Source organism: Novosphingobium sp., from assembly GCF_031417815.1.
Lineage (GTDB): Bacteria > Pseudomonadota > Alphaproteobacteria > Sphingomonadales > Sphingomonadaceae > Novosphingobium.
Window position 1 is genome coordinate 1 of sequence record NZ_JANOWI010000026.1, and the last position, 51923, is coordinate 51923.

Annotated in this window: 50 protein-coding genes; 27 read left to right on the forward strand and 23 right to left on the reverse strand. The window is 65.2% G+C overall.

Going from position 1 to position 51923, the window contains the following annotated elements:
- The first annotated feature begins 354 nt into the window (after window positions 1-354).
- The 4 genes from RMN99_RS06645 to RMN99_RS06660 all read left to right on the forward strand — a co-directional run bounded on the left by RMN99_RS06645 (window position 355) and on the right by RMN99_RS06660 (window position 5597).
- On the forward strand, window positions 355-2418 hold the full coding sequence (locus RMN99_RS06645) for a flagellar biosynthesis protein FlhA (protein ID WP_309622563.1): 2064 nt from the start codon (window positions 355-357) through the stop codon (window positions 2416-2418).
- Window positions 2415-3158, forward strand: a complete 744-nt coding sequence (locus tag RMN99_RS06650; RefSeq protein ID WP_309622517.1) for a sigma-70 family RNA polymerase sigma factor — start codon at window positions 2415-2417, stop codon at window positions 3156-3158. Before RMN99_RS06645 ends, RMN99_RS06650 begins: the two co-directional genes overlap by 4 nt.
- Before the next feature lie 79 nt (window positions 3159-3237).
- A complete protein-coding gene (locus tag RMN99_RS06655) occupies window positions 3238-3993 on the forward strand; it encodes an SDR family oxidoreductase (protein ID WP_309622518.1) in 756 nt (251 codons plus the stop codon).
- Complete coding sequence (locus RMN99_RS06660) at window positions 3993-5597, forward strand: acetyl-CoA acetyltransferase (RefSeq protein WP_309622519.1); 1605 nt, start codon at window positions 3993-3995, stop codon at window positions 5595-5597. The genes RMN99_RS06655 and RMN99_RS06660 overlap by 1 nt, the downstream gene beginning before the upstream one ends.
- On the opposite strand, the gene RMN99_RS06665 is transcribed toward RMN99_RS06660, so the two are convergent.
- Entirely contained in the window at window positions 5575-7632 is a 2058-nt protein-coding gene (locus RMN99_RS06665) for a thioredoxin family protein (protein WP_309622520.1), read from the reverse strand. The genes RMN99_RS06660 and RMN99_RS06665 overlap by 23 nt on opposite strands.
- A 100-nt stretch (window positions 7633-7732) precedes the next feature.
- Here RMN99_RS06665 and RMN99_RS06670 point away from each other — a divergent pair, with 100 nt between their 5' ends.
- Window positions 7733-9388 (forward strand): alkaline phosphatase family protein, encoded by a 1656-nt coding sequence (locus tag RMN99_RS06670; protein WP_309622521.1) that lies wholly within the window; start codon window positions 7733-7735, stop codon window positions 9386-9388.
- An 11-nt stretch (window positions 9389-9399) separates the two neighbouring features.
- Window positions 9400-10614, forward strand: a complete 1215-nt coding sequence (locus tag RMN99_RS06675) for an FAD-dependent monooxygenase (protein WP_309622522.1) — start codon at window positions 9400-9402, stop codon at window positions 10612-10614.
- Here the strand turns inward: RMN99_RS06675 and RMN99_RS06680 are convergent.
- From RMN99_RS06680 to hemC, 3 genes are read right to left on the reverse strand one after another with little or no spacing between them, the layout of a single operon-like run.
- Complete coding sequence (locus RMN99_RS06680; protein ID WP_309622523.1) at window positions 10604-11473, reverse strand: hypothetical protein; 870 nt, start codon at window positions 11471-11473, stop codon at window positions 10604-10606. The genes RMN99_RS06675 and RMN99_RS06680 overlap by 11 nt on opposite strands.
- A gap of 12 nt (window positions 11474-11485) precedes the next feature.
- Window positions 11486-12196 carry a uroporphyrinogen-III synthase gene (locus tag RMN99_RS06685; RefSeq protein WP_309622524.1) on the reverse strand — a complete coding sequence of 237 codons (711 nt, stop codon included), beginning with the start codon at window positions 12194-12196 and terminating at the stop codon, window positions 11486-11488.
- Window positions 12197-12199: 3 nt separating this feature from the next.
- On the reverse strand, window positions 12200-13138 hold the full coding sequence (gene hemC, locus RMN99_RS06690; RefSeq protein ID WP_309622525.1) for a hydroxymethylbilane synthase: 939 nt from the start codon (window positions 13136-13138) through the stop codon (window positions 12200-12202).
- 44 nt (window positions 13139-13182) lie between these two features.
- On the opposite strand from hemC, the gene tsaD reads away from it, so the two are divergent.
- From tsaD to RMN99_RS06715, 5 genes are read left to right on the forward strand one after another with little or no spacing between them, the layout of a single operon-like run.
- Window positions 13183-14232, forward strand: coding sequence for a tRNA (adenosine(37)-N6)-threonylcarbamoyltransferase complex transferase subunit TsaD (gene tsaD / locus RMN99_RS06695; RefSeq protein ID WP_309622526.1), 1050 nt, complete (start codon window positions 13183-13185; stop codon window positions 14230-14232).
- Window positions 14229-15224, forward strand: coding sequence for an NAD(P)H-dependent glycerol-3-phosphate dehydrogenase (locus tag RMN99_RS06700; RefSeq protein WP_309622527.1), 996 nt, complete (start codon window positions 14229-14231; stop codon window positions 15222-15224). Before tsaD ends, RMN99_RS06700 begins: the two co-directional genes overlap by 4 nt.
- Window positions 15221-16696, forward strand: a complete 1476-nt coding sequence (locus RMN99_RS06705; protein ID WP_309622528.1) for an oligosaccharide flippase family protein — start codon at window positions 15221-15223, stop codon at window positions 16694-16696. The genes RMN99_RS06700 and RMN99_RS06705 overlap by 4 nt, the downstream gene beginning before the upstream one ends.
- Before the next feature lie 15 nt (window positions 16697-16711).
- Window positions 16712-17524, forward strand: coding sequence for a hypothetical protein (locus RMN99_RS06710; protein ID WP_309622529.1), 813 nt, complete (start codon window positions 16712-16714; stop codon window positions 17522-17524).
- Window positions 17525-17535: 11 nt separating this feature from the next.
- The gene (locus RMN99_RS06715; protein WP_309622530.1) at window positions 17536-18015 is read left to right on the forward strand and encodes a GNAT family N-acetyltransferase; all 480 of its coding nucleotides are present in this window, start codon (window positions 17536-17538) and stop codon (window positions 18013-18015) included.
- Here RMN99_RS06715 and RMN99_RS06720 read toward each other — a convergent pair.
- The 6 genes from RMN99_RS06720 to RMN99_RS06745 form a co-directional block, all read right to left on the reverse strand.
- Window positions 18012-18239: a type II toxin-antitoxin system HicB family antitoxin gene (locus RMN99_RS06720; RefSeq protein WP_309622531.1), complete on the reverse strand. Its 228-nt coding sequence runs from the start codon at window positions 18237-18239 to the stop codon at window positions 18012-18014. The two genes, RMN99_RS06715 and RMN99_RS06720, sit on opposite strands and share 4 nt — an antisense overlap.
- A 70-nt stretch (window positions 18240-18309) precedes the next feature.
- Window positions 18310-18630 carry a HigA family addiction module antitoxin gene (locus RMN99_RS06725; RefSeq protein ID WP_309622532.1) on the reverse strand — a complete coding sequence of 107 codons (321 nt, stop codon included), beginning with the start codon at window positions 18628-18630 and terminating at the stop codon, window positions 18310-18312.
- Window positions 18602-18892, reverse strand: coding sequence for a type II toxin-antitoxin system RelE/ParE family toxin (locus tag RMN99_RS06730; protein WP_309622533.1), 291 nt, complete (start codon window positions 18890-18892; stop codon window positions 18602-18604). The genes RMN99_RS06725 and RMN99_RS06730 overlap by 29 nt, the downstream gene beginning before the upstream one ends.
- Before the next feature lie 552 nt (window positions 18893-19444).
- Window positions 19445-21634 carry an excinuclease ABC subunit UvrB gene (gene uvrB / locus RMN99_RS06735; protein ID WP_309622534.1) on the reverse strand — a complete coding sequence of 730 codons (2190 nt, stop codon included), beginning with the start codon at window positions 21632-21634 and terminating at the stop codon, window positions 19445-19447.
- Window positions 21635-21677: 43 nt separating this feature from the next.
- Entirely contained in the window at window positions 21678-22037 is a 360-nt protein-coding gene (locus RMN99_RS06740; RefSeq protein ID WP_309622535.1) for a type II toxin-antitoxin system PemK/MazF family toxin, read from the reverse strand.
- Window positions 22031-22276 (reverse strand): hypothetical protein, encoded by a 246-nt coding sequence (locus RMN99_RS06745; protein WP_309622536.1) that lies wholly within the window; start codon window positions 22274-22276, stop codon window positions 22031-22033. The genes RMN99_RS06740 and RMN99_RS06745 overlap by 7 nt, the downstream gene beginning before the upstream one ends.
- A 260-nt stretch (window positions 22277-22536) precedes the next feature.
- On the opposite strand from RMN99_RS06745, the gene RMN99_RS06750 reads away from it, so the two are divergent.
- The 5 genes from RMN99_RS06750 to RMN99_RS06770 all read left to right on the forward strand — a co-directional run bounded on the left by RMN99_RS06750 (window position 22537) and on the right by RMN99_RS06770 (window position 30784).
- Window positions 22537-23700 carry a DNA cytosine methyltransferase gene (locus tag RMN99_RS06750; protein ID WP_309622537.1) on the forward strand — a complete coding sequence of 388 codons (1164 nt, stop codon included), beginning with the start codon at window positions 22537-22539 and terminating at the stop codon, window positions 23698-23700.
- Window positions 23697-24527 (forward strand): Eco29kI family restriction endonuclease, encoded by an 831-nt coding sequence (locus RMN99_RS06755; RefSeq protein ID WP_309622538.1) that lies wholly within the window; start codon window positions 23697-23699, stop codon window positions 24525-24527. The genes RMN99_RS06750 and RMN99_RS06755 overlap by 4 nt, the downstream gene beginning before the upstream one ends.
- Window positions 24528-24863: 336 nt before the next feature.
- On the forward strand, window positions 24864-25736 hold the full coding sequence (locus tag RMN99_RS06760) for a hypothetical protein (RefSeq protein ID WP_309622539.1): 873 nt from the start codon (window positions 24864-24866) through the stop codon (window positions 25734-25736).
- Between the two features lie 82 nt (window positions 25737-25818).
- Window positions 25819-29055, forward strand: a complete 3237-nt coding sequence (locus RMN99_RS06765; protein WP_309622540.1) for a TIR domain-containing protein — start codon at window positions 25819-25821, stop codon at window positions 29053-29055.
- An 85-nt stretch (window positions 29056-29140) separates the two neighbouring features.
- A complete protein-coding gene (locus RMN99_RS06770) occupies window positions 29141-30784 on the forward strand; it encodes a M28 family metallopeptidase (protein ID WP_409035239.1) in 1644 nt (547 codons plus the stop codon).
- Here the strand turns inward: RMN99_RS06770 and RMN99_RS06775 are convergent.
- Window positions 30781-31491: a Crp/Fnr family transcriptional regulator gene (locus RMN99_RS06775; protein WP_309622541.1), complete on the reverse strand. Its 711-nt coding sequence runs from the start codon at window positions 31489-31491 to the stop codon at window positions 30781-30783. The genes RMN99_RS06770 and RMN99_RS06775 overlap by 4 nt on opposite strands.
- 137 nt (window positions 31492-31628) lie before the next feature.
- Between RMN99_RS06775 and RMN99_RS06780 the strand changes: the two genes are divergently transcribed.
- Window positions 31629-32042 carry a hypothetical protein gene (locus RMN99_RS06780; RefSeq protein ID WP_309622542.1) on the forward strand — a complete coding sequence of 138 codons (414 nt, stop codon included), beginning with the start codon at window positions 31629-31631 and terminating at the stop codon, window positions 32040-32042.
- 9 nt (window positions 32043-32051) lie between these two features.
- Entirely contained in the window at window positions 32052-32984 is a 933-nt protein-coding gene (locus RMN99_RS06785; RefSeq protein WP_309622543.1) for a TIGR01777 family oxidoreductase, read from the forward strand.
- On the opposite strand, the gene RMN99_RS06790 is transcribed toward RMN99_RS06785, so the two are convergent.
- Entirely contained in the window at window positions 32981-34081 is a 1101-nt protein-coding gene (locus tag RMN99_RS06790) for a branched-chain amino acid aminotransferase (protein ID WP_309622565.1), read from the reverse strand. The genes RMN99_RS06785 and RMN99_RS06790 overlap by 4 nt on opposite strands.
- Before the next feature lie 483 nt (window positions 34082-34564).
- The gene (locus RMN99_RS06795; protein WP_309622544.1) at window positions 34565-35125 is read right to left on the reverse strand and encodes a hypothetical protein; all 561 of its coding nucleotides are present in this window, start codon (window positions 35123-35125) and stop codon (window positions 34565-34567) included.
- A 27-nt stretch (window positions 35126-35152) separates the two neighbouring features.
- On the opposite strand from RMN99_RS06795, the gene RMN99_RS06800 reads away from it, so the two are divergent.
- The 6 genes from RMN99_RS06800 (at window position 35153) to RMN99_RS06825 (ending at window position 39838) form a co-directional block, all read left to right on the forward strand.
- Window positions 35153-35896 (forward strand): TlyA family RNA methyltransferase, encoded by a 744-nt coding sequence (locus tag RMN99_RS06800; RefSeq protein WP_309622545.1) that lies wholly within the window; start codon window positions 35153-35155, stop codon window positions 35894-35896.
- A 225-nt stretch (window positions 35897-36121) separates the two neighbouring features.
- Window positions 36122-36688: a TspO/MBR family protein gene (locus tag RMN99_RS06805; protein WP_309622546.1), complete on the forward strand. Its 567-nt coding sequence runs from the start codon at window positions 36122-36124 to the stop codon at window positions 36686-36688.
- 5 nt (window positions 36689-36693) lie between these two features.
- On the forward strand, window positions 36694-36948 hold the full coding sequence (locus tag RMN99_RS06810; RefSeq protein WP_309622547.1) for an accessory factor UbiK family protein: 255 nt from the start codon (window positions 36694-36696) through the stop codon (window positions 36946-36948).
- Window positions 36949-37004: 56 nt separating this feature from the next.
- Entirely contained in the window at window positions 37005-37607 is a 603-nt protein-coding gene (locus RMN99_RS06815; RefSeq protein WP_309622548.1) for a recombination protein O N-terminal domain-containing protein, read from the forward strand.
- 11 nt (window positions 37608-37618) lie between these two features.
- Window positions 37619-38662: a 3-isopropylmalate dehydrogenase gene (gene leuB, locus RMN99_RS06820; protein WP_309622549.1), complete on the forward strand. Its 1044-nt coding sequence runs from the start codon at window positions 37619-37621 to the stop codon at window positions 38660-38662.
- Window positions 38663-38713: 51 nt separating this feature from the next.
- Complete coding sequence (locus RMN99_RS06825; RefSeq protein ID WP_309622550.1) at window positions 38714-39838, forward strand: glycosyltransferase family 2 protein; 1125 nt, start codon at window positions 38714-38716, stop codon at window positions 39836-39838.
- 167 nt (window positions 39839-40005) lie between these two features.
- Here the strand turns inward: RMN99_RS06825 and RMN99_RS06830 are convergent, their stop codons facing one another.
- Genes RMN99_RS06830 through RMN99_RS06850 form a run of 5 tightly spaced genes read right to left on the reverse strand, consistent with a single transcriptional unit; the run spans window position 40006 to window position 45061 of the window.
- Window positions 40006-41286, reverse strand: coding sequence for a phospholipid carrier-dependent glycosyltransferase (locus RMN99_RS06830; RefSeq protein ID WP_309622551.1), 1281 nt, complete (start codon window positions 41284-41286; stop codon window positions 40006-40008).
- Between the two features lie 11 nt (window positions 41287-41297).
- Window positions 41298-42506: an aminotransferase class I/II-fold pyridoxal phosphate-dependent enzyme gene (locus RMN99_RS06835; RefSeq protein ID WP_309622552.1), complete on the reverse strand. Its 1209-nt coding sequence runs from the start codon at window positions 42504-42506 to the stop codon at window positions 41298-41300.
- 44 nt (window positions 42507-42550) lie between these two features.
- Entirely contained in the window at window positions 42551-43459 is a 909-nt protein-coding gene (locus RMN99_RS06840) for a 50S ribosomal protein L11 methyltransferase (RefSeq protein WP_309622553.1), read from the reverse strand.
- A complete protein-coding gene (gene bla / locus RMN99_RS06845; protein WP_309622554.1) occupies window positions 43456-44355 on the reverse strand; it encodes a subclass B3 metallo-beta-lactamase in 900 nt (299 codons plus the stop codon). Before bla ends, RMN99_RS06840 begins: the two co-directional genes overlap by 4 nt.
- A complete protein-coding gene (locus RMN99_RS06850; RefSeq protein ID WP_309622555.1) occupies window positions 44345-45061 on the reverse strand; it encodes an SDR family oxidoreductase in 717 nt (238 codons plus the stop codon). The genes bla and RMN99_RS06850 overlap by 11 nt, the downstream gene beginning before the upstream one ends.
- 256 nt (window positions 45062-45317) lie before the next feature.
- Between RMN99_RS06850 and sdhC the strand changes: the two genes are divergently transcribed.
- The 3 genes from sdhC to sdhA are packed head-to-tail and all read left to right on the forward strand — an operon-like array spanning window position 45318 to window position 47925.
- Window positions 45318-45719 (forward strand): succinate dehydrogenase, cytochrome b556 subunit, encoded by a 402-nt coding sequence (gene sdhC, locus RMN99_RS06855; protein ID WP_309622556.1) that lies wholly within the window; start codon window positions 45318-45320, stop codon window positions 45717-45719.
- Between the two features lie 12 nt (window positions 45720-45731).
- Window positions 45732-46115, forward strand: a complete 384-nt coding sequence (gene sdhD, locus RMN99_RS06860; RefSeq protein WP_309622557.1) for a succinate dehydrogenase, hydrophobic membrane anchor protein — start codon at window positions 45732-45734, stop codon at window positions 46113-46115.
- Window position 46116: 1 nt separating this feature from the next.
- A complete protein-coding gene (gene sdhA / locus RMN99_RS06865) occupies window positions 46117-47925 on the forward strand; it encodes a succinate dehydrogenase flavoprotein subunit (RefSeq protein WP_309622558.1) in 1809 nt (602 codons plus the stop codon).
- Window positions 47926-47936: 11 nt separating this feature from the next.
- On the opposite strand, the gene RMN99_RS06870 is transcribed toward sdhA, so the two are convergent.
- The 5 genes from RMN99_RS06870 to RMN99_RS06890 all read right to left on the reverse strand — a co-directional run.
- The gene (locus RMN99_RS06870; protein ID WP_309622559.1) at window positions 47937-48614 is read right to left on the reverse strand and encodes a hypothetical protein; all 678 of its coding nucleotides are present in this window, start codon (window positions 48612-48614) and stop codon (window positions 47937-47939) included.
- A gap of 917 nt (window positions 48615-49531) precedes the next feature.
- The gene (locus RMN99_RS06875) at window positions 49532-49819 is read right to left on the reverse strand and encodes a type II toxin-antitoxin system RelE/ParE family toxin (RefSeq protein ID WP_309622560.1); all 288 of its coding nucleotides are present in this window, start codon (window positions 49817-49819) and stop codon (window positions 49532-49534) included.
- Window positions 49816-50070 carry a type II toxin-antitoxin system ParD family antitoxin gene (locus tag RMN99_RS06880; RefSeq protein WP_309622561.1) on the reverse strand — a complete coding sequence of 85 codons (255 nt, stop codon included), beginning with the start codon at window positions 50068-50070 and terminating at the stop codon, window positions 49816-49818. Before RMN99_RS06880 ends, RMN99_RS06875 begins: the two co-directional genes overlap by 4 nt.
- 47 nt (window positions 50071-50117) lie before the next feature.
- On the reverse strand, window positions 50118-50990 hold the full coding sequence (locus RMN99_RS06885) for a hypothetical protein (RefSeq protein ID WP_309622562.1): 873 nt from the start codon (window positions 50988-50990) through the stop codon (window positions 50118-50120).
- Window positions 50987-51923: replication-associated recombination protein A (locus RMN99_RS06890; RefSeq protein WP_409035240.1), on the reverse strand; the 937-nt coding region annotated here is incomplete at its 5' end. The genes RMN99_RS06885 and RMN99_RS06890, both read right to left, overlap by 4 nt.

Here is a 51923-nt window from a genome sequence, read left to right on the forward strand (position 1 = left end):
GGGGGGTTTTTGGATGCGGCCCGGGCCTTGTTGTTTGTGGCGGGGGGGGGGGCCCCCCCCCCACAACCCCCCCCCCCCGGCGGGGGGGGGGGGGGGGGGGGGGGGGCCCCCCGGCGCTGGCGTAGAACCCCCACCCCAACCCCTCCCCGCCGGGGAGGGGCTTTCTAGCCCGACCCGCCCCTCGATGGCTGATACCCTTGCCTATGCCTTTGGCGGGTCGCCCGATGCCATGCCGGTCCACGTCCGCACCGCTTACGGCAAGCTGCAGGCGTTCGGGCTGTGACGTTCTGGCTGCCTAAATTCCGCGCTGGCGCGCTGGCACTGCCGGCCGGCATCCTCACGCTGATCTGCCTGATGGTGGTGCCGGTCCCGGCAGTGCTGCTCGACGTGTTCTTCGTGCTCAACATCGCCTTGTCGGTGGCGGTCTTGATGACCGCGATCAATGCCGGAAAACCGCTCGACTTTTCGTCGTTTCCGTCGGTCCTTTTGTTCACCACATTGCTGCGTCTGTCGCTCAACGTGGCCTCGACGCGGGTGGTGCTGGTCAACGGGCACCTGGGCGGAGCGGCCGCCGGGCATGTGATCGAGGCGTTCGGGGCGTTCCTGGTCGCGGGCAATTTCGCGGTCGGGCTGTTCGTCTTCATGATCCTGGTGATCATCAATCTGGTGGTGGTCACCAAGGGCGCCGGCCGCGTGTCCGAAGTGTCGGCGCGTTTCACCCTCGATGCCTTGCCGGGCAAGCAGATGGCGATCGATGCCGATCTTGCCGCCGGGCTGCTGACCGCGGATGAAGCCAAGGCGCGCCGCCGCGAAGTGGCGACCGAGGCCGATTTCTATGGCTCGATGGACGGTGCCAGCAAGTTCGTCAAAGGCGATGCGATCGCCGCGCTGCTGATCCTGGCGGTAAATATCCTGGCGGGCTTCGCACTGGGAATGATCAGCCACGGCCTCACCGCCAGCGATGCCGCGCAGAAATACATCACGCTGGCAGTGGGCGATGCGCTGGTGGCGCAGGTCCCGGCTTTGCTGCTGTCGATCGCCGCCGCGGTGATCGTCACCCGCGTGGCCGATAGCCGCGAAGGGCAGGACGGTGATCTGGCTGCGCAGATCGGCGGGCAACTGGCCAATCCTTCCACCTGGTTGCCGGTCACGGTGATTCTCGGTGCGATCGGGATGATCCCGGCGATGCCGCAGACCATCTTCCTGCCCGCAGCAGGGCTTGCCGGGTGGCTGTGGCACACGCTGGGACAGCGCGCCGCGCGGCCGCCCGCGCCGCCCCCTGCGGTGGCTCCGGCCGATCCGGGGCGGATCCGGCTGGAGGACGTGTCCGATCATACGCTGGTAACGATCGAGCTTGGCTATGGTCTGGTCCACCTGGTCGATGCCAAACGCGGCGCGCCGCTGGTTTCGCGGATCACCGGCGTGCGCAAGCAATTGAGCCAGTCGTTCGGCTTCATCATCCCGCAGTTCCGCGTGCGCGACAGCCTTGATCTTGCCCCCGGCGATTACCGCATCGTGCTGGGCGGGGTGCCGCTGGGCGCAGGCATGGTCCGGCCCGAGCGGGTGCTGGCGATCGATGCCGGCGAAGTGCGAGACGGCGCGCAGCTTGATGGTGAGGCCACGACCGACCCCAGCTTCGGCTGTCCGGCGCTGTGGATCGCGCCAGCCCAGCGCGATCTGGCAATTGCCGAGGGTTACCTGACGGTCGATGCCTCCACCGTGATCGCCACGCAGCTCAACCAGCTGATCGCCGAGCGCCCGCAGGTGCTGTTCGGCCCCGATGAACTCAAAGCCATTCTCGATGCGGTGAAGGAGCAATCGGCGGGGCTGGTCGAAGCGGTCTATCCTGCGCCGCTGGCATTGGGCGCGCTGACCCGGATCTTCCGCGATCTGCTCGCCGATGGTATCTCGATCGCGCACCCGGTGCCGATCCTCGCCGCGCTGGCGCAGGGCGTGCAACAGACGCTGGAGCACGAACGGCTGACCGAAATGGTCCGCGCGGACCTGGGCCCGCTGCTGGTCGGGCGGATCTGCCCGCCGGGCGCGCGGCTGCCAGTGGTGACGCTCGATGTCAGCCTTGAAAGCGCGATCATGCAGGGCCTGATCGATCCGGTCACCGGTCAGCCGGTGGTCGAGCCTGACCTGGCCCGCGCCATCGGCGAACACGTGGCCGAGCTGATCGCCGCGCGCGGGGGCGATGCCCCGCCGATCGCCATGGTGGTCCAGCCGCGCGCGCGCCGGGCGCTGGCCGCCCTGCTGCGGCTGCGCGCGCCATCGTGTCTGGTGATTTCCATTGCCGAACTTCCGCCCAGCCAGCCGATCGCGGTGATCTCGGTCATTGGCGGCCCCGCGAGCGAGGCCCCCGCCCTTGCGCCGCCCACTTACACCACGCCCCAACCGGAGACCGCTTTCGCATGATCCACGATCAAAAGCCTTTCGTTCAGGCCCGCAGCGCCGCTGCCGCCTATCGCGGTGATACCGCAGCCCGGATCCAGCGGTTCGTGCCGATGGTGCGGCGGCTGGCCTGGCACGTCCACGGCGGCGGCCGCCAGGGGATCGAGCTGGAAGACCTGATGCAGTCCGGGATGGTCGCGCTGACCGAAGCGGCGCAGCGCCACAACGGCCCGGGTGAAGATGGCTTTGCCGCCTATGCCAAATTGCGCGTGCGCGGGGCGATGGTCGATCTCATTCGCCGCCATGTGCCGCTCAGCCGCGGCGGGGTGGAACGGCGGCGGCACTTGCGCGAAGCCCATGCCGCCTTGCGGTCCGAACTGGGCCGCGAGCCGCTGCCGGGCGAACTGGCCGCGGCTATGGGGATCAGCGAAAACGAACTGCAGACCCAGCGCGCGTCGAGCGAGCCACTGCGCTTCGAGCCGATCGACGAAACCTATTCGGATGCCGACATGGCCTTTGCCGACGACCGGCCCGACAGCTTCGCGATGCTGGCCGATCAGGAACTGCGCGAAACGGTGGCGGGTGCAGTCGCAGAACTGCCCGAACGCTTGCAACTGATCGTCCAGCTCTATTTCGCCGAGGAACTGAACCTGGCTGAAATCGCCGAAACCCTGCAGGTCTCGGTCCCGCGGGTCCACCAGCTGAAAGCGCAAGCGCTGGACAAACTGCGTGCCGCGCTGGAAGGGCAGGCCGAGATCATCTGACTTGCGCTTTGTAGCCTTTACCCGCAGCGCGGCTGCGGCCATGCTTGCGGCCAAGACACAACAGGCATGAGGATGGAACATGGCAGGGCAAATGGCCGGACGGATCGCATTGATCACCGGCGCATCATCGGGCTTCGGCGCGCATTTTGCGCGGCTGTTCGTGGCCGAAGGCGCGCGGGTGGTGATCGGCGCGCGGCGGGTGGACCGGATCGCGGCGCTGGCGGCGGAGCTGGGCGCGGCTGCGCTGGCGGTGCCGCTGGACGTCACCGACGAGGCGACGCTGATCGCCGCCTATGATGCCGCCGAGGCAAAGTTCGGCACGGTCGATACGGTGGTGGCCAATGCCGGGATCGCACATGCCGGACGCTCGACCGAGCTGTCCGCCGCCGATATCAGCGCGGTGGTCGATACCAATTTCACCGGGCTCTACCTGACCGCGCGCGAAGGGGCGAAGCGGATGATCGCCGCCGGGTTCAAGGACAGCGAACGCGGGCGGATCGTGCTGATCGGCTCGATCACCGCCGAGCTTACCGGCAATGGCGAAACCGCCTATGCCGCGCTTAAGGCCGGGGTGGCACATCTGGGCCGCCAGTTCGCGCGCGAATGGGTGCGCCAGGGGATCAGCGTCAACACCATCCAGCCCGGCTATATCGATACCGAAATCCAGGGTGACTGGTTCGAGACGGCGGCGGGCCAGGCGCATCTGAATGCGTTCCACCGCCGCCGCCTGACCCCGATTACCGCGCTCGATGCGCCGCTGTTGCTGCTCGCTTCGGACGCCGCGCGCCACATCACCGGCGCGACGATCACCGTTGACGATGGGCAGGTGCTGTGATGGACGACAATACACCCGTGATCATCGGCGTCGGGCAGGTATCGGAACGCGTTGGCGAACCAGGCTACCTTGAGCGCTCGCCGATGGATCTGGCGGGTGCGGCGCTCAAGGCCGCTTTCACCGATGCCCACGCCAGGCGCAGCCTGCCGCAAGCGCTCGATACGCTGGTGGGGGTGCGCCAGTTCGAGCAATCAGCGACGCGCTATTCGGCGCCGTTCGGCTGCGCTGACAATGTCCCGCGCGCGATCGCGCGGCGGGTCGGAGCCAACCCGGAGCATGCCATTCACGAGGTGGTCGGCGGCGACCGCCCACAGCGGCTGGTCGGCGAACTCGCGGCAGAGATCGCGGCGGGACGCTCCAAGTTAGCGGCCATCGCCGGGGCCGAAGCGCTCTCTACCATGCGCGCGCTGTTGACGCGGGGTGAGACGCGCGACTGGTCCGAGCACCGCCGGGGTGACGAGGAGGATCGCGGGCCGGGCCCCGAAGGCGAACTGGCGAATCTGGGCTTGTCGGCGCGGCCGTCAGAGCGGCGGGCGCAAATGTCCGAAGCACAGCTCGATCGAGGCCCGGGTCTCGAAGGCATTGCCGATCGGACTGCGTTCAAACACGGCGTCGCCGCGCCGATCTTTGCCTATCCGCTGGCCGATAATGTCCGGCGCGAGCGTCTGGGCTTGAGCCTCGCCGATTACCGGCTGGAGATTGGCCGGTTGTTCGCGCCGTTCACACGGGTCGCTGCCGCCAATCCGCATTCCGCCGCGCCCAAGGAATGGAGCGCCGAGGAACTGGCGACGCTGAACGATCGGAATCGCCTGATCGCTGAGCCTTACGGGCGGTTGGTGGTATCGCGCGATCAGGTCAATCAAGGTGCGGCGATGGTGCTTGCCAGTGTCGGGGAGGCGCGGCGGCTGGGCGTGCCCGAAGACCGCTGGGTCCACATCCACGCCGTTGCCGATTGCGCCGAGCCGACGCTGCTCTCGCGGGCCAGCATGGAGCAGAGTCCGGCTGCTGTGGCAGCAATCTCAAGCGCACTTGAGATTGCCGGAATTGGTTGGGAAAAGCTAAGCGCTGTCGATCTTTATTCGTGCTTTGCGATCCCCGTTTTCAACTTGCTCGACGCCTTCGCTCTGGACCGCGACGATCCGCGCGGCTGGACTCTGACCGGCGGGCTGCCGTTCTTCGGCGGGGCCGGGAACAACTATTCGAGCCACGCGATCGCCGAGGCGGTGGCGCGCTGCCGCGCCGCGCCGGGCAGCTTCGCGCTGGTTGGCGCCAACGGCGGGACCATGAGCAAATACGCCGCCGGGGTCTATTCGACCGCGCCTGCGGACTGGTCGGCAAGCCGTTGGCAAAGCCTTGAAAAAGTGAAGCCAGCGTTCGCGGTGCTCGATACCCTCGACGGCGAAGCGGTGGCCGAGACGTTTACCATCCAGCCGGGCAAGGCGGGCGAAGTGGCAACGCTGGTGGCGCGCGCTGGCGATGCCCGGGTCCTGGCCAATTCCGCCGATCCGGGAATTTGTGCCGAGCTTCGCAAGGGAAGGGTGGTCGGCCGTCCGGTGCGGATCGAAGACGACGAGAGCGGGATCAATCGGTTCTGGTTTTTGTAGCCAGCTCAGCCAGCAGCGCCGGGGTCAGCACTTGCGGCAATTGCTGGCCCGCGCCGCCGCCTGCCGGGTACCAGATATAAAGCGGCACGCCCGCTGCACCTTGCGCGGTGAGGAAGCGGGTGATCGCCGGGTCGCGCCGAGTCCAGTCGCCGCGCAGCACCACAACGTCTGCTTTTTCAAACGCCGCGCGGGTCTCTTCGCGTTCGATCGCGGCAGCTTCGTTTACCTTGCAGGTCAGGCACCAGTCGGCGGTGAAGTAGAGGAACACCGGCTTGCCCGATGCGCGGCCTGAGGCCAGCGCGGATTCGCTGAATGGCTGGGCGGAAAGGATGGAGCTTTCGGACTGCCGAGGCGGATTGATCGTTGCCGGAAGCAGCAAGCAGAATAGAAGGCCTAGTGCGATGAATGCAGCCCATTGCCATTTGCCAAGTTCACGGCCCAAGCGCTGCGCCAGACCGATCCTCGTCAGCTGAATTAGCACCCCGAACGCAACAAACAGCAGCGCGGCAACGAACCACTGTCCGCCGACTCGCCAGGCCAGCCAGATCAGCGCCAACGCAGTCAGCCCCATCGGCACCGCCATCGCCAGCTTGAAGCGGGCCATCCACGCCCCCGGCCTCGGAAGGCGGCGGCGCAGCGCGGGAACGAAGGCCAGCGCGAGGAACGGCAGTGCAAGCCCCAGCCCGAGCGCGGCGAACAACGCCATCGCCTGGGCAACCGGCAGCAGCAGCGCTGCCCCCATCGCTGCCGCCATGAACGGCCCGGTGCAGGGCGTGGCGACGAAGGCGGCGAGCAGGCCGGTGGCAAAGGCACCTTGCGGAGAGCCCTCGCTGGCAAAGCCCGGCACCGAAAATTCAAACAACCCGGCAAGGTTGGCGGTGATCGTCACCGCCAGCAGCAGCAAGGCGGCGACCACCAGCGGCTCCTGCAACTGGAAGGCCCAGCCGACTTGCTCACCCCCGGCGCGCAAGGCCAGCAGCAGCGCGCCCAGCGCCAGACAGGCCAGCATCACCCCGGCGGTGTAGGCCAGCCCTTCGGCGCGGGCCTGCGTCTCGCTCTCGCCCGCGCGCGCCAGGCTGAGTGCTTTGAGGCTGAGGATCGGGAACACGCAGGGCATCACGTTGAGCAGCAACCCCCCGAGCAGCGCCGAGAGCAACAGCCAGCCAAGCGACGGACCTTGGCTGAGCGGCGTGCCGCCAGCGGGAACCGGGCCGGGCGCGGCCGTGATCGCCAAACCGTCGGGCCCTTTGGCGAGCCGCAGCACGGCACCCAGCGCGGCCAGCGGCGGCGCATCCTTGGCCCGCTCGAGTTCCACCACCAGCAAGTTGCCATCGCGCAAGAACCGCTGCGGCGCGGCATATTTGACCTGGTATTCATCGGCCACAAACAGGTGCGGCTGATCGATCGCAACCGACGCGGGCAGCGGCACCGCAATGCGCAGGCGGTTGCCATCGATGGCAAAGGTGGCGGGGGTGCCAAGCGGCGCGGGCAGTGCCGCACGCCAGCCGTCGAACCGCATATCGCGGTCCTCTGCCGGATTGGTCGCGGGCTTGATCGTGATCCCCGGGCTGAGCACCAGCCGCGCGCTTTCGGGCACGCAGATCTTGTCAGTGCAGGCCAGCCAGCGGGCATTGAACGCCAGCGGAAAGGCCCCGCTGGCCCGGGCATCGACCCTGAGCGGCACCAGCACCACGTATTCGGCCTCGTAAACGTGGTTCATCAGCCCCCTGACCACCAACGTCTGCGGCACCGGATATTGCAGCATGCCGAGCGAGAAGAGCGGCTTCATCCGGGCGTCTTCGAGCGCCAGTTCAATCCCCAGGCCGGCATCGCCGGGGTTGAGCCAATAGCCGTGCCAGCCTGCCTGCGGGGTCATCCGGATCGCCAGCGTCACCGTGCCGCCGGGGGCCACGCTGCGGCTTTCGGCGATCAGTTCGGCCTTGATATGGGTCGGGGCCTGCGCGGCGGCCGGCAGCGCTGCCAGCAGCACCAAAGCGTTGAGCAGCACTGCAATCCATAGGCAAAACCGCCGCATGCAAAATCACTCCAAATTCACTGCCCGCGCTCTTGCCTATCGGGCGCGGCGGGGCCATCAGGCCTGTGCCCATTTTGCCCGCATATATCAAGGAATGCCGATGCGCCGCCCGTTTGTCCCGCTTGCCCTGTTCGCCGCTGCCGCGATCGGCGCGATTTCAGTCCAGAGCCTGGCCAAGCCCGCGCCGGCACCCAAGGGCCCGCCGAGGCTGGTCCTGGCCATTTCGGTCGATCAGTTTTCGGCCGATCTCTATGCTGAATACCGGAGCACCTTCCGTTATGGTCTGGCCCGGCTGGGGCAAGGCGCGGTGTTTCCTTCGGGCTATCAGTCGCACGCCGCAACCGAAACCTGCCCGGGCCACTCGACCCAGCTGACCGGAGTGCATCCGGCGCGCAGCGGGATCATTGCCAACACCTGGTTCGAGCCCGATGGGCCGCGCGGGGCCAAGCCGATCTATTGCGCCGAGGATGAACGTGATCCCGCATCGAGCCCCAAGGATCCGGTAGTTTCAGCCTGGCACCTCAAGGTGCCGACGCTGGGCGAATACATGAAGGCCGCCAACCCGGCCAGCCGCAACGTCGCCGTTTCGGCCAAGGACCGCGCGGTGATGATGATGGGCGGGCACAATATCGATGCGGCCTATTGGTGGAAGGGCGCGGGCTTCGTCACCCTGAAGGGCCGCACGCCGTCACCCGCAGCCGTGCGCCAGAACGCCGGTATCACCAAGGTGCTGGCCAAGGGCGCCAAGCCCTATGCCCTGCCGGCCTGGTGCAAGCCGAACAACCTTGCGGTCAGCGTTGGCAAGTCCACGGTCGGCACCGGGGCTTTCGCGCTGGAAAAGAACAAGCCCGACCAGTTCCGCATTTCGCCGCGGATGGATGCCGCCACGGTCGATCTGGCCAATGCGCTGGTTGACGAGATGGACCTCGGCCGCGGCGCGGCACCCGATATGCTGTCGGTCAGCCTTTCGGCAACCGATTACATCGGCCACGCCACCGGCACCGAAGGCGCCGAAGTGTGCATCCAGATGGCCGCGCTGGACTATTCGATCGGGCGGCTGCTCGATCACCTCGATAAACGCAAGATCGATTACGTGGTGGTGCTGACCGCCGATCACGGCGGGCTCGACACGCCCGAGCGCGCCGATCAGCAGGCCTTTCCGGCTGCGGTGCGGGTCGATGCCTCGCTCTCGCCCAAGGTGCTGAGCGCAGCGGTGGCGGCAAAGACCGGCCTGAACGCTGGGGACGCGTCGCTGGTGTTCGGCGAAGGCGGTGATCTGTTTGTGAACCGTGTGTTGCGGCCCGCCGAGCGCGCCCGTGTGGTCGATGCGCTGGTGCAGATCATCAGAGCCAATCCGCAGGTCGCGGCTGTTTATACCAGCGCCGAACTGGCCGCGACCCCGATGCCCAGCGGCAATCCGCAGGACTGGACGCTGAAAGAACGCGCCCGCGCCTCGTGGGATCCGGTGCGTTCGGGCGATCTGGTGTTCATGCTGGCGCGCGGGATCACCCCGATCCCCGAACCGATGGTCGGCGCCTATGTGGCGACCCACGGCAGTCCGTGGGACTATGACCGGCGCGTGCCGATGCTGTTCTGGCGGCCGGGGATCACCCGGTTCGAACAGCCCCAGCCGGTCGAGACGGTCGACATCGCACCCACCCTTGCGGCCATCTTGGGGCTGAGCATTCCTGATGGCAGTTTCGACGGGCGCTGCCTCGATCTTGATGGCGGGGCCGGCAACACCTGCGCGAACTGAGGCAAGCGGCAATGAACGACAAGCGTGATCTGGTAATTCTTGGCGGCGGGCTTGTCGGCATGACGCTGGCCCTGGCCGCAGCCAAACAGGGCATCACCAGCCACGTGATCGACAAGGCGCGGCCCGAAGACCTGACCGCCGAAGGGGTGGACGGGCGCGCTTCGGCAATTTCCACCGCCAGCTGGAACCTGTTCACCAATATCGGGCTGGCCGAGCGGCTTGAACCACTGGGCTGCCCGATTGCCTCGATCGCGGTAACCGATGCGATGCGGCCCGGGCGGATCGATTTTCAGCCCGGTCCCGAACAGGGCACGCTGGGCCGGATGTTCGCCAACCGCGATATCCGGCTGGCCTTGTTCGAAGCCGCACGCGCAGAACCGGCGATTGCCTGGGCCAGCGGGGTAGAGCCGGTCGAGCGTCAGCGCGGCGAACACGGCGTGTCGGTTTCACTCAGCGACGGACGCACCGTGGAAGGCGCACTGCTGATCGGGGCCGAAGGACGGCAATCGCCAACCCGCGCCGATGCCGGTTTATCGAGCGCGAAGTGGGACTATCGCCACCGCGCATTCGTTGCCGCGATCACCCATGAACAGCCCCACGGCGGGGTGGCGTGGGAGATATTCTTCTCAGCGGGGCCGCTGGCGCTGTTGCCGCTGCGCGATCTGCCCGATGGCCGCCACCGCTCGGCGGTGGTCTGGACGGTGGATGAAAAGGACGCAAAAGGCATTGCCGCGCTCAGCGATGCGCAGTTCCTGGGTGAGATCGCCGCGCGGATGGAAGGGGTTTTTGGTGCGATCGCGCTGTCCGCGCCGCGCCTCGGTTATCCGCTCAACTTCCATCACGCGGGCGCAATCGTCGATCACCGGCTGGCGCTGATCGGTGATGCAGCCCACGGGATGCACCCGATTGCAGGGCAGGGCTTCAACCTTGGTTTGCGCGATGTCGGCTGCCTGGTCGACGTGCTGGGCGACGGCATGCGGCTGGGACTGGAACCCGGCGATGCCCAGCTGCTGGCGCGTTACCAACGCTGGCGCAGCCTCGATTCGGTCAGCGTAATGGCCGCCACCGATGCATTGGTAAGGCTGTTCGGCATTCCTGGCCGCCTGCCCAGCGCGGCGCGGCGGCTTGGCATGGGCGTGGTCCAGCGTTCGGGCTGGCTCAAGCGTTTCTTCATGGATGAAGCGCGCGGCATGTCGGGCGATCTGCCGCAACTGCTCAGGGCTTAGGCGCAGGCATTCCCGTCGGGACCGGCGGTGCGTTCAACCCCGGCTGGTTGACCGTTTCGCCTTCGCCGCTTTTCAGCAGTTGCGGTTCGGTCAGCGCGGCCTGCTCGATCTGGTCAAGCGCGGCCTGCGTGGCGGCATAGCGGCGCGCGGCACCGATCCAGTCGGCTGCGGCGGCATTGCCCGGCATCTGCGCAATCTCGGCAATTGCCTCGTTCACCCGGCCGCTGCGCAGCATCAGCCGCGCAGAATCGAGCCGGCGCTGCGCGGGCCGCGCGCTGCCATCGTCGCGCTTGATCACGAACAGGCCCGACATGGTGCGGGTAAAACCTTGCCAGGCACCTTCATCACGCGGGGTTCCCAGCAATGCCGGGCCCAGATCGTCAAGCTGCGCGGCCAGCATATCGAGCGTCAGCGGCGTCTTGGCAGCAGCAGAGACCACCTTGACCGCATCGGGCCGGGCGCTGCCAAAACGGGTTTGCAACTGCTCCTCCAGATAGCCCAGCGGCTGCCCCTGTTCGATTGCGCGGCGGGTGGCAAAGGCCACCAGCAGGCCTTCAGCGCGCACCGAGGTGCCATCGAAAGCGGCGGCCTGCAGGCCCAGCCGGGCAAGCCGCTGTTCCATCGCGGCAATCTGCTGATCCAGCGCGGCGGGGGCCAGCGGGCTGGCGCTGGGGCTGGGCGACGGCAGCGGCACTGTGAGCGGAGCAGAGACTTCGCGGCCGATATCGATCTGGCCGTTCCAGACCAGATAACCGATCAGCGTGGCCCCGCCCGCGAACGAGAGCAGTCCGGCAAGCAGGAACCCCTTGAACGAGGATCCGGTGCTTATGGCGCGCGAGGCGTAATAATCTTCAGGCATGCGTTCCGTGTTTTATATTCCGGCAGTGCGACCCGCCGGCCACGGGTCTTGGCACATTTGCCGGGCCAAGGCCAGCAATGCCTTGTCCTCGGCAAAGGCCGCCACCGCCACTTCACCCCAGCCTTCGCCCGCCGCCGCCGCGATCCGCGGTGACAGCGCCGCCAACCGGTGCCGCGCGCGCCTGATCCCGTGGGTGACGCATTGCGCGGTCAGATGGTGCGCGGCTTCGGCCGAATGGAGCGCGATAATCGCCGGTTGCTGCAGCAGCGCGATCAGCGCATCGGGCAGCGGCGCGGCCACGCTGGCATAGACCACGCGTTCATCGATGGTGACGCCCCGCGGCGGGGTGAGCGGCACGCGGTCTTCACCCGACAGCCGCAGCAGCCGGCGGTGCGCGGGATCCAGTGCGTCAAGCAGTGCCTGCATGTTGCCCTCGCCCACCTGCGCGACCGTGAACCCGGCGGCGCGGGCAGCATCGGCGGTCGCCGCGCCGACAGCAAGGACCGGCAAGCCCTTGAGCATCGCCAGCCCGGTGCCGCCCAGCCGGAACACCTGCGCGCTGCCCGCCAGCAGTGCCTCGTGCCCGCCCGGGATGGCGGCTTCCCAGCTTTTGGGAACCATTTCGAACAGGGCAAAGCCGTGCGCCGCCATGCCCAGCTGCTGCGCCAGGGCCACGCTGGCATCGTTTCCGGGCCGGGGGCGGATGACGATCAGCGGCACCATGGTTCAGATCCCGTCCGGCGGGTCGAAATGCATCGCGATCGCCGCGCTGGCCCCGGCCAGCAACCGCGCGGCCAGCTGCGCCGGAGCGGTGGTATCGCCGGGCAGGAAAGAATGCGCGGCGGCCACCTTGTCGGCCCCGTCGGGGCTGAACAGCGCAGCTTCCAGCATCAGCAGCCCGCCTTGCCAGGTGCTGAGCACCGCTACCGGGCTGTGGCAATTGCCGCCCAGTGCCGCCAGCAGCGCACGTTCGGCGCGCACCGCGAGGTGGCTGGGATCATGATCGATCGCGGCCAGCAGATCGCGCACCGGCTGATCACCGGTGCGGCATTCGATCGCGATCGCGCCTTGCCCCGGCGCGGGCAGCCAGGCCAGCGGATCGAGCGGGGTACCCACATCAGAGCGCCCCAGCCGGTTAAGCCCGGCCATGGCGAGCAGGGTAACGTCCGCTTCGCCCGCGGCCAGTTTGGCCAGCCGCGTCTGGACGTTGCCGCGAATGCCCACCACCCGGCAATCGGGCCGCAGATGCAGGGCCTGTGCGGCGCGGCGCGGGGCGCTGGTGCCGATCCGGCTGCCTGGCGGCAGATCGGCCAGCGATGCTGCGCCGACCAACACGTCGCGCACATCCTCGCGCGGGAGCACCGCGGCAATGGTGATTTCTGCCGGGCGCAGCGTTTCCACGTCTTTCAGCGAATGGACTGCAAGATCGATCTCGCCGCCCAGCAGCCAGAGGTCCAGTTCCTTGGTCCACAGTGCCTTGCCGCCGAGTTCGGCCAGCGGCCGATCGAGCACCTTGTCGCCGCTGGCCAGCACCGGCACCAGTTCCACCACAAGCCCCGGATGAGCGGCCATCAGCGCCCCGCGCGCTTCTTCGGCCTGCGCCATGGCGAGCGGCGAATTGCGAGTCCCAAGTTTGAGCGGACGGTGCGGCGCAAAGGTGTTCATGCCTCGCTTGTGCTAATGTCCAATGTCACTAAGGGAAAGTGGGCATGGGCATTGTTCTGGGCATTGAATCGTCCTGCGACGAGACGGCAGCCGCGCTGGTGGACAGCGGCCGGCGCATTCTTGCGCAGCATATCGCCTCGCAGGATGAAGCGCACCGGCCCTATGGCGGCGTCGTTCCCGAAATCGCCGCACGCGCCCATGCAGAACGGCTCGCCCCCCTGATCGAAGCCACTTTGGCCGATGCCGGGATGACGCTGGGCGATGTCGATGCGGTGGCGGCCACGGCTGGCCCCGGGCTGATCGGTGGGGTGATGGTCGGGCTGATTACGGCCAAGGCGCTGGCCATGGCGAGCGACAAGCCGCTGATCGCGATCAACCATCTGGAAGGCCACGCGCTGTCGCCCCGGCTGGCCGATGCTTCGCTAGCGTTTCCCTATCTGCTGCTGCTGGTTTCGGGCGGGCATTGCCAGATCCTGCTGGTTGAGGGCGTCGGTCAATACCGCCGGCTGGCCACCACCATCGACGATGCCTTGGGCGAAGCGTTTGACAAGACCGCCAAGATCCTTGGCCTGGGCTATCCCGGCGGACCGGCGGTCGAACGGCTGGCGCGGCAAGGCGATGCCAAGGCGGTGCGCCTGCCGCGCCCCTTGCTGGGCAGTGCCGAACCGCATTTCAGCTTTGCCGGGCTCAAAAGCGCGGTGCTGCGGGCGAAGCAGGCGATGAACGAGGGCAACTACACCGACGCCGATCTGGCCGCATCGTTTCAGCAGGCCGCGCTCGATTGCGTGCTTGATCGTACGCGCAAGGCTCTGGAATTGAACCATAACCCCACAGCACTCGTGGTCGCCGGCGGGGTTGCCGCCAATCAGGTGATCCGCGCCGGGCTGGAAGTGCTAGCCGCCCAAAACGGACTGCCGTTCGTCGCGCCGCCGCTGGCCCTGTGCACCGATAACGCGGCGATGATCGCCTGGGCCGGGATCGAGCGGCTGGGGCTGGCAGGGTTTTCGCCCGATCCGCTCGATTTCGTCGCCCGTCCGCGCTGGCCGCTCGATCCCGATGCTGCGCCGGTGCGCGGGGCAGGGGTCAAGGCATGAGCCGCACCATCGGCGTGATCGGCGGCGGTGCCTGGGGCACCGCGCTGGCGCAGGCGATGGCCAGCGATGGTTCCAACGTGTTGCTGTGGGCGCGCGAGGCGGAACTGGCCCACGAGATCAACACGGCCCGCACCAACAGCCTGTTTCTGCCAGGTATCACATTGGCCCCGACGATCCGCGCCACCAGCGCGCTTGGCGATCTGGCAGTGCTGCCGGTGCTGCTGGTCGTCACCCCGGCGCAGCACCTCGCCCGCGTGCTCGAAGGGCTGCCCGGCGGGACGCGCGATCTGGTGCTCTGCGCCAAGGGGATCGAGGCGGGAACCGGGCGGCTGATGGCCGAGGTCGCCGCCGATGCGGCGCCCGCGGCCAGCCTTGCGGTGCTTTCCGGCCCGACTTTCGCGCACGAGGTCGCCGCCGGGCTGCCCACGGCGGTCACGCTGGCTTGCGCAGGCGGGGAGGCGCAGTGGGACCGGCTGGCTCCGGTGCTGTCGCGTCCGCAACTCCGGCCCTATTATTCGGACGATCTGGCTGGCGCAGAGATCGGCGGCGCGGTGAAGAACGTGCTGGCGATTGCCTGCGGCGTGGTTGAAGGGCTGGGGCTGGGCCAGAACGCCCGCGCTGCGCTGATCGCGCGCGGCTATGCCGAAATGCTGCGCTTTGGCCTGGCCCGCGGGGCCCGCGCTGAAACGCTTGCCGGTCTGTGCGGCCTCGGCGATCTGGTGCTGACCTGCTCCTCCACCTCGAGCCGCAACTTCTCGCTCGGCAAGGCGCTGGGCGAGGGGCTCTCGCCGCAGCAGGCATTGGCCGGCAAAAGCAGCGTCGCCGAAGGCGCGCATACCGCGCCGGTGCTGGATGATCTGGCGCGGCAGACCGGGATCGACATGCCGATCGTTGCTGCGGTGGCTCGCCTGCTGAAAGGCGAGGCCCCGGCCCGCCAGGTGGTGGCCGATCTCCTGTCCCGCCCGCTCAAGGCCGAAGGGCATTTCGCGTGAGCGACGCGGCGCAGGCCGATATCCAGGCGCTGGCCAAGGGCGGACGGACCAATTTTCTGGGCTTCGTGCTGCGCCTTGGCGGCACCGCGCCGTTTCTGTTCATTGCCGGCCAGCTTTATGGGGTCGAAGCGCTGGGGCGCTATGCCTCGGCGCTGGTGATCGTCGAGCTGGCGGCGCAGCTGTGCGCACTGGGCCAGCGCCGGGGCCTCGCCCAGCGGCTCAGCGAAGATCCGCGCGCGGCGGCGCATGTTATCGCCGATGGCCTGCTGCTGACGCTGCTGCTGGGTGCAGCGGTGGCGGCTCTGCTCTATCTGGTTCCCGCGCCGATGTTTCCCAGCGGCAACTATTCCGCATTTGACCGACTGGTTCCCTTTGCGATCGTGCCCAATGCGCTGACCGAAGTGGCGCTGGCGGCGCTGGCCTATAACTACAACGTGGCCGCGGCGGTGCGATCGCGTTCGCTGGTTGAACCCTGGGCGCAGGTGCTGGCGGCACTGGGCTTTTATTGGCTGGCGCCCGAAGGCGGGCTGATCATGTCCTATATCCTGGCCAAGTTTGCAGCGATGCTGGTGGCGTTCTGGCCGCTGGTGCGCAGCATTGGCGTGCCGCGCGGATGGGTGCCGCATCCCATGCGGATGGGGCGACTGGCCTTGCTATCCGCGCCGCTGGCCGGGGCCGATCTGGTCGAATGGGGCTCGCGCCGGCTCGATATCGCGATCCTCGGCTTTCTGACCTCGAACACCGCGGTGGGGGTCTATTTCGCCGCGCAACAAGTGGCCTCGCTCCCGCAAAAGTTGAAGACCAGTTTCGAGCCGATCCTGGGGCCGGTGATTACCCGCAATCTGAAAGAGGGCAATTACGCCGCGATCGCCGCACAGGTTTGCCAGGTGGGGTTCTGGATCATCGCCGTGCAGGCCGGTATCGCGCTGGCGCTGGGCATCCCGGGCCCCGATGTGATGCGGCTGGTCGGCAAGGATTTCATCGGCGGCACCGGGGCGCTGGCGTTCTTGCTGGCGGCCGAAGTGGTGGCGGCCACCGCCGTGGTTAGCGAAGCCGCGCTGGTTTACATGGCCCGGCTGAAGAACCTCTACATCTCGCTGTTCACGATTCTGCTGCAGGCGGTGCTGACCTGGGCCGGGGTGACGCTGATGGCGCAATATGGCTTCAACCAGAAATTCCAGGCAGCAGCGGCGGCGATGGCGCTGGCCTTTTCGCTGGGCGTCGCCTCGCTGCTGAAAGCGCGGTTGCTGGCAAAGATTCTGGGCCACGGGATCAACAACTGGCGCTGGGCGTTGATATGGGCAGCGGCACCGGCGGTGGCGATCGGCTGGGTCACCCAGCAGATCCACCCATGGTGGCTGTCGCTGATGATCGGCGTCCCGGCGATCCTCTTGGCCTATGGCACGGTGATCTGGCACAAGGGGTTTGGCCCCGAAGACCGGGTCCTGTTCCGCAAGAATGTCGGGGCGTAAAGAGAGGGTATTGCGATGATGCAGATGCTGGAAGCCAACTGGCAGGTCTTTGCGGCCGTAGCGCTGGCGGTGGTGCTGATCACCTGGTGGCTGCTCAGCCGCGCCAGTAAGGGTGCACGGTCGCGCGAATATCAGCCCGATGTGCTCGATGAAGGCGTCGGCCCGGCGCAGCGCAACCAGGTACTGATCGACAGCGCCCCCGCCGCGCAAGTGGTGCTCCCCCCGGTCGCCTCAAGCGCGCTGGGCGGGCTGGGCGAAATCGTTGCCGTGGCCGCGCAGGATACCGTTGAAGAAGCGCAGGCGCGCGCCGCTGAGCCCGAGGCCCCGCCGCCGCCGCCCGCGCCGATGGAAGTGCCGCCGCCCTCAACCCAGCCCGAGACCGAGCCCGCCGCGCCCGAGCCCGAAGCCGTGCCGCCCGCGCCTGAACCCGCCGCACCGTCCGCGCCCGAAGCCCGCGCCCCGGTTGCCGCGACCGAGCCTGTGCCGCAGCCGCAACCCGAGCAGCCCGAAGCGTTGCCCGAAGAGATGCCGCAGCCCGATCCCGGCCCGCCGCCCGGCCCCGAACCGCTGCCCGAACAGCCCTCTGGCGGGGCAGATGATCTTGCCCGCATCAAGGGTCTGGGGCCAAAGCTTCAGGCCCTTTTGCCAACGCTGGGGATCACCACCTTCGCGCAGATCGCCGCGTTCGGCGATGCCGATCTGGCCGATCTTGATGACAAGCTTGGACCGTTTGCCGGCAGGCCCGCACGCGATGGCTGGGTGGAGCAGGCGCAGTATCTGGCGGCAGGTGATGTCGCCGGGTTTGAAGCGCGGTTCGGGAAGGTTTGAGGCCGCGCACGATGGCCACCCCGGCATTCGCTTTGCGGCTGTTGTCTGGCGAGGACGCCGCAGCAACAGCGCGGCTCCACCGGGAAGCTGGCGCGCTTATTCCGGGCTACGATACCTCGCTCCACACACCGGAAGAAGGCGTGGTTTTCCACCGCGATACCGTGATCCCCAGCGGCGATGCCTGGGGTGCATTTGCCAGCGGGCGGTTGCTGGGCTTTATCGCGCTGCTGCCCGGCTGGATCGATCATCTCTATATCCAGCCCGATCTGCACCGCCGCGGGATCGGTTCGGCGCTGGTGCGGTTTGCACAGGGGCGGCAAAGCGAGCTCAGGCTCTACACCTTCCAGTCCAACGTCAACGCGCGCGCCTTTTACGAAGGCCATGGCTTCGTGATCGAGGAACTGAACGACGGCACGCGCAACGAAGAGCAGATGCCGGATATCACCTATTTTTGGCGGGCGCCGGGTAACCCCGCCGCTGCAACTGCCTAGCGCGCAGCAAACAGCGCCGGGCTGTAACAGGGTTCGGGAACCGGCAGACCGGCACTGCGGGCAGCTTTCAGCCAGTTATCCATGACATCCTCCAGCTGGACCATTGCCAGAACTGGCGTTTCGCCGCGAGCGCTGCAGGGCCTGAGATCGGGCACATCGGCGATCCAGCACTGCTCGTCCTGATACCAGAAGACATTGATGTGATAGCGCGGGGGCAGGGACATAGCGCTCAGACTAAGGGAATATCCTGAAGACGCGCAACCGCAACCAGGTCCGATATGGAGCTATGCGGGGTCAGGCCGCACGGGGCACGATTCGATCAAGGTCGCCGTTCAAGGCGCGCTTGGCTTCGAGCAGTTCGTACTGATCTTGCAGCCGCAGGAAGAACCCTTCGGACATCCGGAAATAGCGGCCCAGGCGAAGGTCAAGATCGGCCTCGATCCGGACCCGCCCAGCGATCACCGCTTCCAGACGCGCAGGTTCCACCCCCAGCGGCGCAGACAGCGCCTCTGCAGTCAGGCCCAATGGTTCCATGAATTCCTGCGCAAGCAATTCGCCCGCGTGGGGGTTATGGAGCCAGTCGGGATTAGCCGTGGTAATCGACGATTTCGACATCGTAAGCGTTTCCGTCCTTGAAGCGGAAACATATACGCCACTGCCGATTAATGGAAATAGAATGTTGCCCGCCGCGGTCGTCCTTCAGCTCGTGGAGCCGGTTTCCGGGCGGATTGCGGAGGTCTTCAAGCACATCTGCAGCATGGATCATTGCCATTTTGGCCAACGCGCGGTTCTGGACGTCAGCAGGCACGCGCTTGCTGCGCAGGCCATTCCAGATGCGTTCCGTTTGGGTGCTGGTGTTGGCGAAGGAGAGAATCAAGGTCTTAGCTCGTCAAGTCTGATCCACTCTGCAGAACCAGGGATTAGAGCATGCCAAAACCGCCACCCATTTACGTTAGTATTTGAAATTGCGCTGGCGGCATCGGAAGGGCTGGAGCGGACGACACCATCTAACCCAACCCATTTGCCACCTCTGATTGTAGCCTCATATTGGGCACCTTTGTATGTTGCCTTTAGACTTGTGCCTTCAGGGAGGTGCACACCGTTGTACCAAACCCCTCCGAGTGGAGCGGCAAGTAGGCTATTAACGGAATTACCTGCTAAAGCGTTGGTCCCGGCACCAAATAACCCACGCTGCTTCGCAGGAGGACCTTTGCCAGTGGTGGCGTTGGCCAAGGCGTTGGCGATCCCCTCGTATACAGCAGACGGCGGGAGTTTGAGAAGCCTCCGAAGGACATGATTGTATGTATCCGCTTCGCCAGTCCTGAGAACAGTTAGCGCCTTAAAGACCTCAAAATCAATCTCGATCTGCATACTGAGTCTCCGATAGGTATTTCACTATCGGAGTGAGAAAAAATAGTCAATTGAGAAATCACCGCCCCCACCGCTTCTTGCTCTCGCGCCCGAACCGGCCTTTCCGCGTTCCCGGCTTGCCTTCATTGCTGCGGCCCACAATCGGCGCGCGTTTTTCGCCGTCGGGGATGCCAAGCTCATTCGCCTCCAGGCGGCGGATTTCGTCGCGCAGCCGCCCAGCTTCTTCGAACTCCAGATCGGCCGCGGCGTTGCGCATCCGGCCTTCCAGTTCCTCGATATAGCCGCGCAGGTTGTGGCCGACGAGGTTGTTCCGCGCGTCATCCTCGATCTCGACCAGCACGCCATCGCGGCTGGCGGTATCGGCGACGATGTTGTGGATGTCGCGCTTGATGCTTTCGGGGGTGATCCCGTGTTCGATGTTGTAGGCGTGCTGCTTTTCGCGGCGGCGGTCGGTTTCGGCCATCGCGCGTTCCATGCTGCCGGTGATCCGGTCGGCATAGAGGATCACCCGGCCATCGATATTGCGCGCGGCGCGGCCGATCGTCTGGATCAGCGACGTTTCGCTGCGCAGGAAGCCTTCCTTGTCAGCATCGAGGATCGCCACCAGCCCGCATTCGGGAATATCGAGGCCCTCGCGCAGCAGGTTGATCCCGACCAGCACGTCATAGACCCCCAGCCGCAGATCGCGGATCAGCTCGATCCGCTCGAGCGTCTCGACATCGGAGTGCATATAGCGCACCCGCAGCCCCGCCTCGTGCATGAATTCGGTCAGGTCCTCGGCCATCCGCTTGGTCAGCGTGGTGACCAGCGTACGGTATCCGGCCTGCGCCACCTGGCGGCATTGCTCGATGCAATCCTGCACCTGATCCTCGACCGGGCGGATCTCGACCGGCGGATCGATCAGCCCGGTCGGGCGGATCACCTGTTCGGCGAACACCCCGCCCGATTGCTCCATCTCCCAGTTGCCCGGCGTCGCCGAGACGGCCACCGTCTGCGGGCGCATCACGTCCCATTCGTTGAACCGCAGCGGGCGGTTGTCGATGCAGCTGGGCAGGCGAAAGCCATATTCGGCGAGCGTGATCTTGCGGCGGTGATCGCCTTTGCTCATCGCGCCGATCTGCGGCACGGTCTGGTGGCTTTCATCGACGAACAGCAACGCATTATCGGGCAGGTATTCGAACAAGGTCGGCGGCGGCTCGCCCGGCAGGCGGCCGGTCAGGAAGCGCGAATAGTTCTCGATCCCGGCGCAGCTGCCGGTCGCCGCGATCATCTCGAGGTCGAAATTGGTGCGCTGCTCAAGCCGCTGGTGCTCGAGCAGCTTGCCCTCGGCCTCCAGCTCTTTGAGCCGCTCGGTCAGCTCGAACCGGATTGCCTCGCTCGCCTGCTTCATCGTCGGGCCCGGCGTGACATAGTGCGAATTGGCATAGACCCGCACGGTGTTCAGGCTCGCGCCCTTCTTGCCGGTCAGCGGATCGAACTCGCTGATCGCCTCGATCTCGTCGCCGAAAAAGCTGATCCGCCAGGCCATGTCCTCATAGTGCGACGGGTAGATTTCCAGGTTGTCACCGCGCACCCGGAAGGTGCCGCGCTGGAAAGCGGCGTCGTTGCGCTTGTATTGCTGGGCGACCAGCTTGCGGATGATCTCGCGCTGGTCGATCGTCTCGCCCTGCTTGAGGTCGAAGATCATCGCCGAATAGGTCTCGACCGAGCCGATGCCATAGATGCACGAAACCGAGGCGACGATGATCACATCATCGCGTTCGAGCAATGAGCGGGTGGCCGAATGGCGCATCCGGTCAATCGCTTCGTTAACGCTCGATTCCTTCTCGATGTAGGTATCGCTGCGCGGGACATAGGCTTCGGGCTGGTAGTAATCGTAGTAGCTGACGAAAAACTCGACCGCGTTGTCGGGAAAGAAGCTCTTGAATTCACCGTACAATTGCGCGGCGAGAATCTTGTTGGGGGCAAGGATCAGCGCCGGGCGCTGGGTGATCTCGATCACTTGCGCCATGGTATAGGTCTTGCCGCTGCCGGTAACCCCCAGCAGCACCTGCGTCGCATCGCCGTTTGAAATGCCCTGGGTCAGCTCGGCAATCGCGGTCGGCTGGTCCCCGGCCGGCTGATACTCGCTGACGATCTTGAACCGCCGCCCGCCATCCGCCTTGTCCGGCCGGGCCGGCTTGTGCGGGGTGAAGGCAGCGGAGGTGTCGGGCTCTTCAAGGCCGCGGCGGATGATGAGTTCGGCCATGGGCTGGTTATGGGGGTTGGCGGTTTGTTCCGCAATGGGGGAGTCAGCGGCCGAGCGCGATATCAAGGCAACCGAACAGCCGGGTCAGTTGGACGGACGAAACTCGCCCGATCCTCTCGATCAGGCGATCACGGTCGATCGTCAGGGTCAGAGCGGCCTGGGCCAGCGCATCCTTGGTCAGGCCGGTCGACCGGGCCGAAAGGAACAGGTTCCACGGCGAAGCGCGCCAGTCGGTATTGCTGGTCAGCGGAACGCAGATGACGGTGCGGTGGCGGCTGGCGTTAAGCGCGTCGGACTGCACGATCACCACCGGACGGTGATAGCCTGCTTCACTTCCGCCCGGCTCGCCAAGATCGGCCCACCAGATGTCGCACTGGGCGAGCGTTGCCGCAGCCGTCACCATTCGGTGTGTAGCAGAACCGTGCGATAGCTGGCCCGCCCAATGGCTGCGTTGTCGCCCGGCAGAGCAGCCATCGCATCCGCCTCGGCGTTGGCGCGTTCGGTGAGCTCGTCCTCGGTGTGGCGCTCGACATAGTCGGCCACCGCCCGGGCATAGAGCCGGCTGCGCGACAGCTTGGAACGCTTCGCCAGCGCCTCGGCCTTGGCGAAGATCGGATCGGGGATGGAGACGGCGACTTTCATACTTTTGGTATGACACGATTTGGAGGGCGGGGCAATGTTGGCAGGGGCTGGGGCTGGCGGTTTGTTCTGCAATGGGCTGGTTCGTCACGACACTGCGGAAAACTGCATCCGATCTAGAGCCAATGCATAGCAAAAGCTGCAGGTTTCTTTATGTATGACTGGGCTCTTTGGCAGCCCAATTCAGCGCTTGACGACTGCTAATGTTCTCTACATGTTCCGTGAACGGATCGTTTGATTCAAAATGATTGTCTGGAGGAAGCGTGCGATCAATTGAACTTTTTGCCGGGGCCGGCGGACTTGGCATGGGCCTCTGTCAGTCAGGCTTTCGCCCGGCGAAGGTTGTTGAGTGGGATCGTTGGTGCTGCGATACCATCCGTGAGAACCGGCGCGAGAAAGGCAGTTCGGTCGCTCTTTGGCCTGAACCAATCGAAGGCGATGTGCGTCAGGTTGACTTCCGGACACTCGCAGGAAGGATCGATCTTGTTAGCGGTGGTCCGCCATGCCAGCCATTCTCGCTTGGCGGCAAACATCGTGCCCACGCTGACCATCGCGATATGTGGGGCGAAGCAGTTCGAGTTGTCCGGGAAACAAAGCCACCAGCATTTGTGTTTGAAAACGTGAAGGGTCTAACCCGCACGTCGTTCGCCACCTATCTCGCCTATATCGTCCACCAGCTCACCTATCCTGATCTGGTGCGGAGGATTGACGAAGAATGGGATTCACATCTTGGGCGGTTGGAGGCCCGGCATACATCGGGGCGCGAATCCGGACTTAAGTACAATGTCGTATGGCGAGTGCTTAACGCGGCAGACTTTGGCGTTCCTCAACGGCGCGAACGTGTGGTCTTTGTGGGTTTCCGTGAAGACCTTGGCATTGAGTGGTCGTTTCCGAAAGAGACCCATTCACTTGATGCCCTATTGTGGGACCAGTTCCGCAGTCGGGAGTACGGTGACCGTCACGCGGCGCGGGTGATCGCCCTCAGTGATCCGCGGTTGCTGTCGCGCGCGCTCAAGCTGAGTGAACGGCCAGATGCCAAGGCATGGCGCACAGTTCGGGATGCGATTGACGACCTTCCAGACCCCCAGCACAATCCGATAGAAGCGCGTCGTTGCCTCAACCACCGGTACCAACCTGGTGCTCGCAGCTATCCGGGTCATACTGGTAGTCCTCTTGATCTTCCCGCGAAAACCCTGAAGGCGGGCGTCCATGGGGTTCCAGGTGGTGAAAACATGTTGCTGCGCCCCGACGGATCAGTACGATATTTTACAGTGCGTGAAAGTGCCCGTTTGCAAACCTTTCCAGACAACTATCGCCTGCATGGCTCGTGGACAGAATCAATGCGCCAGCTTGGCAATGCCGTACCAGTTGAATTAGCACGCGTGATCGGGGACGGTGTTGCGTCTCGACTCGCGGAGAAGGCATGAACAAGAAGTCTACTGCTTCCGATTCGGTCGATGTGCTTCGCGCTAGTCTTGAGAGGCTCACCGCCGAAGCGAGCGATACGTCACTTTCTAATGCAAAGCGCAAGAAACTTGAAGCGCAGATCAAGGAAGCCATCGACGGTTTGACGGCTCTTTTGACCAAGCTCGACCCAATTGCCTTACCGACGTCAGTTTTCGATCCAAGCAACCCAAAGGTGGTCGGTCGGTTCATCGCATTGGCGATGGTGGCACAAGACCGCCATCCGCTCCCGGATATTCCGAAATTCTATGGATCGGGCGTCTACGCCATTTATTACAAAGGCACTTTTCCAGCATATCAGCCGATTAGCGCCAGCGAGACTCCGATTTATGTTGGGCAAGCTGCGCCAGCGATTAGCAATGCCCGATCCCCGATTGTGCAAGGCGCGAAACTGTGCGGTCGGCTCAACGATCATCGCAAGAACATTGGCAAGGCTAATAATACATTGGATTTAGCCGATTTCGAATTCCGCTCGTTAGTGGTGCAGAGTGGGTGGGAGACTGCGGCGGAGGACTACCTCATCCACCTGTTCCGTCCGATATGGAACAGCGAAACAAACATTCTTTACGGCCTTGGTAAGCACGGTGACGCAGCCACCACGCGAGCCAACAAACGCTCTCCTTGGGATACTCTCCATCCAGGTCGCGCGTGGGCTGCAGCGACAACGCAGGATGCGAAGTCAGTCGGCGAGATTGATGCCGAGTTGGTTAAGCATTTCGCCGGACACCCAGCGTACCCTGACCTTGAATCGGTACTTGCCAGTTTTATTGAGGAGCTTCGGCAGGGCTAGTCTTTTTGGTCGTGAGGCCTCACCGCCTCACCCCCCCATTTTCCTACACCCCGAAAATCTGCAACATGGCCGGTTTCCCTTTTTGAACAAGGAGACCGGATCATGGATGACGTATCGCAAAGCGGGTTTGGGCGAGGGTGGGTTCCGCTGGAGCGCGATCTGGGGTTGCCGGGGGATGGGGCGGCTGGCGTTTCGCGGTGCCCTTCCCTTGAGGGAAGGGATGGGGATGGGTGCCTGGACGCCGGCGTGGACGCGCGGCTGCGCCTTGCTCCCCCACCCCAACCCCTCCCCGGCGGGGAGGGGCTTGCTGTTGACGATCCCGTCTTCACCCCAGCCTTGAAGGTCCGCTTCCTCGATGAACTTTCGCGCCACGGCAATGTCCGCGTGGCGGCGGCGCGGGTGGGGGTTTCGCGTTCGGGGCTGTACCTCGCGCGGCGGCGGGATCTGGCGTTTGACGCTGGCTGGCAAGCGGCGCTGGGCTGCGCGCGCCGCCATGCCGAGGCGGTGCTGGCCGAGCGTGCGCTGGACGGGGTGGAGGAGCCGGTGTTCTTTCGCGGCGAGCTGATCGCGGTGCGGCGGCGGTTCGACAGCCGGTTGCTGCTGGCGCACCTCGCGCGGCTCGACCAGCTGTGCGCGGCGCAGCAGGCGCCGGGTGAGCCGGATCATGCGACATCGTTCGATCTGGCGCTGGCGCGGGTGGCGGGGATTGCGGTCGGGACCGGGCTGCCGGAAGCCCGCGCGGCGCATGTTGCCGATGCAGCGGAGCAGGCCGGGGCGCGGTTCGAGGCGGTGACCGCAGAGCCCGATCCCGGCGATCCTTATGACTATACGCCCGAGCCGGGGGATGCGCCGATCTACGAGAACGAAGCGATCCGTGCTGCGGAAGAAATGGCTGCGGCTTACGAAGCGGCCGAGGGCCGATACCACGCCGCCCGCGCGGCCCGGATCGCCGCAGCGGCGCTGGCGGCCGGGGCCGCGTGGGACGCGCGCCAGGCCGGGGTGTGGCAGGCGGTGGACGCGGTGCTGGCGGGCGAGGCGGTGCCGGCGGAATTCAAGTCGCTGGACCCTGTCCAGTGTGTCCAGTCACCCGGTTCGCCGCGCGCCAAGTCCCTTGCTGGGACACGAGAAATGGCCGATTTCCGCCAAGTGCTTGCTGCCCGGGCAATTGTGAAATACACTTTGTCCCTTGGGCCGCCGAATCAGAACTAATCGTGTGCAGTGCTACGCGTTTTCTTCAACTGCGGTCCGGACTGTCTGAAGGGACAATCTCCGTGCCGCTCGCGGGGGTTTAATGAGCGGTCCGGACATTTTCATTTCGTATAATCGCGAAGATGCGGCGATCGCGCAGCTCTATGCCGATGCCCTGACCGGCGCGGGTCTGACGGTGTGGTGGGATGCTACGCTGCGGTCTGGCGAGGACTACGATGCGGTGACCGAACAGTCGCTGCGCACGGCCAAGGCGGTGGTGGTGCTGTGGTCACCGCGCTCGGTCAACTCGCGCTGGGTCCGGGCCGAGGCGACCATCGCCGACCGCGGACACACGATGGCACCGGTGATGATCGAAGCCTGCGACCGGCCGGTGATGTTCGAACTGAAACAAACCGTCGAAATGTCGCACTGGCGCGGCGACCCTCATGACAAGGCCTGGCTGGACTTCGTCGCTGATTTGCGGCGCAAGACCGGCCGCGCTGCTCCTGAGCAGGCAGAGGCGGCCGCCCCGGCAGCCCTTCCGGTCCAGCCGCAGGCCGGACCCGTTACGGCCGGTCGCAGCACGGTTGCGGTGTTGCCGGTGGGGTACCGGAGCGGCGATGATGAGCTTGAGGTGCTGGCGGAAGACCTGACCGAAGATATCACGCGCGAGCTGGCACATAATGGCCACTTCCGCGTCATCGCCGCTGGCTCGATGGCGGCCTGGCGCGGCAAGGCGATCGATCACAAGGACGTCGGCCGGCAGCTTGAGGCGCGCTATCTGGTCGAGGGCAAGCTGCAGCGCAGCGGCAAGGATAACCGGCTGACCGCGCAACTGATCGACGGCAACACCGGCAACGTGCTGTGGTCAACGCGGCTGGTTGGCGTTTCTGACGGCGCGGCGTTTTCGGCAGACACCCTGCCGGTTGCCGCCGCCGCGCAATTCGCCGAACAGATCGTTCAGCGTGAACAGACCCGGGCGATGGCCAAACGTGCGCCTTATTCGGCGTGGGACCACATTTTCCGCTCTGCCGCCCATTCGCTGCGCGCCGATCAGGATGGCGCCCGCCAGGCCGTTGAAGAAGCCCAGCTGGCAGTGGCCGCCGCGCCGGACATCGGGCTGGCCCACGCCTTGCTGGCCTCCGCGCTCGCAGCCCTGCCCGAAGCCTTGGGGCTGAAGCCTGACCCCGAACAGATCCGCGAAATCCAGGCCCAGACCCGGCAGGCGATGCGGCTGGACGGGAACAACCCGTCGGTGCTGATGGCGCTGGCCGGGGCCTATAAGGGCCTGGGCGAATACGAGATCTGCCTGCGGCTGGCGCGGCGCACGGTTGAGTTGTGGCCAAGCTCGCCGTTGTCCTATCTGATCCTTGGCAATTCTTACCGCTTGCTGGGCCGCACCGCCGAGGCGATTGCCGCTTACCGCAAGCAGGACCAGCTCTCGCCGTTCGACAGCAGCCGCAACGTGGCGCTGACGTGCCTTGGCGAATGCCTGCTGGCGGAGGGACAGCCCGAAGCGGCGGAGGACGCGCTTGACCGGGCGCTGATGCTAGATCCCGAATACCCCGCCGCGCTGGAATGGAAGGCGATCATCGCGGACCATCTCGGCAAGGAGCGGGCCGCGCTCGACGTGATCCGGCAGATTCGTTCGGCCGAAGCGGCGGTGCCGCTTGACCAGCATGTCTGGCAGATCGAACGTGATGGGCATCTGCATGATTACACCGCCGCGCACGTCGCGACCTTGCGGCGTTTGTGGCTGACCATCGATGGCCCGGTTGCGGCGCCCACAGTCCTGCCTGAACCGGCCGAAGCAGCGACGCCGGCCAGTCCGCAAGCCGTGCCGGATCCCGCCGTGGCCGAAGCGCCGGCAGTTGCCGCGATTGCCGCGCCGGAAGCCGCGCCGGAAGCTGCGCCGGAAGCCGCGCCGGAAGCCGCGCCGGAAGCCGCGGATGAAACCACAACGGTTGTGCTTGAACCTGCCGCAGCAGCGCCTGCCGTGGCCTTGGATCCTGGCGCAGCGCCAACGCCTGCTGGTGAGCCTGCTGCCGCGCCCAGCGCCATTCCGCTCAAGGCAGAGCAGCCCGCCGCCGCCAAGCGCGCCCGCAGCAAGCTGCCGACGGGGAACGAGGGCGGCCCGCCGCCGCCACAAAATCCGGATCCCGCGCCAAGCGACGAATACCTCATCAAACCCATGGAGCCAAAGTCAGCGCCAACTGGCGGATCGGGCCGGGCGGCGAATGATGATGTCTCGCCGAACGGTCCCGTGCGCCGGTTCACACCGCAGCGCGCAGCCATGCTGGGCGGCGCAATCATGCTGGCGGGCATCGGCGGCGCAGTGTTGTTCACCGGCGGCAACGGCGGCGTTCCGGGCGAGATTGTGGCGTCGGCTCCCGCCGCTGTGCTCGCCGACCTGGGCATCACTTCGTCGAGCGAAACTGCGACGGCTGCTGCTCCTGCTCTCGCTCCTGCTCCAGCCGCGTTCCAGCCGCTGACCGGCGCGATGGCCGGACTGATTACCGCGTCGCGCAATGCCCGGCGTCCGCAAGCCGAACTGGCGGCGCTTGTGGCAGGCCAGCAAAAGCTGAATGCGCTGATCGCTCAAAGCGCCGCCGATCCGGGCAACACTGCAATTATGGACCAGATAAGTGCTATTGCTGTGGGTCTCGTCCGCCAGCAGGGCGCGGCGCTCTCCGGCGATGGTGACCGCTGGTTGAAAGGGCAGGAACAAGCTGCCGCTGCGGCCAGACGCAGCCTGCCGCCCGAAGGGGCGGCGATCATCGATCGCGCTTTGAACAAGGCGCGCGGTGCCAGAGCTGACCTCGCTGCGGCGGTTGGTGCCTCCGGGCGGGCACCCGACGCGGTTAGATCGCTAGTAGCCGCCCGCTCGGCGGTCGCTGCCTACAGCCGACTGACAGGCATGTCGGTTGGAGCGGCAGTCGCGTCTGCCCGCGCCGCCGCAGCTGATACCGACCGGCTGAAAGAGCGCCTGTCACGCAGCCATGCCGAGATTGAGGCGGCGCGGGCTGATGTCGGCCGCCTGGCTGGTCAGGTCGCCGGGCTTGCAACGATAGAGAAGCCTGGTCTGTTCGCATCGGGCACCAAAAAGCAGTCATTCAAACTGCGCAAGGACAACGCCGAAAAGGCCCGCACGCTGGCTGCCGAGGCAGACCGGATTGCGGCAACGTCCGGCTCGGTCAACGATCCGGGCCAGTTGCAGGCGAGCCTGACGCGGCTGCAGAGCCTGCGCAGCCAAGCGTCGAGCCTGCTCGCCTCGTCCAATGCGGTGCTCAAGGCGAAGGGCAAGGCAGATGACAAAGCGGGTGCGCCTGACAAGAAATAGCGGCCCGACCGGCGCTGATCCGGATGCTTGCACCATCCGCGTAATCACGGCTTGCTCCCGCCGCCCGGTGCATTAGGCTCAGGCTATGACCATCCGCATGTTCTCTCTCGCCTTGGCCGCCGTCCTCAGCATGGCCGCGCCGGCAGCCACACCTGACACGCAATCCGCGCAGCGCATCACCCAGACCGTGCGTGAATTGACCGATGATTTCTACCAGGGCCGCGCTCCCGGCACTTTGGGGGAGGAGCGCACTGTCGGCTATCTGATCGGGCGGTTCCAGGCGTTGGGGCTTGAGCCGGGTGGACCGGGGGGCAAATGGGTGCAGGCGGTGCCGCTGCTCCACACCCGGCTGGGCAAACCGGAGCGGCTGCAATTCTACACGTCGAACGGGCCGATGCCGCTGGCGCTGGGCACCGATGCCTACCTTTCCACCCTGCAGGACGCCGATGTGGCGACGGTTGGCGCTGCGCCGCTGGTGTTCGTGGGCTACGGCGTCAAAGCGGCAGAGCGCGGGTGGGACGATTTCAAAGGCGCGGACCTCAAGGGCAAGGTCGCGGTGTTCCTGATCAACGATCCCGATTTCAGCGCAGGTCCCAAAGAGCCGGTGGCTGGCAAGTTCGGCGGCAAGGCCATGACCTATTACGGGCGCTGGACCTACAAGTTCGAGGAAGCAGCGCGGCGCGGCGCGGTGGCGGCGCTGATCGTGCATGATGCCGAGGGTGTGGGATATGGCTGGAACGTGGTGACCAGCCCCGGCGGAGAGAATTACGGGCTGGTCAGCCGCCAGACGAGTCTGGCGCTGCAGGGCTGGCTGAGCCACGACATGGGCGACAAGCTGTTCGCGGCGGCGGGGCTCGATCTGGGCAAGCTGCGCGTGGCGGCGCGCTCGGCCAGGTTCAAGCCGGTTACGTTGTCCGGAATTGCCCTGTCAGCGGCCATCCCCTCTACGCATGAGGTGATCACCAGCCACAATGTACTGGCGCGGCTGCCCGGCACGTCGCGGGCGGACGAGGTGGTGATGCTGGGCGCGCACTGGGATGCTTACGGCGCGGGCAAGGCGGATGCGGCAGGGCGGATCTACCGCGCCGGGGCGAATGACGATGCGCTGGGGGTGGCCGCTCTGCTGGAGATTGCACGCGGCTATATGGACCGCCCGGCGCCGCAGCGCGCGATCGTGTTCGCGGCCTGGACGGCGGAGGAACGTGGGCTGCTGGGGTCCGAGCACTATGCCGAGAACCCGGTCTATCCGTTGGAAAAAACCGTGGCGAACCTGACGATCGACGTGCTGCAAACCGCGGGGCGCGCAAAGGACGTGGTGCTGATCGGCAAAGGCCAATCCAGCATGGAAGATGAACTGGCCGCGGCGGCGCGGGCGCAGGGGCGCACTGTTACGCCCGAGACCCTCCCCGAACGCGGGCTGTTCTTCCGCGCCGATCACTTCCCTTTCGCCAAACGCGGCGTGCCGGTGCTGCTGATGATGAGCCTGGCGGGCGCTTCGGACCTTGAAGTGGGCGGGCGCGCTGCGGGGCAGGCGTGGATCGATGACTATACCGGGCGCTGTTATCATCAGGCCTGCGATGCCTGGGATACCAGCTGGAATCTGGATGGCGCGCTGCAGGATATCGCCCTGGTGCAGGGGATCGGCTGGGATCTGGCCAATTCTGCCCGCTGGCCACTGTGGAAACCGGGCAGCGAATTTGCTGCGGCGCGGGGGCAGGTGGGGCGCTAATCCGGGTAGACACCCCGCAGCACGCGGTCGAAATGATCGCGGACCAGCGCGTCGCAATCGCACGAGAGGCGGCGCAGGCCCGCTTCATCGGTGATGGTCAGACCGCCGCGGTGGAGCGCGATCAGGCCGCGCTGGCGAAAGGATTGCAGCACCCGGCTGATATAGGCCCGGCCCACGCCCAGCAGCGCAGCAAGCTGTTCCTGGGTGATCCGGATGGTGTTGCCAGCGGTCCGGTCAAGCGAGCCGCACAGCCATCGCGCCGCGCGTTGTTCGGCCGAATGGATCGCGTTGCAGGCGACCGACTGGAAAGTCTGCGCGATGAAGCAATCGGCATAGCGGGTGAACAGCCGGTCCACCGCCAGCCGCTCGCGCTTGAGCGCTTCGAGCGTCGCCAGCGGGACTTTGGCGAAAGTGCCGCCCTGGACCACCACTGCGCGCGCGAAGGCTGGCAGGCTGCCGTGGCTGACGATCCCACCCAGCGCGCCTTCGCGGCCGATCAACGCAGTCTCGATCGCCTCGCCCTCGGCGGTCACCACGTGAAAGCTGGCGATTGCCGCATCGCAGGGGAAAAAGCACTGTTCGATCAGGTCACCCGGATCATAGAGCATATCACCGCTGGCCAGCTCAACGAAAGTGAGGGAGCGGGATAGGCTTTCACGATCCTGCGGCTGCAGCGCGCGCAACAGGTTGTTGTTTACCGCTTCCACCTTGTCCCTCCTCGTTGGCCAGCGCGCCATAGCTGCCGTGACGGAAGGCGTATGTCCACTAGTGGGCAGACAAAAACCGGGCGTGTCACCACTAGGCCGCAACAGGATGTTGTTCCTGGGGGTGGAGGAGAAGGCGAATGTTGCAGCAACACGCGGCGCTGGTCGTCGAAGACTTTCCGCTGATCGCGGCCGATGCCGAAGAGATGCTGGTCAAGCTGGGGTTTACCGAAGTGGTGGTGGTGCGGGGAATCATTGCCGCGCTCGATCGGATCGCAGGTCGGCGGTTCGCCTTCGCGCTGCTGTCGATCATCAGCGATGACGGGGTGATCGATCCCGTGGCGCAGGCGCTCGATGCCCGGAAAGTGCCGTTCATGCTGGTCAGCGATCTGCCCGACGGGCGCGACCGGCCGCCCGGTCTTCGCGCGGCGCCTTATGTCACCAAACCTTATGCCTTCGCCGATCTGGCCACGGCGCTGGTGCGGTTCGAACAGCAAGATGTGCTGACCTTATTTCCCCTTAGGGCGCTTGCGGGCGCTTGCAGGCAGGCGTAGCTCGAATCCATGGACCCAGCCGATCTCGTCGCAGTCTTGCCGCCACGGCGCAATGTGCTGGTCACAGGCGGCACCGGCTTTATCGGTTCGCGGCTGGTGTCGGCTTTGGTCGGTGCAGGACACCGGGTCACTGTGCTGACGAGAGACCGCAGCACCGCCTCCAAGCTTCCCGGCGCGGTCACGCTGGTTACCCAGCTTGACCAGATTGCGAGCGATGCGGCGATCGATGCCGTGGTCAACCTGGCGGGTGAGCCGATTGCAAGCGGGCTGTGGACCGCGGCGCGGCGGGCGCGGATCATCGCCTCGCGCGTCGAGGTGACCAAGGCTTGCGTGGCGCTGATCGACCGGCTGCACGTTAAACCGGCGGTCTTCGTCAGCGGTTCGGCGATTGGCTGGTACGGGATCCAGGACGGCGAAGTGCTGGACGAAGCCAGCGCCGGGGAACCATGCTTCTCGCGGCAGATCTGTCAGGCCTGGGAAGCCGTGGCGCTGGGTGCTGCCTGCCGCACGGTGACGCTGCGGATCGGACTTGTGCTGGGGCCGGACGGCGGGATGCTGGCGCGAATGTTGCCTTCGTTCCGGCTTGGTCTGGGCGGACCGTTCGGCAAGGGCGAAAACTGGATGAGCTGGATCCACCGCGACGATCTGGTGCGGCTGATCGCGCAATGTGTCGCCGATGGTGCGCTAAGCGGCCCGGTCAACGCCACCGCGCCGCACCCCGTGACCGGGCAGCAGTTCGCGCATGCGCTGGGCCGCGCGCTGCACCGCCCGGTGTTGCTGCGCGTTCCGGCATGGCCGCTGAAGCTGGTGCTGGGCGATTTTGCCCGTGAACTGCTGCTGGGCGGGCAACGCGTCGTTCCGGCCAAGGCAGCGCAAAGCGGGTTTGCGTTCCGCTTCCCCGAACTCGGTCCTGCGCTTGAGCAAATTGTAAACCGGGGCTAGCCGATCTGGTGCACCCACTGGTGCGGATCGGGCGCTTCGCCGCGCTGGATCGCGGTGAGGCGGGCCTTGAGCTTGCCAGTTAGCTGACCAGGGCCGCCGCCGCCGATCTCGAAACTGCCGTCACGCCCGGCCACCTGGCCTACGGGCGTGACCACCGCGGCTGTGCCGCAGGCGAATGCCTCGACCAGCTGGCCCGAAGCGGCATCGGCGCGCCACTGGTCCAGGCTGTAAGGCTCCTCGCGCACGGTCAGCCCTTCATCGCGGGCCAACCGGATCAGGCTGTCGCGGGTGATCCCGGCCAGGATCGTGCCGGTCAGCGGCGGCGTCAGCAGGCTGCCGTCAGCAAAGGCGAAGAACAGGTTCATGCCGCCCAGTTCCTCAATCCACTTGTGCTCGGCCGCATCAAGGAACAGCACCTGATCGTGGCCCTTGGCAAAGGCTTCGGCAGTGGGGACCAGGCTGGCGGCATAGTTGCCGCCACACTTGGCCGCGCCGGTGCCGCCGGGCGCGGCGCGGGTATAGTCCGAAACCCAGATCGACACGGCTGACGCGCCGCTCTTGAAATAGTTGCCCGCCGGGCTGGCGATGACGATGAACTTGTAGGCCTTGGCCGGACGCACGCCGAGGAACGCCTCGGTTGCGATCATGAACGGGCGCAGATATAGCGAGCCGCCTTCGACCGTGGGGAACCAGTCGCGATCGGCCAGCACCAGTGCGTTGATCGCCGCGATGAACAGGTCTTCGGGCAGTTCAGGCATGGCGAGGCGCCGGGCCGACGCATTGAAGCGTGCGGCATTGGCCGTGGGCCGGAACAGCGCCATCGAACCATCGGGGTGGCGATAGGCCTTCAGTCCTTCGAAGATTTCCTGCGCATAGTGCAGCACCGAAGATGCCGGATCGAGCGCGATCGGGCCATAGGGCTGCACCGTGGCGCCGTGCCAGCCGTGTTCCTCGGAATATTCGATCACCACCATGTGATCGGTGAAACGCGCGCCGAAACCGGGGTTGGCCAGCACCGCATCACGCTCCGCCACCGGGGTTGGGGCAAGGTGCGCAACATGCGTGAACCGGGTAGCGGGATCGGCGAGACTGGCCATCGAAAACGAATCCTTGAGCGTGAAGCGCGGGCTTTGTACGAAAATTACGATATGCGCAACCATTAGGTAATAAACGGAAAGACGCTATGCTAGTTTCCTGCAAAACCTGGCCAAGGTCAATCGCGGCGAAGCGGCCGCACAAATGAGAAGGGCGGCCCCGGTATCCCGAGAACCGCCCTTCGCATGGTCAGCGGCCGGAAGTGCCGCTCACGAAGCCTCTATCACTGGAATGATGCTCAGCGATAATGCTCCATTGAACGGGTTACCGACCTCCCTGCTGAACCATGAGACATCGGTCACCTCCTTTCACGCTGTTGAGCCATTTGCCGACCCTGCTGGATCGACCGGACCGTTCCGCGTGGATCGCGGGTGGCCACATGCAATGTGTGAATCAAATCCGGCTGCACAACAAGTCTTGCATTGAAAAAAGTTGCTGTCAGAATCGGGGGGTTGTGCTGCGCAGAGCCACTTCTCCACAAATCCCTAACGGCAATCCTCGATCACCCGGCTCAGTTCGGGCCAGGCGGGCAGGTAAAGCGTTTCGAGCCCGGCGGCTTCGAAGGCAAACCGTCCGCGCGAAAAAGCTATTCCATCGAGCAGCGGATCGCGGGCTGACAGCGCCAGCGCCAGCCAGTTGGGCGGGCTGATCGCGGGATCGCTCGACAGTGGCCGCATGGTGGCGGTGGTGCGCAGCGCCATCGGTACTGCTGCGGCGGCGGTGCCGGCGCGCATCAGGATCACCCGGCCGCTGGACCGATCGCACACCAGTCGCACCACCGGGGCGTAGCCTGCTACGCCGAAGCTGGCGGTGGATTTGCCGCCTTCAAGCGCCCAGCGCCAGGTTCCTGCAGTCTGCGCAGCATCGCGCCAGTCGGCCGGCACCGGCGCTGGCAGTGGCGGCGCGGGACGCACCACCACAGGCTTTGGTGCGGGCAGCGGTGCTACGCTTTGCGGCGCGGCGCAGGATGCTGCCAGCGCCGCACCGCACAGCGCCGCAACCGCCATCCGGCCTCGTTTCAGAAAATGGCGCGTCCTTGCGATCATCAGGCTTCTATGGAAGGACGCTGGCCAATGGGCAAGGTATTGAAACAGCGCGTCGATCAGATGCTGGTCGAACGTGGCCACGCGGAAAGCCGCACCAGGGCCCAGGCACTGGTTCTCGCCGGGATTGTTTTTTCGGGCGAAACGAAGATTGCCAAACCCGGGCAGACGCTGGCCGAGGATGCCCCGCTGGAGGTGCGCGGGCGCGACCATCCGTGGGTATCGCGCGGCGGGATCAAGCTGGCCCATGCGATCGATCACTTCGCCCTCGATCCGGCCGACGTTACCGCGATGGATATCGGCAGTTCGACCGGCGGGTTTACCGATGTGCTGCTGAGCAAGGGCGCGGCGCATGTCTTCGCGGTCGATTCGGGTACCAATCAGCTGGCCTGGAAGCTGCGGCAGGACCCCCGGGTGACGGTGCTGGAACAGACCAGCGCGCGGATCCTGACTCCGGCACAGATCGACCGGCCCTGCAGCTGGGTGGTGTGCGATGCCAGTTTCATTGGCTTGGCCAAGGTGCTGGACGTGCCGCTGCGCCTCGCGGCAACGCCATGCCGCCTGGTCGCGCTGATCAAGCCGCAGTTCGAGGTGGGCCGGGGCGAAGTGGGCAAGGGCGGAGTGGTGCGCGATCCGGCGCTGCACACGCGGGTTTGCGATGAGGTACGCGCATGGCTGGAGCAGACCGGCTGGCAGGTTCAGGGCATCACCGAAAGCCCAATCAAGGGGCCCGAGGGGAACGTGGAGTTCTTAATCTCGGCTTGGCGAGCCTAGGCCTTCTCCATTTTCACGCAGTGCAATTGGGGAGGTGGCAGACGCCGAAGGCGGCTGACGGAGGGGTTTCGGACCTCGCGCCACTACCCCTCCGTCAGCCGCTGGTCGCGGCTGCCACCTCCCCATTTGTGGCATTCGCCAAAAATGGAGAGGAACGTTGCCTCTGTCCTGCCGCCCCGCCATACCCGGCAAACGATTCGATGAACAATCAGGAACCGCCGACCGATGAGTGAAATCGCCTCCCCCGGGCAATTGCGTTCCGCATTTCTGCGCTGGGCCCTGTTCATTGTTCCTGGCGTTTTGTTTCTTGGGTTCTTTTCCGGGCAGCTTGGCGGCAGCGGCGCGGGCAATCCGTGGTTCATGGAACTTAACAAGCCCTCGCTCTATCCCCCGCCGGCCTTGTTCGGGATCGTCTGGTCGGTCCTCTATGTGATGATGGGGATCGCGCTGACGCTGGTAGTCACCGCGCGCGGCGCGGCGGCGCGCGGCGCAGCGATTGTGTCCTTCGCGGTCCAGCTTGCGCTCAACCTGGCCTGGTCGCCGCTGTTCTTTGGCGCGCACCAGATCACCGCTGCGCTGGTGCTGCTGGTGGTGCTCGACGCAGCGATCACCATAACCATCATATTGTTCCGCAAGGTCCGTCCGTTGGCCGCGTGGCTGTTGCTGCCCTATCTGGCCTGGGCGCTGTTCGCGACCGTGCTCAACTGGCAGTTCCGCGAAGCCAATCCCGATGGCGCGGTGGGAGCAGATATTGCAGCGGTCTTGAACCCCGCCGCCGGAAAGGCCATCTAGCCGTCATGCAAAGCGAAAACCCCCTGATCGCCGATATTGCCAAGCTGCTCAACAGCGCGGCCGGAACCATGGCCGGAATGGGCCGCGAAGCCCGCGATGCCGCGCGCGAGCGCGTCAAGGAAGCGGTCGGCGGGCTCGATTTCGTCGCGCGCGAGGAATTCGACGCGGTCAAAGACATGGCGGCCAAGGCGCGCGAAGAGAACGAGGCGCTGAAGGGCCGGATTGCCGCGCTGGAAAAGGCGCTCAAGGCGAAGAAGTAATCCTTCCCAATTTGGGGAGGATTGTCACTCGCTGACTTTCCCGCCACACCGGCAGGATGCATTTCACCGGCCCTGCGATTGTCTGCGCCTCACGCCCCCACGGCGAGACAGCGGCGATCGTGCGGTTGCTGAGCGAGCAGCATGGCCTGCTGGCGGGCTATGTCGCGGGCGGACGAGGGCGGCAGCTACGGCCCTTGCTGGTACCCGGAAATGTGGTTGAGGCGGACCTGCGGTCGCGCTCTGACGGGCAACTGCCGTTCGCCAAGCTGGAACTGCTCTGCAGCCGCGGGCCGTGGCTGGGTGAGCCGTTGCCGGCCGCGACAATCGGCTGGGTAACCGCGCTGATCGCGGCGACCTTGCCCGAGCGTCAGCCCTATCCCGCGTTGTTCCCGGCGCTGTCGGCGCTGCTCGATGCGGTGTGCCATGCCCCCTCGGCGCGGGGCTGGTTGCCGGGGCTGCTGGCCTTTGAAACGCTGCTGCTGCGCGAACTGGGTTACGGCGTGGAGGCGATGCCGGATGACGCTGGCGATCTGCCCGCGCTGCTGGCCCGGTTCGATGCGCTGGGCACGCGGCTGGAACGCTATCCGCTTGCCGAACGGCGCATAGATGTTATGGGCGCGCGCGCCATGCTGCGTGATCGGCTGGCACGGATCGGATAGCGGAAACACTCATGAAAATTGCAGTTCTGCCCGGCGACGGGATCGGCCCTGAAGTCACCCGCGAAGCCGTCCGCGTGCTTGAAGCGCTTGGTATTCCTGGCTTGTCGCTCGAATATGCCGATGTCGGCGGCGCGGCCTATAAGGCGCACGGCCACCCGCTGCCGCCCGCCACGCTTGATCTGGCGCGCAGTGCTGACGCGATCCTGTTCGGAGCCGTAGGCGATCCCGATTGCGACAGTCTGGAACGTGCACTGCGCCCCGAGCAGGCGATCCTGGGGCTGCGCAAGGAACTCGGCCTGTTCGCCAACCTGCGCCCGGCCAAGGTCTTTGCCGGGCTGGAGGATTTTTCCGCGCTGCGCCCCGAAGTGGCCGGCGCGATCGACCTGCTGATCGTGCGCGAGCTTAATGGCGATGTCTACTTTGGCGACAAGGGGATCGAAGAGTTGCCCGATGGCACCCGCCGCGGCTGGGACATGATGAGCTATAGCGAAGCCGAAGTGCGCCGCATCGCCCACGTCGGTTTCCGCGCAGCACAAGGCCGCAGCGGCAGGCTGTGCTCGGTCGACAAGGCCAACGTGCTCGAAACCTCGCAGGTCTGGCGCGACACGGTGATCGCGGTTGCGGCGGACTATCCCGATGTCGAACTTAGCCACATGTACGTTGACAACGCGGCGATGCAACTGGTCCGCAGCCCCGGCCAGTTCGATGTGGTCGTCACCGGCAACCTGTTCGGCGATATCCTGTCCGATCAGGCCAGCATGTGCGTTGGTTCGATCGGGCTGCTCGCCTCGGCCTCGCTCAGCGCGGGGATGCAGGGGCTGTACGAGCCGATCCACGGCTCTGCGCCGGACATCGCGGGCAAGGGCCTCGCCAATCCGATGGCCTGCGTGCTATCGGCCGCGATGCTGCTGCGCCACTCGCTCGCCCTGGAAGAACAGGCCGCGCGGATCGAAGCGGCGGTTGCGGGTGCGCTGGCGGCGGGATACCGCGGCGCAGACTTGGGGGGAAGCCATGGAACCGCAGCAATCGGCAGCGCAATTGCCGAACGTTTGTAAAGACATTAGCGGTAAGGCCCCGGCCCCACGCACTGCTTCGGAGCTTTCCCGATGACCATCCGCCTTGGCGTTGTTTTGCCGACCTATAACGAGCGCAAGAACCTGCGCGGGATGATCGACCGGCTCGATGCGGCGCTGGCCGGGATCGACTTTGAAGTGATCGTGGTTGACGACAACAGCCCCGATGGCACTTCGGACGAAGCCCGCGCAATCGCGCAGGACGATGCCCGGGTCCACGTGATCCAGCGGATAGGGCGGCGCGGCCTGTCGTCCGCCGCGATCGAGGGGATGTGCGCCACCGCCGCACCGGTGGTGGCGGTGATGGACGCCGATCACCAGCACGATCCCGCGCTGCTGCCGCAGATGCTCGCCGCGATTGAGGGCGGGGATTTTGATCTGTCCTACGCCAGCCGCTTTGCCGAAGGATCGAGCACCGCAGAATGGGGCCGCCCCGACCGGGTCAAGGCCTCGGGCCTCGCCAACCGCATCGCCAACAAGGTGACCGGTATCGAACTGACCGATCCGATGAGCGGCTATTTCATGCTCAAGACCGAAACCCTGCGCACCGATGCGCACCGGCTCTCGGGCGTCGGCTTCAAGATCCTGCTCGATATCCTCGCCACGGTCGAAACACCGCTGCGGATCAAGGAAGTGCCGATGAATTTCGCGGCGCGGCTGGAAGGTGAATCGAAGCTTGACCGGACCGTGGTGTTCGAATTCCTCGTCGGGCTTTACGACAAGTGGCTGGGCCGGATCATCCCGACCCGGTTCGCGCTGTTCGGCACCGTCGGCGCGATGGGCGCGGTGGTGCATTTCACTGTGCTAGCCATTGTCCTGGCGCTGCTCGGCGAGGCTTACGCGGTCAGCCAGTACCCCAACGAGACGAATTTCATCATCGGCCAGACCGTGGCAGCGATGGTCGCGATGACGTTTAACTTCGTGCTCAACAACGAGCTTACCTATGCCGACAAACGGCTGCGCGGCTGGGGCCCGTGGCTGCGCGGCTGGCTGCAATTCGCGCTGACCAGTTCGTTCGGGATACTTACCCAGATCGGCGTCGCCACTGCGCTGGTGCGGATCGGCTTCCACGCCTATCCGGCCGCCGCGATCGGTATCGTGCTGGCTTCGGTGTGGAATTTTGCGCTGTCGAGCAAGTTCGTCTGGGGCAAGTACTAGGCCCTGGATCCTCTCCATTTTCGCGTAGCGCAAATGGGGAGGTGGCAGACGCCGCAGGCGGCTGACGGAAGGGTAATGGCGCGAGGGCAGAGACCCCTCCGACATTTGCTAACGCAAATGCCACCTCCCCATTTGTGGCATTCGCCAAAAAATGGAGAGGACCTGAACTAGCGCCAGCGCGCGAACCACATCCAGTATTCGTAGCTCATCTTGCCATCGCTGAGCGCGGCGCCCGAAATGATCGGGTAGAACCACACGAACATTACCGCGCTGCCCACCAGCACGATCGGCGCGATCCAGCGCAGGTCATCTTCGGTGCGCCACAGCGCTTCAAGCGCCAGCGCCAGCGCGCACATCATGAAGGTGCTGGGCAAAAGGTAGTGATAGAAGAACTGGATCGGCTTGCCCGATAGCGGCCAGAACGCCAGGCTGACGACGTAGAGGCCGACAAAACCCAGCGCGTCCCACCGCTTGCGGATCAGACCCACCGCCAGCGCCCAGACCAGCCCGGCGAGCCCGGCGAACATGGTCACCGGGTTGCCGATCAGCACGATCCCGCGCTGCGCGCCGTCGATCTCGCGGTAGAGATACCAGATCGCGCGGCGGTTGATCACCCAGTCCTGCCAGGTCGAGCGGTAGGGGTGGGGCTTGCGCACGCTGTCTTGCAACTGGATCATGAACTGGTGCCACTTGACCGGATGCCACGGGCTGACCGGCTCGCTCGCCCACAGGAAGGCCGGCAGATAGCTGGCCCAATAGACCGCCAGCGGCAGCAGGCCGAGCCATACCCCGGCTTCGAGCAAGCTGATTCCTTCGATCAGGCCGCCGCTGCGCGCGGCGAGGAAGCGGGTGCGGTGTTGGACCAGGCTGGCGATCAGCAGGATCAGCCCCGGCACCGCGATCACCGGCGCGATTGACCATTTGCTGCCCAAGGCCAGTCCGAACAGCGTGCCCGCCAGCGCCAGCCGCCAGCGCGCCTGGTGCGGCAGCCGCATCGCCGCGGTGCATTGCCACAGGCCGGCCATACCCAGCGCCGCCATGGTCATGTCAAGCATCGCGATCCGGCTGTGGACGAACCAGAAGAAATTGGTGGCGAGAAGAAACATTGCGGCCAGCGTGGCCAGCCGCCGCCCGCTGGCAAACCACACCATCCGCCCCACCGCGAACAGCCCGAGCGCGCCAAACAGCGCCGATGGAATGCGCCAGGTGAGTGGGCTATCACCTAGCAGCCGGATCGCGCCAGCCAGCACCGCCTTGCCAAACATCGGATGCTCGGCATTGATCCGCTGGCCTTCCAGAAAGGCGCGCGCGGCTTTTACATAGTGGACTTCGTCGAAATAGACGTCGCTCGGAATGGCCAGACGCCACCAGCACAGCGCCAGAAAGAACACCGCGATGACCAGCGACCAATCTCGCGGATCGCGCTCGGTGGTGAACGGCTGGGGCATGCGCTTGAGCGTCAGAGGCCGACGGCTTTCAGCGCCTGATCAAGATCCTCGATCACATCCTCGGGGTCCTCCAGCCCGACGTTAAGCCGCAGCATGCCCTCGGTGACTCCCATTTCCCGCCGTGCTTCCTCGCTTACCGAATAATGCGTGGTCGAGGCGTTGTGGCACATCAGACTGCGCGAATCGCCGATGTTGTTCGAAATATCAATCAGCTGCAGCGCATCGAGCAGGCCGTGGGCTTGCTTGCGCCCGCCATCCACCTCGAACGAAAAGATCGAACCCGCCGCGTCCATCTGGCGCATCGCCAGATTGTGCTGCGGATGGCTGGGCAGGCCGGGGAAGTTGATCTTGGGCACGCGGCCTTCCAGAAACTTGCCAACCTTGAGCGCATTTTCGCTCTGCCTATGCACGCGCAGATCCAGCGTTTCGAGGCCTTTCAGCACCACCCAGGCGTTGAACGGCGAAAGGTTAGGACCGGTATTGCGCTGGAACCACAGCAGCTTTTCGTTGATGAACGCGGACGTGCCCGAGACCGCGCCGGCCAAAACGCGGCCTTGCCCGTCCATCAATTTGGTGGCCGAATAGGCGACCACATCGGCGCCCCATTCGATCGGGCGCTGCAACGCAGGGGTGGCAAAGGCATTGTCGACCACGGTGGTGATGCCGCGCGCCTTGGCCAGATCGCAAACACCTTTCAGATCGACGATGTCCATCGTCGGGTTGGCCGGGGTTTCAAAAAAGAACACTTTGGTTTCGGGCCGGATCGCGGCGAGCCACTGGTCATTGTCGCGCGCGTCGATCGTCGTGGTCGCGATCCCGAAGCGCGGCAGCAGCTGATCGACCAGCCAGCGGCACGAACCGAACGCGGCGCGCCCCGCCACCACATGATCGCCCTGCTGCAGCTGGCACAGCAAGGCCGCAGTCATCGCCGCCATGCCGGTGGCCTGGACGCGGCAGGCTTCGGCCCCGTCCATCAGCGCGATGCGTTCTTCCAGCATCGCCACCGTGGGGTTCTGCAGGCGCGAATAGGTCATCCCGGGATCTTCACCGCGGAACCGCGCGGCAGCGGTTTCGGCGTCGTCATAGGCAAAGCCCGAGGTGAGGAAGATCGCCTCGCTGGTCTCGCCCATTTCGCTGCGCCAGGTGCCGCCGCGCACGGCCTGCGTGGCGCTGCGCCATTTCATCGTGATCGAGCGGTCTGTGCCGGTGGTGCGTTTCATAGTGCGGCGGCATTAAGCGGCGCGCAGGCTTGGGGCAAGGGGGATCAAAAGCCGCCGCGCTTGCGCAGCCACAGGATCGACCAATCACCGTTTACCAGCCGACCCGCGATCCTCAGCCCCGCGCGGCGGCAGGCGCGGCGGACCCCGGCTTCCTGGGTTTCGAGCAGCCCGGCCAGCAGCAAATTACCGCCCGGCACCATGACCTGCGCAAAATGCGGGGCCAGATGGATCAGCGGGCCGGCGAGGATATTGGCGATCACCAGATCATAGGGCCCGCGTGCTTGCAGCAGCGGGTGTTCCATCCCGTCAGCCACCAGCATGGTCAGCTCACCGCCCCGCGCGCCCGTTGCAATGCCATTGGCGCGGGCGTTGTCATCCACAACATCGAGGCAGACCGCATCGATATCGCTCGCGGTGGCGAGGGCATGCGGCCACAGATGCAGCGCGGCGAAAGCCAGCAGGCCGGTGCCGGTGCCGATATCGGCACAATTGCGCACCACTACTCCGCGCTTTTTCATCGCGCCCAGCATTTCCAGGCACCCGGCGGTGGTGGCGTGCTGGCCGGTGCCAAAGGCCTGGCTGGCGGGGATGCAGAAATCGCGCAGGTCCGGTTCAGCCAGCGGCCGATGTTCGGGCGTGTGGACGTAAAAGCGCCCGGCGCGGATCGGTTCAAGGCCTTGCTGGCTGTGCGTCAGCCAATCGGTATCGGGTACCTTTTCCTGCCGAAAACGCGGCCTTAGCCCGGCAAACAGCGCGGCGACGAGATCGCGGTCCTGGTTGTTCGGCTTACGCGGCAGCCACGCCTCTAGCTGCCAATCATCGGGCCGGTCTTCGGCAATTTCGCTGCCCGATATGACGATCTCTGCATCCCAATCGAACGCATCCTCGTGGGCCAGCAAGGCGGCCTCGATCACCCTGCGCGGAGCGAAGACGGTCAATTTCCAGCTGCTCACTTGGCGGATACTTCCTTTTCCAGCCGTTTGGCCAGCCGGTCGCTGCCGCCCGCCGCATAGGCCGCACAGGCGCGCGGATAGGTCAGCGGGGCCTTGCCCGAAAGCCGCTCAAGCAGGTTGCTGCCGCCGGGATGCGGGGTCAGCAGCAGATCGCAGGGCAAGGCTTCGATCGTGCGCAGGCCGGCCCGGGCGGCATCGACCCGCTGGGGGTGCTGCGTGAAATGATAATCATCGGAAGAGATCGTGTTGACACTGTCGGCATAGGCGATGGTCAGGCACCGGCCGCCCTCGCAGCTCTGCCAGGTCCAGCTGGCAGAGCCCGGCGAATGGGTCGGATTGGCATGCATGGTAAAGCGCGTGCCGCCGATCACCAGCGAACCGCCGCCGCGCAGCACCCGGTCGACCCGGGCGGGCTTCATCGGGTACTTTGCGAGCAGCGCGGCCTGCGGATCTTCGGGAATGGCCTGACCGCTGCGCATCGCACTTTCAGCGCCGGGGCTAACGATCAGCCGCGCACCAGTGGCCTGCTGGATCACCGCCATGCCGCCCACGTGGTCAAAGTGTTCGTGCGTCATCAGCAGCCACTTGATCTGCTGCGGATCAAAGCCCAGCGTCTTTATATTGGCCAGAACAAGCGGCGCGGCGTCTTCCGGCCCGGTATCGATCAGCACCAGCCCCGCCGAGGTTTCGACCAGCACCACGGTGATGCCGCAAGTCCCGACATACCAAGATTTGCCGTGGATTTTTGCGGGCGGGGCGGGTTTGACCCAATCGGCCGAACCGCCGTCCGGGCCGCAAGCTGCCGCGATATCCTTGCTGGCACCGGGCCGTTCGGCAGGGGCGACTGCGCCGAGCGCGGCCATGGCCAAGGCAGCGATTGCAACTCTAGCGAACATAGGAGGCTCCATTGGCGTCGATGACTGTGCCGGTCATGCTTTCGGGCGCATCCAGCGCGCAGAAGGTGGCAATCGCGGCGATCTCTTCAGGCGCGGCGACCCGGCCCAGCGGGATATCCGCAAGCAGCCCCGGCCCGCCACGGCTGGCCAGATAATCGCCCGCCATCGCGGTATCGGTGAAGCCGGGACAAATCGCGTAGCTCATGATCCCCTGCGCCGCGTATTGCCGCGCGATGGTCTTGTGCATCGCGATCATCCCGCCCTTGGCCGCGGCATAATGCCAGTGCTCGGGCGAATCGCCGCGATAGCCGGCGCGGCTGGCAATGTGGACCACGCGGCCACCGCGTCCACCCGCCAGCCAGTGCCGCACCGCAAAGCGCGATAGCTCGGCCGCTGCGGTCAAGTTGATCCGCAGCGTATCTTCCCAGTTATCCAGCCATGCGATGTCAGACAGCGAAATCGGGTTGGCCGCGAACAGTCCGGCATTGTTGACCAGAATGTCGATCCGGCCATTGCCGCGCTCCAGCGCCGCATCCCAGAGCCGCGCCGGGGCCGCCGGATCGGCCAGATCGGCGCCGATGGTGTCGGCATCGTGGGCCTTGCTGGCGTGCCCGATCACGGTCACGCCGCGTGCCCTGAGTTGCACGGCGATCGCCGCGCCGATCCCACGCGACGATCCGGTGACGAGGGCGGTGGTTAGATTCATGCCCTCGCGTTCTAGGCAGGTTTGCGGCAAATGGGAATCGCCAATCCCAACTTCCCCTAATTCAGGGACACAATACGAATTAATGGCAAATTCGTATTGTGTCCCTGAATTAGGGTATCCCTGAATTAGGCCAATGAAGGTTGGGCCGAACTGACAGGCCTGCACCTTCGACCGCTTGCACCGCCCCCCATTTTGGCTAAGGGGAGTGCCAACGGGGCCTGCGCGCTCCACCAGCCACCAAGGGGTGTCACGCCGCATGGCCCAAGCTGAAACCAAGCCGAACAACCGCCCGCTCTCGCCGCACTTGTCGATCTGGCGCTGGGGCCCGGCAATGGCCGTATCGATCCTCCACCGCGTGACCGGCGATGGCATGGCCCTGGTTGGCCTTGGCGTGCTGGTCTGGTGGCTGGCCGCGCTGGCTGGGGGCGAAGCAAGCTTTGCCGCTTTCACCGCCCATGCCGGGGCGTGGTACGGCGATGTGGTGCTGGTGGGCCTGTCGTGGGCATTCTTCACCCACATGGCATCGGGTATCCGCCATTTCGTGCTCGATCTGGGCGCGGGCTATGAATTGAACAGCAACGCTCTGTGGTCATGGATCACGCCGCTGCTCGCACTGGTCGCAACCGCCCTGTTCTGGGCCGCGATCTGGCTGAATTGAAGGGAACGGCAGATGGGTAACGGAACTTCGATCGGCCGCGTCCGCGCGCTGGGTTCGGCGCATTCGGGATCGCACCACTGGCTGCTGCAGCGCTTCACCGCGCTAGGCAACCTGCTGCTCGGCCTCTACCTCGCCTTCTCCTTCGCCCGGATTGGCGACTTTACGTACAAGGGCATGCACGGCTGGCTGCACAATCCGCTCCCGGCGGTGCTGGTCGGCCTGTTCGTGGTCTCCAGCTTCTGGCACGCGCGGCTCGGGCTGCAGGTGCTGATCGAGGATTACGTCAAGTCCAGCGGCAACAAGTTCGCTGTCTTCGCCGTACTCAATCTTCTTACTTTCGGCGGTGCGGGGCTTGCCCTGCTCTCGCTGATCCGCATCGCGCTTGGAGCTGCCTGACATGACCGCTGCTGCCTACAAGATCATCGACCACACCTATGATACCGTGGTGGTCGGTGCTGGCGGATCGGGGCTGCGCGCCACCATGGGCAGCGCCGAGGCCGGCCTGCGCACCGCCTGCATCACCAAGGTGTTTCCGACCCGCAGCCACACTGTTGCGGCGCAAGGCGGGATCGCGGCCAGCCTGCAGAACAATTCGCCCGATCACTGGACCTGGCACATGTTCGATACCGTCAAGGGATCGGACTGGCTGGGCGATCAGGACGCGATCGAATACATGGTGCGCGAAGCCCCGCAGGCGGTTTACGAGCTGGAGCACGCTGGTGTGCCGTTTAGCCGCAACGAAGACGGCACGATCTATCAGCGCCCGTTCGGCGGGCACATGCAGAACATGGGCGAAGGCCCGCCGGTGCAACGCACCTGCGCCGCGGCTGACCGCACTGGCCACGCCATGCTCCACGCGCTTTATCAGCAGAGCCTGAAGTACGACGCCGATTTCTTCATCGAATACTTCGCGATCGATCTGATCATGGAAAACGGGCAATGCCGCGGCGTGATCGCGATGTGCATGGAAGATGGGTCGATCCACCGCTTCCGCAGCCATGCCGTGGTCCTGGCGACCGGCGGCTATGGCCGCTGCTATTTCACCGCCACATCGGCGCACACCTGCACCGGCGATGGCGGCGGCATGGCCCTGCGCGCCGGGCTGCCGCTGCAGGACATGGAATTCGTCCAGTTCCACCCCACCGGCATCTATGGTGCGGGCGTTCTGATCACCGAAGGCGCGCGCGGCGAGGGCGGCTATCTGACCAATTCCGAAGGCGAGCGGTTCATGGAACGCTATGCCCCTTCGGCCAAGGATCTGGCGAGCCGCGACGTGGTCAGCCGCTCGATGGCGCTGGAAATGCGCGAAGGGCGCGGCGTGGGGCCGAACAAGGACCACATCTGGCTGCACCTCGATCACATCGCGCCTGAAGTGCTGGCCCAGCGCCTGCCCGGGATCACCGAAAGCGGCAAGATCTTCGCCGGCGTTGACCTCACCCGTCAGCCGCTGCCGGTCTGCCCGACGGTGCATTACAATATGGGCGGGGTGCCGACCAACTACCACGGCGAAGTGATGACCATCGGCGCTGACGGCAACCCCGAAACGGTCGTCCCCGGCCTGTTCGCGGTGGGCGAGGCGGCCTGTGTTTCGGTCCACGGCGCCAACCGCCTCGGCTCCAACTCGCTGATCGATCTGGTGGTGTTCGGCCGTGCCGCCGGGCACCGGTTGAAGGAACTGATCAAGCCGCAATCGGCCCACGCCGAACTGCCCAAGGACAGCGCCGATCTGGCGCTGACCCGGCTCGACCATTTCCGGAACGCCAATGGCGGATCGCCCACCGCCGAAGTGCGCAGCGAAATGCAGCGCAACATGCAGATCCACTGCGCGGTGTTCCGCGATGAGGCGCTGCTCTCCGAAGGCAAGGCGCAGCTGGCCAAGACCTATGACCGGATGCAGGACCTCAAGGTTTCGGACAAGAGCCTGATCTGGAACAGCGATCTGATCGAGACGATGGAACTCGACAACCTGATCGCCCAGGCCACCGTCACCATCCACGGCGCGCACAACCGCAAGGAAAGCCGCGGCGCCCACGCCCACGAAGACTTCCCCGACCGCAACGACAAGCAGTGGATGAAACACACCGCCGCCTGGTTCGATGGCTGGGGCGGCAAGGGCGGATCGGTCAAGATCGATTACCGCCCGGTGCACGAATATACGCTCACCGATGATGTAAGCTACATCAAGCCGAAGAAGCGGGTTTATTGATGTGGAGCTGATTACAGTTTTCTAAAATATGCCAAAATACCGGCCTGCCTGGTAAAAATTGCCTGAATGTTATCAGGGAGTTCGTTCCATTCTTTACCAAGCGATTGGTAAGGATCTGTTTTTTCCTGGAATGTAATTGGAAGTACCGAAAGATCGTAAATCAAACTAAAAATCGTGCAAATCGATTTTAATAAAAAAATTGACCGTTCGGTTCTCTTCTTGAGAATCACATCTTCTGTCGTTGTAAACAGCGGCTGCATCGACGAAAGCCAGCTTGGTATCTTGTCATCACTGAAGCTATTTATCTCAGAGTGGTGCGCAAATAAGTTTCGTATGGATTTTAGAATGCGCAAATCCTGCGCGGTTTCCTTTCGAATCCAAAATAGCAATTCCAATATGGCGATTCGATCACTAGCAGTCGCGAGAACTCCCTGATTCGAAAATGCAGACGCGAATCCGCCATAAGCTTTTGGATTAAGGTGGAATTTTAGAAACTCGCTCATCAAGTCTTCGGCAAGTGCGAAAATAAGTATCGCGACTGATCTATCTGTTTCGTTCTCCGCGACTGCGAAGGCTTTGTCGATTCGATCTAGTGGAATCTCCTGCGCTTCGATCCTGGCCCGGCCGCTAGCCGCATACATTTTGCGGACGATTTGAGTTGCTTCCTCCATGTATTTATCGCGTGTCATGGATCAAGCATCACGCACTACATAGAAGAAGCGCAAGCTTAATCTTCGGGTGGCAGGGATCAAATGAATTGGGGTGACACGTCCGTAAACCCCAAAACCCGTCACCCTGAACTTGTTTCAGGGCCCATTCCCCGGCGCATCCCGAAGCGTGGTCATCAAGCTCAACCGCAGGGTTTAGCCCTTTCGTCGCGCCACAGGGCAACACCCACCATGGACCCAGAAACGAGTTCAGGGTGACGGACCCGGCGATGTGGAGCGAGGGAATGAAACCAGGGGCGGCGGCGCAGCCACCGCCCCTGACCTATCTAGCTAGCAGCAGGGAAGCCCGCAGCACGCTGCCAAAGCGCAGCATGCCTGGACAATCGCGTGCGAAGCGGTCGCAGTTGCAGGCGCAGTAGCCGCCACAGCAGTCGCCGCAGTTGCGGCGAAGGCAGTGGTTGAGGACAGGACCGCGCCAATTGCGGTTAAAGTTGCGATGAATTTCATGATATTTCTCCATTGGTTGCGTGTGTTGAGTGTAGTTTGGCCTGCTGCCCTCGCGGCGGGGGCGCGGGCGGCTTGGCCGGAATGGACCGCAAGGCAGGTACCGCTTGTGGAAAGGCGGACAAAGCGCGCGGATGGATGATCGTTGCCGGCGCAGCCCCAAGGATTGCCGCCATGCTGCTTTGGTGACAGGCAGCAGGCATATCGCGGCAGGGCTGGTCTGGCTGGTGGCAGCAGCTCATGCCGATGCAATCCGGCGAGCAATCCGCAGCATAGGTTGGCGGCGACAGCAGCCCGGCAAGCAGGATCGTCAGCAGGATATAGACCGGTTTCATCATCGGTATATTCGCTGGCAGCGCGGCTCTGGTTACAGGCTTGCAGTGACATGGCCGCTTGCCGTGACAGGTGTTTAAGACCCAACAAGCCCCGCTGCATCACCCCGGCAAATGCCGCGCCACATCCATCCGCTCGTGCAGGACACGGACGACAAAGATTTCACCAGCCTCGTCCCGGCGAAAAATGCACAGATGATGGTTGGACCTAAGCCGCCACAGTCCATCGATGGGCCGCACCAACGGCGAGTCAAGCCCAGCGTTAGCCAGATCGTCCTTGATGCCCAGCACATACCGGTCGGCCTGATGCACGCCCCAATTGTCCGCGGTATAGAGCCAGATTTCGGCAAGGTCGTGCTCAGCCGCAGGGCTAAGCGTGAAGCGTGTCATGCAGCGCCTTTGTAGTTGGCGCGCATCTCACGCAGGAACTCGTCGAAATCGAATTCTCTGGCTGGTCCGCTGTCCAGACCCTTCTGGATTTCGCGCCGCAGCGCCTCCACTTTCGCATCCTCGTGCATGTATTGCCGCATCGCTTCACGCACGACCTCGCTGGTCGAGCCGAATTCGCCCGATTCGACCTTGCGGTGCGCGAAATCGGTGAAGGGCTTGCCAAGCGAAATCGAGGTGTTTTTGGAGGTCATGGTGCGGCAATACCAAATATTGGTACTGATCGCAAGGTCGGCTAGGATCACCGCGCCCCGAAGGTCCAGCCTTCGGTCTGCGCCAACGCCGTGGTGAGCAGCGGCGGCGACCACAGCGCCGGATCGTGCGCGATCATGCGCAGCCAGGCGGCTGTGATGATCGCGTCGGCGGCGTGATCGCTGAGTTGGCCGTGGCGCTGTGCTGGCGCGGTGCCAAACGCAGCGAGCGCGGTATCAAGTTCCTCCCAGTCGCGTATTTTCGAGCGTCCGGCGGTCCGGCCGGCGGCGATTGCGGCCAGCGTGGTGTAGATTTCCACCAGCACCGAACCCGCCTCGGGCAGCGGATCGAACGGCCAGATCGCGTGGGTGCCGGAAAGGCGGTGAAGCAGCCGCATCCCCGCCAGACTGCCCTTGCCGACCTGCGCCGCGCCGACCAGGTTGAAATTGCTGTAGGGACGGCACCCGGCGCGGGCCTGGGCGTGTTCGGTCTGGCGAAACCGCCCGCGTCCGCCGCCGAAGGCCGCGCCTTCGCGCCCGCCGTGGCGGCGGAAATGCGGGGCCAGGGCGTGGTGATCGGCAAAGGTGGTTGCGCCAAGGTGCGGTTCGTCTGCGCAGATCTGTTCGACCAAGGCCCACAGCGCGCGGGCGTCCGCCGGGCTTTCGGCCCAGCCGGGGAAGTAGCCGCCGCGATCATGGTGGGCAAAGCTCATGCTCATGTCGAAGCCGACCAGCGTATCGGCGGGCAGTTCGTCCTGCAGCCAGGCCAGTACCTCGCCGCGCGACCAGCGGTGGCCGGGGCGGACCAGCGCCGGTGCCGCATCCCCGGCGGCGCACAGCGCAACCGCGATCCCGGCATGGCGCTCGCCCGCCGCGCCCGACCAGTCGATTGCGGCGAAGTGGCGGAAACGTGGGGGGGTCATTCGCCCTGCAGCTCGCGCCGCTTCTTGTCCCACCATTCCATCCGCTTCAGCACTTCGCGTTCAAACCCGCGTTCGTCCGGGCGGTAGTAGTGTTGCGGGGCCATTTCCTCGGGCCAGTAATTGTCGCCCGAAAAGCCATCCTCGGCGTCGTGATCATAGGCGTAATCCTTGCCATAGCCGATGTCCTTCATCAGCTTGGTGGGCGCGTTGAGGATATTGGCGGGCGGGGCGAGGCTGCCGGTTTCCTTCGCGCTCTTCCACGCTTCCTTTTGCGCCATATAGGCGGCGTTCGATTTGGGCGCGGTGGCGAGGTAGAGGCAGGCCTGGACGATCGCCAGCTCGCCCTCGGGGCTGCCGAGGAACTGGTAAGCATCCTTGGCGGCGAGGCACTGGGTCAGCGCCTGCGGATCGGCCAGGCCAATGTCCTCGGACGCGAAGCGCACCAGCCGCCGCAGCACATACAGCGGCTCTTCCCCGGCGGTCAGCATCCGCGCCATGTAATAGAGGCTGGCCTGCGGGTCCGATCCGCGCAGCGCCTTGTGCAGCGCCGAGATCAGGTTGTAGTGCCCGTCGCGGTCCTTGTCATAAACCGCGACGCGGCGCTGCAGGAACTTGCCCAAGGCGGCGGGGCCCAGCGGCTCGGGGATTGCCGCGTTATAGAGCGTTTCGGCCTGGTTGAGCAGGAACCGGCCGTCACCATCGGCCGTGGCGAGCAGTGCGGCGCGGGCTTCGGGGGTAAGCGGAAGGGGGCCTGCCAGCTCCTCTGCGCGGGCCAGCAGCACACCCAGCGCTGGCGCACGCTGCTGTTCGTGGACGAGATCCACCGCTTCAACCGCGCCCAGCAGGATGGCTTTCTGCCGTTCGTTGAACGCGGCACTGTAACGCTGGTCGGCGCGACCACCGAGAACCCCAGCTTCGCGCTCAACGCCGCAT

Bases quoted from the DNA above. Each gene is read 5' to 3' on its own strand.
- uvrB (WP_309622534.1), bottom strand. From the start codon at position 21,634: ATGGCCGAACTCATCATCCGCCGCGGCCTTGAAGAGCCCGACACCTCC.
- RMN99_RS06805 (WP_309622546.1), top strand. From the start codon at position 36,122: ATGAGTGAAATCGCCTCCCCCGGGCAATTGCGTTCCGCATTTCTGCGC.
- RMN99_RS06680 (WP_309622523.1), bottom strand. From the start codon at position 11,473: ATGCCTGAAGATTATTACGCCTCGCGCGCCATAAGCACCGGATCCTCG.
- RMN99_RS06655 (WP_309622518.1), top strand. From the start codon at position 3,238: ATGGCAGGGCAAATGGCCGGACGGATCGCATTGATCACCGGCGCATCA.
- RMN99_RS06885 (WP_309622562.1), bottom strand. From the start codon at position 50,990: ATGACCCCCCCACGTTTCCGCCACTTCGCCGCAATCGACTGGTCGGGC.
- RMN99_RS06830 (WP_309622551.1), bottom strand. From the start codon at position 41,286: ATGCCCCAGCCGTTCACCACCGAGCGCGATCCGCGAGATTGGTCGCTG.
- RMN99_RS06675 (WP_309622522.1), top strand. From the start codon at position 9,400: ATGAACGACAAGCGTGATCTGGTAATTCTTGGCGGCGGGCTTGTCGGC.
- hemC (WP_309622525.1), bottom strand. From the start codon at position 13,138: ATGAACACCTTTGCGCCGCACCGTCCGCTCAAACTTGGGACTCGCAAT.
- RMN99_RS06810 (WP_309622547.1), top strand. From the start codon at position 36,694: ATGCAAAGCGAAAACCCCCTGATCGCCGATATTGCCAAGCTGCTCAAC.
- bla (WP_309622554.1), bottom strand. From the start codon at position 44,355: ATGTTCGCTAGAGTTGCAATCGCTGCCTTGGCCATGGCCGCGCTCGGC.
- RMN99_RS06715 (WP_309622530.1), top strand. From the start codon at position 17,536: ATGGCCACCCCGGCATTCGCTTTGCGGCTGTTGTCTGGCGAGGACGCC.
- RMN99_RS06740 (WP_309622535.1), bottom strand. From the start codon at position 22,037: ATGGTGACGGCTGCGGCAACGCTCGCCCAGTGCGACATCTGGTGGGCC.
- RMN99_RS06645 (WP_309622563.1), top strand. From the start codon at position 355: ATGGTGGTGCCGGTCCCGGCAGTGCTGCTCGACGTGTTCTTCGTGCTC.
- RMN99_RS06700 (WP_309622527.1), top strand. From the start codon at position 14,229: ATGAGCCGCACCATCGGCGTGATCGGCGGCGGTGCCTGGGGCACCGCG.
- RMN99_RS06780 (WP_309622542.1), top strand. From the start codon at position 31,629: ATGTTGCAGCAACACGCGGCGCTGGTCGTCGAAGACTTTCCGCTGATC.
- sdhC (WP_309622556.1), top strand. From the start codon at position 45,318: ATGGCCCAAGCTGAAACCAAGCCGAACAACCGCCCGCTCTCGCCGCAC.
- RMN99_RS06710 (WP_309622529.1), top strand. From the start codon at position 16,712: ATGATGCAGATGCTGGAAGCCAACTGGCAGGTCTTTGCGGCCGTAGCG.
- RMN99_RS06770 (WP_409035239.1), top strand. From the start codon at position 29,141: ATGACCATCCGCATGTTCTCTCTCGCCTTGGCCGCCGTCCTCAGCATG.
- RMN99_RS06650 (WP_309622517.1), top strand. From the start codon at position 2,415: ATGATCCACGATCAAAAGCCTTTCGTTCAGGCCCGCAGCGCCGCTGCC.
- RMN99_RS06755 (WP_309622538.1), top strand. From the start codon at position 23,697: ATGAACAAGAAGTCTACTGCTTCCGATTCGGTCGATGTGCTTCGCGCT.
- leuB (WP_309622549.1), top strand. From the start codon at position 37,619: ATGAAAATTGCAGTTCTGCCCGGCGACGGGATCGGCCCTGAAGTCACC.
- RMN99_RS06665 (WP_309622520.1), bottom strand. From the start codon at position 7,632: ATGCGGCGGTTTTGCCTATGGATTGCAGTGCTGCTCAACGCTTTGGTG.
- RMN99_RS06670 (WP_309622521.1), top strand. From the start codon at position 7,733: ATGCGCCGCCCGTTTGTCCCGCTTGCCCTGTTCGCCGCTGCCGCGATC.
- RMN99_RS06800 (WP_309622545.1), top strand. From the start codon at position 35,153: ATGGGCAAGGTATTGAAACAGCGCGTCGATCAGATGCTGGTCGAACGT.
- sdhD (WP_309622557.1), top strand. From the start codon at position 45,732: ATGGGTAACGGAACTTCGATCGGCCGCGTCCGCGCGCTGGGTTCGGCG.
- RMN99_RS06720 (WP_309622531.1), bottom strand. From the start codon at position 18,239: ATGTCCCTGCCCCCGCGCTATCACATCAATGTCTTCTGGTATCAGGAC.
- RMN99_RS06790 (WP_309622565.1), bottom strand. From the start codon at position 34,081: ATGGCCAGTCTCGCCGATCCCGCTACCCGGTTCACGCATGTTGCGCAC.
- RMN99_RS06725 (WP_309622532.1), bottom strand. From the start codon at position 18,630: ATGTCGAAATCGTCGATTACCACGGCTAATCCCGACTGGCTCCATAAC.
- tsaD (WP_309622526.1), top strand. From the start codon at position 13,183: ATGGGCATTGTTCTGGGCATTGAATCGTCCTGCGACGAGACGGCAGCC.
- RMN99_RS06685 (WP_309622524.1), bottom strand. From the start codon at position 12,196: ATGGTGCCGCTGATCGTCATCCGCCCCCGGCCCGGAAACGATGCCAGC.
- RMN99_RS06825 (WP_309622550.1), top strand. From the start codon at position 38,714: ATGACCATCCGCCTTGGCGTTGTTTTGCCGACCTATAACGAGCGCAAG.
- RMN99_RS06870 (WP_309622559.1), bottom strand. From the start codon at position 48,614: ATGACACGCGATAAATACATGGAGGAAGCAACTCAAATCGTCCGCAAA.
- RMN99_RS06875 (WP_309622560.1), bottom strand. From the start codon at position 49,819: ATGACACGCTTCACGCTTAGCCCTGCGGCTGAGCACGACCTTGCCGAA.
- RMN99_RS06815 (WP_309622548.1), top strand. From the start codon at position 37,005: ATGCATTTCACCGGCCCTGCGATTGTCTGCGCCTCACGCCCCCACGGC.
- RMN99_RS06785 (WP_309622543.1), top strand. From the start codon at position 32,052: ATGGACCCAGCCGATCTCGTCGCAGTCTTGCCGCCACGGCGCAATGTG.
- RMN99_RS06660 (WP_309622519.1), top strand. From the start codon at position 3,993: ATGGACGACAATACACCCGTGATCATCGGCGTCGGGCAGGTATCGGAA.
- RMN99_RS06745 (WP_309622536.1), bottom strand. From the start codon at position 22,276: ATGAAAGTCGCCGTCTCCATCCCCGATCCGATCTTCGCCAAGGCCGAG.
- RMN99_RS06850 (WP_309622555.1), bottom strand. From the start codon at position 45,061: ATGAATCTAACCACCGCCCTCGTCACCGGATCGTCGCGTGGGATCGGC.
- RMN99_RS06795 (WP_309622544.1), bottom strand. From the start codon at position 35,125: ATGATCGCAAGGACGCGCCATTTTCTGAAACGAGGCCGGATGGCGGTT.
- RMN99_RS06765 (WP_309622540.1), top strand. From the start codon at position 25,819: ATGAGCGGTCCGGACATTTTCATTTCGTATAATCGCGAAGATGCGGCG.
- RMN99_RS06880 (WP_309622561.1), bottom strand. From the start codon at position 50,070: ATGACCTCCAAAAACACCTCGATTTCGCTTGGCAAGCCCTTCACCGAT.
- sdhA (WP_309622558.1), top strand. From the start codon at position 46,117: ATGACCGCTGCTGCCTACAAGATCATCGACCACACCTATGATACCGTG.
- RMN99_RS06835 (WP_309622552.1), bottom strand. From the start codon at position 42,506: ATGAAACGCACCACCGGCACAGACCGCTCGATCACGATGAAATGGCGC.